This is a genomic window from Coprococcus aceti (assembly GCF_025567285.1).
Taxonomy (GTDB): Bacteria; Bacillota; Clostridia; order Lachnospirales; family Lachnospiraceae; genus Coprococcus; species Coprococcus aceti.
In genome coordinates, this window is record NZ_JAOQJT010000009.1 from 57,672 (window position 1) to 115,342 (window position 57,671).

At 40.6% G+C, this 57,671-nt stretch carries 41 protein-coding genes, 1 pseudogene and 1 CRISPR repeat array (1 of these 43 only partly in view); of the genes and pseudogenes, 2 read left to right on the forward strand and 40 right to left on the reverse strand.

What is annotated here, in order from left to right:
* Positions 1-1,112, forward strand: the 3' portion of a protein-coding gene (locus tag OCV54_RS11770) for a sodium:proton antiporter (protein WP_055224156.1). 334 nt of this gene lie to the left of the window's left edge; only the last 1,112 of its 1,446 coding nucleotides appear in the window; its start codon lies off the left edge, out of view; it ends in the stop codon at positions 1,110-1,112.
* Between the two features lie 18 nt (positions 1,113-1,130).
* The gene (locus OCV54_RS11775) at positions 1,131-1,748 is read left to right on the forward strand and encodes a TerD family protein (RefSeq protein WP_015533988.1); all 618 of its coding nucleotides are present in this window, start codon (positions 1,131-1,133) and stop codon (positions 1,746-1,748) included.
* An 89-nt stretch (positions 1,749-1,837) separates the two neighbouring features.
* Here OCV54_RS11775 and OCV54_RS11780 read toward each other — a convergent pair whose 3' ends face one another.
* The 40 genes and pseudogenes from OCV54_RS11780 to OCV54_RS11975 form a co-directional block, all read right to left on the reverse strand.
* On the reverse strand, positions 1,838-3,628 hold the full coding sequence (locus OCV54_RS11780; protein WP_156327927.1) for a DUF4153 domain-containing protein: 1,791 nt from the start codon (positions 3,626-3,628) through the stop codon (positions 1,838-1,840).
* A 38-nt stretch (positions 3,629-3,666) separates the two neighbouring features.
* On the reverse strand, positions 3,667-5,523 hold the full coding sequence (locus OCV54_RS11785) for a hypothetical protein (RefSeq protein ID WP_262563441.1): 1,857 nt from the start codon (positions 5,521-5,523) through the stop codon (positions 3,667-3,669).
* The gene (locus tag OCV54_RS11790) at positions 5,516-6,448 is read right to left on the reverse strand and encodes a GTP-binding protein (RefSeq protein WP_022216802.1); all 933 of its coding nucleotides are present in this window, start codon (positions 6,446-6,448) and stop codon (positions 5,516-5,518) included. Before OCV54_RS11790 ends, OCV54_RS11785 begins: the two co-directional genes overlap by 8 nt.
* Positions 6,449-6,474: 26 nt before the next feature.
* On the reverse strand, positions 6,475-6,768 hold the full coding sequence (locus OCV54_RS11795; RefSeq protein WP_015534784.1) for an acylphosphatase: 294 nt from the start codon (positions 6,766-6,768) through the stop codon (positions 6,475-6,477).
* Positions 6,769-6,819: 51 nt separating this feature from the next.
* On the reverse strand, positions 6,820-8,109 hold the full coding sequence (locus tag OCV54_RS11800; RefSeq protein ID WP_055224160.1) for a dihydroorotase: 1,290 nt from the start codon (positions 8,107-8,109) through the stop codon (positions 6,820-6,822).
* Positions 8,110-8,139: 30 nt separating this feature from the next.
* Positions 8,140-9,321: a PrsW family intramembrane metalloprotease gene (locus OCV54_RS11805; RefSeq protein WP_055224162.1), complete on the reverse strand. Its 1,182-nt coding sequence runs from the start codon at positions 9,319-9,321 to the stop codon at positions 8,140-8,142.
* Positions 9,322-9,529: 208 nt separating this feature from the next.
* Positions 9,530-10,474, reverse strand: coding sequence for a DUF4097 family beta strand repeat-containing protein (locus tag OCV54_RS11810; RefSeq protein WP_015534788.1), 945 nt, complete (start codon positions 10,472-10,474; stop codon positions 9,530-9,532).
* Positions 10,475-10,476: 2 nt separating this feature from the next.
* Positions 10,477-11,070 carry a DUF1700 domain-containing protein gene (locus OCV54_RS11815; RefSeq protein WP_015534789.1) on the reverse strand — a complete coding sequence of 198 codons (594 nt, stop codon included), beginning with the start codon at positions 11,068-11,070 and terminating at the stop codon, positions 10,477-10,479.
* Positions 11,048-11,383 carry a PadR family transcriptional regulator gene (locus tag OCV54_RS11820; RefSeq protein WP_015534790.1) on the reverse strand — a complete coding sequence of 112 codons (336 nt, stop codon included), beginning with the start codon at positions 11,381-11,383 and terminating at the stop codon, positions 11,048-11,050. Before OCV54_RS11820 ends, OCV54_RS11815 begins: the two co-directional genes overlap by 23 nt.
* Positions 11,384-11,617: 234 nt before the next feature.
* Positions 11,618-12,490, reverse strand: a complete 873-nt coding sequence (locus OCV54_RS11825; protein WP_015534791.1) for an aldose 1-epimerase family protein — start codon at positions 12,488-12,490, stop codon at positions 11,618-11,620.
* A gap of 135 nt (positions 12,491-12,625) precedes the next feature.
* Positions 12,626-12,850, reverse strand: coding sequence for a beta-galactosidase (locus tag OCV54_RS11830; protein WP_070097446.1), 225 nt, complete (start codon positions 12,848-12,850; stop codon positions 12,626-12,628).
* A 6-nt stretch (positions 12,851-12,856) separates the two neighbouring features.
* Positions 12,857-13,771 carry a quinolinate synthase NadA gene (gene nadA / locus OCV54_RS11835; RefSeq protein WP_015534792.1) on the reverse strand — a complete coding sequence of 305 codons (915 nt, stop codon included), beginning with the start codon at positions 13,769-13,771 and terminating at the stop codon, positions 12,857-12,859.
* Between the two features lie 25 nt (positions 13,772-13,796).
* Positions 13,797-14,321 (reverse strand): transcription repressor NadR, encoded by a 525-nt coding sequence (locus tag OCV54_RS11840; protein ID WP_156327928.1) that lies wholly within the window; start codon positions 14,319-14,321, stop codon positions 13,797-13,799.
* Position 14,322: 1 nt separating this feature from the next.
* Positions 14,323-15,177, reverse strand: coding sequence for a carboxylating nicotinate-nucleotide diphosphorylase (gene nadC, locus OCV54_RS11845; RefSeq protein ID WP_055224166.1), 855 nt, complete (start codon positions 15,175-15,177; stop codon positions 14,323-14,325).
* A gap of 2 nt (positions 15,178-15,179) precedes the next feature.
* Complete coding sequence (locus tag OCV54_RS11850) at positions 15,180-16,460, reverse strand: L-aspartate oxidase (protein WP_055224167.1); 1,281 nt, start codon at positions 16,458-16,460, stop codon at positions 15,180-15,182.
* 150 nt (positions 16,461-16,610) lie between these two features.
* Positions 16,611-17,393: an AlkZ-related protein gene (locus tag OCV54_RS11855; RefSeq protein WP_055224169.1), complete on the reverse strand. Its 783-nt coding sequence runs from the start codon at positions 17,391-17,393 to the stop codon at positions 16,611-16,613.
* 8 nt (positions 17,394-17,401) lie between these two features.
* Positions 17,402-17,812: a peptide deformylase gene (locus tag OCV54_RS11860; RefSeq protein WP_004853880.1), complete on the reverse strand. Its 411-nt coding sequence runs from the start codon at positions 17,810-17,812 to the stop codon at positions 17,402-17,404.
* A 20-nt stretch (positions 17,813-17,832) separates the two neighbouring features.
* Positions 17,833-19,026 (reverse strand): class I SAM-dependent methyltransferase, encoded by a 1,194-nt coding sequence (locus OCV54_RS11865; protein WP_055224170.1) that lies wholly within the window; start codon positions 19,024-19,026, stop codon positions 17,833-17,835.
* A gap of 66 nt (positions 19,027-19,092) precedes the next feature.
* The gene (locus OCV54_RS11870) at positions 19,093-19,542 is read right to left on the reverse strand and encodes a YaiI/YqxD family protein (RefSeq protein WP_055224173.1); all 450 of its coding nucleotides are present in this window, start codon (positions 19,540-19,542) and stop codon (positions 19,093-19,095) included.
* A gap of 26 nt (positions 19,543-19,568) precedes the next feature.
* Positions 19,569-19,775 carry a YdbC family protein gene (locus tag OCV54_RS11875; RefSeq protein WP_004853874.1) on the reverse strand — a complete coding sequence of 69 codons (207 nt, stop codon included), beginning with the start codon at positions 19,773-19,775 and terminating at the stop codon, positions 19,569-19,571.
* A 140-nt stretch (positions 19,776-19,915) separates the two neighbouring features.
* Positions 19,916-20,764, reverse strand: coding sequence for an ADP-ribosylglycohydrolase family protein (locus tag OCV54_RS11880; protein WP_055224175.1), 849 nt, complete (start codon positions 20,762-20,764; stop codon positions 19,916-19,918).
* Between the two features lie 170 nt (positions 20,765-20,934).
* Positions 20,935-21,537: direct repeats of the CRISPR family, unit length 36 nt; unit sequence ATCTACAACAGTAGAAATTATTTAAGGTTACTCAAC.
* A gap of 125 nt (positions 21,538-21,662) precedes the next feature.
* Positions 21,663-21,938 (reverse strand): CRISPR-associated endonuclease Cas2, encoded by a 276-nt coding sequence (gene cas2, locus OCV54_RS11885; protein ID WP_055224176.1) that lies wholly within the window; start codon positions 21,936-21,938, stop codon positions 21,663-21,665.
* A 31-nt stretch (positions 21,939-21,969) separates the two neighbouring features.
* Positions 21,970-22,932 carry a type V CRISPR-associated endonuclease Cas1 gene (gene cas1 / locus OCV54_RS11890; RefSeq protein WP_055224178.1) on the reverse strand — a complete coding sequence of 321 codons (963 nt, stop codon included), beginning with the start codon at positions 22,930-22,932 and terminating at the stop codon, positions 21,970-21,972.
* A gap of 2 nt (positions 22,933-22,934) precedes the next feature.
* Positions 22,935-23,501, reverse strand: a complete 567-nt coding sequence (cas4, locus tag OCV54_RS11895; protein ID WP_055224180.1) for a type V CRISPR-associated protein Cas4 — start codon at positions 23,499-23,501, stop codon at positions 22,935-22,937.
* 3 nt (positions 23,502-23,504) lie between these two features.
* The gene (gene cas12a, locus OCV54_RS11900) at positions 23,505-27,368 is read right to left on the reverse strand and encodes a type V CRISPR-associated protein Cas12a/Cpf1 (RefSeq protein WP_082431329.1); all 3,864 of its coding nucleotides are present in this window, start codon (positions 27,366-27,368) and stop codon (positions 23,505-23,507) included.
* Between the two features lie 434 nt (positions 27,369-27,802).
* Positions 27,803-28,534, reverse strand: coding sequence for a nuclease-related domain-containing protein (locus OCV54_RS11905; RefSeq protein WP_055224184.1), 732 nt, complete (start codon positions 28,532-28,534; stop codon positions 27,803-27,805).
* A gap of 42 nt (positions 28,535-28,576) precedes the next feature.
* A complete protein-coding gene (locus OCV54_RS11910; protein ID WP_055224186.1) occupies positions 28,577-33,115 on the reverse strand; it encodes a hypothetical protein in 4,539 nt (1,512 codons plus the stop codon).
* 54 nt (positions 33,116-33,169) lie between these two features.
* Complete coding sequence (locus tag OCV54_RS11915; protein WP_055224187.1) at positions 33,170-34,435, reverse strand: hypothetical protein; 1,266 nt, start codon at positions 34,433-34,435, stop codon at positions 33,170-33,172.
* An 11-nt stretch (positions 34,436-34,446) separates the two neighbouring features.
* Entirely contained in the window at positions 34,447-37,641 is a 3,195-nt protein-coding gene (locus tag OCV54_RS11920) for a type I restriction endonuclease subunit R (protein ID WP_055224189.1), read from the reverse strand.
* Positions 37,623-38,612: pseudogene (locus tag OCV54_RS11925) on the reverse strand (DUF4238 domain-containing protein). Before OCV54_RS11925 ends, OCV54_RS11920 begins: the two are co-directional and overlap by 19 nt.
* A gap of 3 nt (positions 38,613-38,615) precedes the next feature.
* Positions 38,616-40,487, reverse strand: a complete 1,872-nt coding sequence (locus OCV54_RS11930; RefSeq protein WP_070099142.1) for a restriction endonuclease subunit S — start codon at positions 40,485-40,487, stop codon at positions 38,616-38,618.
* Positions 40,484-41,158, reverse strand: a complete 675-nt coding sequence (locus tag OCV54_RS11935) for a hypothetical protein (protein ID WP_055224193.1) — start codon at positions 41,156-41,158, stop codon at positions 40,484-40,486. Before OCV54_RS11935 ends, OCV54_RS11930 begins: the two co-directional genes overlap by 4 nt.
* Complete coding sequence (locus tag OCV54_RS11940; protein ID WP_055224196.1) at positions 41,155-42,729, reverse strand: type I restriction-modification system subunit M; 1,575 nt, start codon at positions 42,727-42,729, stop codon at positions 41,155-41,157. The genes OCV54_RS11935 and OCV54_RS11940 overlap by 4 nt, the downstream gene beginning before the upstream one ends.
* Before the next feature lie 30 nt (positions 42,730-42,759).
* Complete coding sequence (locus tag OCV54_RS11945) at positions 42,760-43,113, reverse strand: hypothetical protein (protein WP_055224198.1); 354 nt, start codon at positions 43,111-43,113, stop codon at positions 42,760-42,762.
* A gap of 334 nt (positions 43,114-43,447) precedes the next feature.
* Complete coding sequence (locus OCV54_RS11950) at positions 43,448-45,592, reverse strand: ATP-dependent helicase (protein WP_055224201.1); 2,145 nt, start codon at positions 45,590-45,592, stop codon at positions 43,448-43,450.
* A gap of 156 nt (positions 45,593-45,748) precedes the next feature.
* Positions 45,749-54,052, reverse strand: coding sequence for a leucine-rich repeat protein (locus OCV54_RS11955; protein WP_156327929.1), 8,304 nt, complete (start codon positions 54,050-54,052; stop codon positions 45,749-45,751).
* 187 nt (positions 54,053-54,239) lie between these two features.
* Positions 54,240-54,938, reverse strand: a complete 699-nt coding sequence (locus OCV54_RS11960) for a zinc metallopeptidase (protein WP_015533113.1) — start codon at positions 54,936-54,938, stop codon at positions 54,240-54,242.
* Between the two features lie 177 nt (positions 54,939-55,115).
* Positions 55,116-56,087 carry a GH25 family lysozyme gene (locus OCV54_RS11965; RefSeq protein ID WP_055224204.1) on the reverse strand — a complete coding sequence of 324 codons (972 nt, stop codon included), beginning with the start codon at positions 56,085-56,087 and terminating at the stop codon, positions 55,116-55,118.
* A 130-nt stretch (positions 56,088-56,217) separates the two neighbouring features.
* Positions 56,218-56,541 carry a hypothetical protein gene (locus tag OCV54_RS11970; RefSeq protein ID WP_055224206.1) on the reverse strand — a complete coding sequence of 108 codons (324 nt, stop codon included), beginning with the start codon at positions 56,539-56,541 and terminating at the stop codon, positions 56,218-56,220.
* A gap of 693 nt (positions 56,542-57,234) precedes the next feature.
* Complete coding sequence (locus OCV54_RS11975; RefSeq protein ID WP_055224208.1) at positions 57,235-57,483, reverse strand: hypothetical protein; 249 nt, start codon at positions 57,481-57,483, stop codon at positions 57,235-57,237.
* Positions 57,484-57,671 lie beyond the last annotated feature (188 nt).

Genomic DNA, 57,671 nt, shown 5'->3' on the forward strand with positions numbered 1-57,671 from the left:
TTTTTGCCCTGTTCTGTGTGGCAGGCAATATATCTCTTGAAGGCGACCTGGTGGGAACACCGAAACTCAATGTTCTGCTTCTACTGATAGGTACTCTGCTGTCAAGCTGGATCGGTACTACCGGTGCAAGTATGCTGATGATCAGACCTATCATAAAGGCAAATAAATGGAGACGAAGAAAGGTTCAGATCATTGTATTCTTCATCTTCCTCGTTTCAAATATTGGTGGCTGTCTCACCCCTGTCGGTGATCCTCCACTTCTGATGGGATTCATGAATGGTGTTGACTTCTTCTGGAGTCTCAGACTTGCAAAGGTCATGGTTGTCAATCTCATCATCCTGCTGACTGTATTCTTCTTTCTCGACACAAGAGCATACAAGAAGGATATCGCAGACGGCAGACAGAAGCCGGTATTCGATGCAGATACGAAAAAGCCAGTCAAACTTAAAGGTGCTCACAACATTATATTCCTTATAATGATCGTAGGTGCAGTTATACTCAGCGGAGTTCTTCCTATGAAGTTCCCTGCATTTGCAAAGGGTATCAATTTCTGTGAGGGCGTAACACTCTCATGGGCTGCTATCATCGAGATTGTGATCATGCTAGCAGCGGCTTTCCTCTCATTCAAGACAACGAGCAAGAAAGTCCGTAAGGCCAACAACTTTACATGGGATGCTATACAGGAGGTTGCCATACTGTTCATAGGTATATTCATCACTATGATCCCTGCACTCCTGATCCTCAAGGCACGTGGTTCTGAGCTCGGACTTACACATCCGGCACAGTTCTTCTGGACGACAGGACTTTTATCAAGCTTCCTTGACAATACACCTACCTACCTTGTATTCTTCACCACCGCTGCTTCAAGTGGATTTACAGAGGGTATAAGCACTGCTATGGGTGTAGTTCCTCAGGTCATGCTGATGGCTATCTCCTGCGGTGCCGTATTCATGGGAGCCAACACTTATATAGGAAACGCACCTAACTTTATGGTACGTTCAATAGCCGAAGAAAATGGTATCAAGATGCCTTCATTTGTAGGCTACCTCGTATGGTCAGTTTCTATTCTTGTACCTACATTCTTCATAGACACATTATTATTCTTCTTGTAATCTAAGGGGGTTTTTAATATGAACGAATATGTTGTAAAAGGTGATAATAAACTTACGGTCGGCATTGGCTGGGATGCCAAGAAAGTCGACCTCAAGAAAAAGATTAAGATTGCCATAGACAATATCATGAGCGCTACATCCGAGGACACATATGACCTCAACCTTGCAGCGATCGTTGAGCACAATGACGGCTCTGATCCCGAACTGGTATTCTGGGGTCACAAGTACAGCAGAAGCGATTCTGTAGTCCTGAAGGGCGATGACAGAACAGGACAGAAGGAAGGTATCGACGAGGAGATGCGCATCTACCTCGACAGAGGTGAGAACGTTGGACGAATCATCCTCTTCCTCTACATCTACAACGGCAACCTTCACAAGCAATGCCTGGCAGAGGTGGACAACGTATTTGCACTGATCAAATGTAAGCATACCGAAAAGGTATATGTACGTGAGGACGCAATATTCAAGGCATGTGAGGATGCCAAGCACAACAACTGCTATGTATTCGGTGAAGTTCTCCACAACGGAGACGAGTGGGTTGTAAGAGAGAGATCCCAGTTCCTCCCATACGACAAGTCCGAGGATATATTTGAGTATTACACATCAAGACATTATGTTCCTGAAGATGACGACTAATATTTAACATGGCGAAAAGCCCCAGTCTCCGGTTTATTTGCACCGGAGACTGGGGCTTTCTTTATTATGATCTATAATTCTATATTACACTACTTTATATAATCCTCTATAGTCTTTGAAGCTCTGTATCTGGAGAAGTTAAAGCTTCTGATATAGCCCTTGTCATCATTCTCCTCAAGCATCTTCTCAAGCCTCTCTCCCACCGTGTCGTCTCTCCAGTAGTAGGTGTCCTCGCTATATTTCGACATCACTTCCTCCATGACCATTTCGGGCGTAATGTCTTTGGTCCTGAAATAATCGATCAGATATGGAACTCCGTCATTACCTATATCCATCACATACTCAAGATCTATCTTCTTTCCACTGTGCGCCTGACTGATATTGTACTTTGTTATCACTGCGCCAGGTCTGATAAATGCATACAGCGCGAACATCACCAGAACCGTCATAAATATGTATCTGAACAGCGGCATATTTCTCCAGAACAGGCTTATGATAACACCGAGCATCACTATAGACGTGACTATCAGCGCCCATATGGTATTTATTCTGAGGTATGTTAGATCATATTCCGCAATGTACATGGACAGCCTCACAGCTGATGAGGCAATCATTATATATGTACATATGCACATCATGAGCAGTGACACGTTGAGCACCAGACTCTTTCTGAATATAGCACTAAATATCAGCACCATACACACATTTACAACCGCTACAAAGAGCAGCTGGAAGAAGCCCTGTCTTGCATACTCTGCGTATGTCATATCGTCCGGAAGTCCTGCGCTGTTCATGAACAGATACACTATCTGAACAACGGCAAATATCAGATAGAACGCTGTGAGCACTATCGTTATAGTTATACCTGTCACTGCATTGTACTGCCCCTCCTTCGGAGCATTTGCACCGAGATCTCTGCGGCCCGCCTTGACAATAAATCCATATACAAACAGGAATATCACAGCGGCAAACAGAACTATCTTCACTATATCCCACGAGAAGAACAGTTTGCCAAATATATCCTTTATGACCTTTGCAAACACAGGATCTGCCGAAGACAGCAGATTGAGCACGATCACCAGTATCGGAAGTGCTATCACACATCCAAGAAGTATGTACATCAGCTTGGAATTTCTCTTTTTGCCGGTTATCTCACGCTCCGCCTTTCTGTCGGCAAATGGCATGTTTACATACCCTATCGATCCAAAGAACATCTCGAAAAATGAGAATATTCCCTTGAATATCCCATGCTTTTCAGTGTCATTGAAGTATGTCATAACCGCATACATCTCTGTAACGATTATTCCCACATTACATCCAAATATGATATATCCCTCGTCTGTGAGACTCAGGGCAACCGACATCATGAACACAAGAATATAATATGGGATCAGTATACTCTGTTTCGACAACGCAGCTCCAGTGGTCATGGCCTCACGGTCTGCACCGATGTTCTTCTCATATCGTACCATGCATGTACTGATAAACACTATTGATACTATCGAAAGCACAGCCGACAATATACTCGACCAGTTGCTGTACAGACATGCCGCACATATGATCGCATATACCAGTACCGGAATACCAAACATCCTGAATCTGTTCGGAGACACCGCAGGATTTCTCCTCTGCGGCGGTCTGGCATTCATGTTCATATAACCCTGAGGTGGCGGCGGGGGCATCCCCGGGCCTCCATTCATGTTCATATACCCTTGCGGTGGCGGCGGGGGCATTCCCGGGCCTCCATTCATGTTCATATACCCTTGCGGTGGCGGCGGGGGCATCCCCGGGCCTCCATTCATGTTCATATACCCTTGCGGTGGCGGCGGGGGCATCCCCGGGCCTCCATTCATTCCATTGTTAATATTCTGTTCGTTCATCCCAAACCCTCCATTTTTTCACCTTGAACCACTTTGAGCTACTCTACAAGTGCCATCTCATCAAGCCCCACGATCCTGTCCATACACACCGGTGCTGTCAGCCTGTAGGCAAAACTTGCAGACTCGAACAGGCAGTATAATTTGCCATTATACGAATATATCTGCTCCAGCTTCTGCGGGAGCTTAACCACCTGTCTCGGTGTCTCTGTTCCGTAATTCACACTGGACAGCTTGCCTGTATCTGTATCGTATACCTCTATCCTGGATTCATCTATACCATAGGATATAGAGAATATTATCTCATTTTTGTACACCTGAAGCCCCTGCACCCTTCCTGGTATATAGAAAGCCTCGTCCTCCTCCGAGGATATTGCAGTTCCTCCATTTACTATCTCATAGCTGGCAGCCATGCTGTAGCTGTTCTTATCCTTTCGCCAGTAGCCCGCATATATATGTCCGTCATATATCGTGATAAATGACGTTGCAGGGAACATGACGCTACATGTGTTCCTGTATTTTATCGGCTTTCCCTGAGCCACATCGTATTTCTCTATGGAGTCCAGCGTAAGACATGATATGGATGCCTTCCTGCTCCTGTCCTCATCCTCATCAATCATATACGAGGAAACCCACAGCACATTATTCTTCGTATCATACGCAAGTCCTCCGGCATGTGTCGTGTCCTTGAGAACCAGTGTCTTAATATATTTCCCGGTCTGTGTATCAAGAACAAATATCACAGATTTGTGTTTCTTCGTCTTGCAGTAAGCACTGACAAATGTATACTCCTTCGTAACTGCCAGCCCCTGTGGCGTCATGGACGTGCAGTTCTCTATCTTCCTCGACTCACTGCCTATCGTATCAGCATACGCAAGTCCCGGAATGATCATCATGCCATAATCGGTATCCCTGTTCTGGGCATACATACCCATATGATAGAATTCCGGTTCAGTCGACATCTCCCATATCTGCGAAAAATTCGACTTGTTGTCAACCGCATAGGTGCTGGTTCCGGAATCATTTCCCGATATCTCGAAGTTTCTGCAGTACACTCCGCCATACAGCCATATCACGCAGATTCCCCCGACATAGCACCATGCAAATATCTTCACAAGTATCCTTCTCGACTGGACCGTCGACAAAAGTGCCGCCATGACCATCTGACTGATAATCGTTATAAGCATCATGGCATTTGTCAGCATATCTCCATGGCTGACTATCTGAAGCGGTACGCCTATCATCATAATCCAGTAGGCCTTCTGTTTCACCTTAATTCTTATTACACCATTCCAGCCTTCCCGCTTCATGCCCCACACCTGCAGTGACTGCCATACAACCACAAGGCCATATACGATGCACGCCACAAGCAGGAGCTGCCTGAGCACAGCAACAGCCGTTATCTCAAGGGCCTCACCATTTCTGTAAAATGCCATATAGTACACACCCTGTGCGAGCTGCCATATCCTCCACGCCATCATGGCGAACATCGCAAGCGCTGCAACAAATGCAAATGTGTTGGTAGCAGTTCTTCGTCTGACACCCTCACGATGTTCCTTCATCTGTTTGCGCAGACGTTTCTTTGCCCTTCCCAGCTCCTTTATGTGCTTTTTACACTTTCTGATCCTTCTGCGTTTATAGAACAGCACCTTGTACGGTGCGCGTCTGTTCTTCAGCTCTTCATATTCTTCCCTAAGTCTGTCATACCGTTCCGACTCCTCATGAAGATCCGTTCTGGTCGCCCTGAGTGCAGAACGACACATAACGTATCCCTCAAGATCTATCTGTGCCTGTTCTTTCAGCTTTTCAGCCTGAAGTTGAAGCTTCTCTTCTCTGTTCAATTTCTTAGCCCTGTCTGTCATGAAAATCCGCTCCTGTCCATCAGCCTCTTTACTCAAAGTACCGTTTTATTTTGTCCTCCACCAAATTCGAACCGATCACAATTATGATCTCCTGCCCGTTCTCTATAGGTCTCACCTCGGTCTTTTTTGCCGTGGCGTTGAGCTCTATCCATCCGGTGTCATTTACAGGGAGAAAACCCTTGATTCTAAAGACATCTCCGCATTCCTTATCCGCAAATATATCCCTGACTATCGTCTCAAGCCGCTCCTGAGGCATGACCTTATTCATGATATATACCGAGTTAAACACATCACTTTGTTTGAACCATAATTTTACATAGTCGTTTAATTTGTATCCGGTTGACATAAAACCTTCAAAGTCATCGTCCGTGAAATCATCCCAGTTCTTCTCCAGAACATCATCGCCGAACTGACGCTTACACTGGAATTCGGTGAGCACTTCATTGATATATTCTATTGTGCTCCTCTTCTCATCCTCCGATGCATCCTGAACCTTGCTCATCACCAGAGTTCCACAGTTCGCAACCTCAGACGCAAGCACATATCTGGACTGTCTGCTCATATCCCGGTCAAGTCCGGCATCGACTATGGAAATGATGCTTCCCACCTCATACCATCTGTCAAGTGGCTCCTCGTGGAGAACGTCAAAGAATTCATCCACATCAAATATTCCGGACGGCTCAACAATGACTCTGTCATAGCCGCTCATCCCCATCGCTATGAGCTTTGTCTTGAACCTTCTCTTGTGACAGTCCTCGCCGCAGCCACCTGCCACCATCTCAGCATGACAGTTCTCGCCCATCACATCCTGAAGAAGCATCATGTCCACGTTGACTGCACCATAATCATTTTCAAGGATTCCGACATTATATCCTTTGCCAACAAGGTAGCTCACATACTTCTTAATAAATGTCGTCTTGCCTGAGCCCAGAAAGCCCGTTATCAAATCTATCTTTACCATATGTCCACTCTCCTTATCTACGCGCGTTACCAGCTTGATCTCACATGAAATCCGCTGTCATTCTCCAGAGGTATCTCTCTGACATCCATATCCTCTATAAATATATATCTGTCATTTCTGAGAACTGCTATCACCTTGTCTATAGCCTCAGGCAGCCCCTGAGCCTCCATCTCAACAGAATCATCATATCTGTTGCACACCCAGCCGGTGACTCCGTACATGGATGCAGCATAGCTCGCCCTGTATCTGAAGCCAACTCCCTGCACTCTTCCTCTGAATGTATAATGTCGTCTTATCTTGTCCATATCTATATGTCCCATCTCTGTTATGATCTTCTCATATCTTACATTTTATATCCTGCTGCCCGCATCTTACACATCATGTTCAGCATCGTACTTTTCTGCGTCATACACGATATTTCCGCCACAGATTGTATAGTGAACCTTTCCCGGGAGAGTCCATCCGGCAAATGGACTGTTGGATGCCTTTGACGCAAAGCTGTTCACTGTCCACTGCTCATTCTCGCCAAATATGACTATATCCGCAGGAGCTCCCTCTGCTATCTTGCCCGGTTCCATGCGGTAAAATTCTGCAGGATTCCTGCTCATTAGTTCCATGAGCTTCATGAGTGAGATATATCCAGGCTGTACAAGGGAATATATTCCAAGGGCAAGAGATGTCTCAAGCCCTGTTATTCCACTTGGCGCCTTGTCAAGCGGTCTCGCCTTCTCCTCACTGCTGTGCGGGGCGTGATCCGTCACTATCATATCTATTGTGCCATCCTGTATTCCCTCTATGATCTGTCTTCTGTCTTTCTCGGTTCTGAGTGGAGGATTCATACGCGCCATGGTTCCGTACTTCAGCACAGCATCCTCTATAAGGGTGAAATGATGTGGAGTTGCCTCCGCATGTACGTCCGCTCCAAGCTTCTTTGCAGTTCTCACTATATCCACGGAATTGCCTGAGCTTATATGCTGTATGCACACTGATGCACCTGTGTGAAGTGCAAGGACGCAGTCCCTTGCAACCATAATATCCTCCGCTGTGCGGGATGCACCGCCGTATCCAAGCTTTTCTGATACTTTTCCTTGATTCACTCCCGGCTGTACAATGAACAGCGGATCCTCTTCATGAAGACTCACCGGAAGATCAAGATCCCTTGCCTTCTCCATAGCCTCAAGAAGAAGCTTCTCATCCATGATTGGGATTCCGTCATCGGTAAATCCTGCTGCACCTGCAGCCGCAAGACTGTCCATGTCCACGAGTTCCTTGCCAGCAAGGCCCTTTGTGACTGTGGCTGTCTGAACTACATGTATTCCGGTCTTTGCACCTTTATCCTGTATATACTTGAGAGTCTCAAGGTTATCCACCGCCGGCTTTGTATTCGCCATACATACCACCATCGTGAAGCCTCCTCTTGCAGCGGCGGCAGCACCTGTCTCGATGTCTTCCTTGTACGTAAATCCCGGATCGCGGAAGTGTACATGTGTGTCTACCAGTCCTGGTGCAACTACAAGTCCATCTGCATCGATGACCTCCGCACCCTCTGCCTCCAGATCGTATCCTGTCTTAACTATATGATTGCCGTCGATGAGCACATCCATGACCTCGTCTGTATGGGTGACCGGATCAATGACTCTTCCATTCTTTATCAATAACATTTACCTGTTCTCCTCTATATAAATATTTTATTACTGTCTGTATGTGTTCTGCGGATCATACTGTGATGACTGACCGTAATGTGGCTGCTGACCGTAGCCGCTATACTGATTATTCTGCTGTGACTGCCGGCCATACTGGGTCTGCTGGCTGTAGCCATTCTGCTGATCGTACCGCTGTGGCTGACCATAGCCACTTGACGGCTGATTGTACTGTCCTGGCTGTTGAGTATAGCTGCCCGGCTGGTTGTACTGCCCCGGCCGCTGACCGTAACCATTCTGCTGACCATACCGAGGCTGCTGGCCATAGCCACTCTGCTGACCATACCGAGGCTGCCGGCCATAGCCACTCTGCTGATTATTGTACTGATCCGTCTGGCCGTATGCATTTGGCTGGAAGGTGTTCTGCCGCTTGCCATATACATTTGGCTGATTGTACTGCATGTTCTGTCCGTACATATTTGGCTGATTATATCCACACATAGGTATATATCTGAAGTTATACGGATTCACCCATATAGGATTTACCGCTATGATATGATCGTTCTTTGCCGCATGGGATATGAGCAGGAACATCAGAACCACCGACAGGATCAGAACCAGTATGCACAGGATCACGCTGGTGTCATCAATCGACAGCACAAAATCATACAGTCCGTGTATTCCCATGGCGCTAAAATACGCTATCAGCATATTGCCTGCGGCACCCTCGCCCTTGTTCGCATTCTCTCTCGCCTTTGAGTAGAAATATCCCATGATAACGCCGCATGAGCAGTGAAGTGGGATTGCTGTCACAGCCCTCAGGATTCCGAGTCCTATTCCACCCTGGAATACATACAGGATATTCTCCAGTGTTGCAAATCCGAGCGACGAGCACACGCCATATATAACGCCGTCATAGCTGTGGTCAAAGTTCTTATTTTTCCATGTAAGTATTAACATTCCAAGGAATTTGCCCAGTTCCTCGATCATCGCCACTATAAAGAAGCAGTTGACCAGCTCATAAACCGCCGTTCCGGATTCCAATCCCATGTAGTATAACAATACGCCCCCAACCAGCTCCACGACTACTGCCGGTATCGTGCTGACAGCTCCCAGAACCGCAAGCCATACTAGCAGGCTCATTGGATCCCTGCTATTCTTATTTCTTCTGACTACAAATAACAGCAGTAACACCGAAGGTAATACTGCAAGTCTCAATGCAAATGCACTCATCCTTTACTCTCCCTGATATTTTCTTCCGTATAAATATATATACATATTAAAGATACCATTTTTAGCGTGAATCCACAATAAGCAAAGGCCTTTACCGACATTTTATTTCATTAATTAACTTTAATTTAGCCTAAATGCAACTCAAGGCAGGTCATTCCATTTCAGAAGACCTGCCTTGAACCAATTTTCAAATGTATTCAGTTACGACTTACTGTGTGACATCAATATCTCCGCTACTAGTCTCGATATTGCACTTTCCATCTGCTCCCTCAACCGAGTCCGGTACATTTACATCACCGCTGGATGTCTTTGTATTGTATTCATACTTCATTTCTGAGCCAATGCCGATCGATACATCACCACTGGTTGTCACGACATTGATCTCAGAAGCATCACAGTCTCTAATCATTACGTCACCACTTGACGCACGACCGTTTATACGTTTTGCCTTTATACTGCCAGATGTGATATTGCCACTGGAGGTCTTCAGATCAATATTATCCATCACCACATCACCAAGACTGACGTCACCACTGTTTGCTGATATTCTTGTATCCTTTGACGATACACTGTCAAGCTTAATGTCACCACTGCTGGTCGCCACTGTCAGAGCATCTGCATTTACCCCCTTTACGATCACATCGCCGCTGGCGGCCTCTATATCGATATTGCCTATTGCCAGATAATATTCCATATCCACGTCACCGCTGCTGGTCACGATCTTCAGATCATCGTACTCCGTGCCGGCCAGATACACCGTCACGGACGGCCATGCTCCAGAGTACATACCAATGGAAATGTTAAATGCCGCGTTTCTACTGTCATCTGCGGTTATCCTGAGCACGCCATCTGATATATCTACATGATGCGTCAGATTCTCGCAGTCATAATACTCCACATAACTTGTATCTCCACTCGCCTTCTTCACGGAAACATCCACATCTGATGCGCTTTTTACATCAATTGCAGTGAATTTATCTTTTATATCAACAGTCTTCTTTACGTAGTTCACCGGCTCCGATGTCATGTGGGCCAGATTAACTGTCACATTCGGCCATCTGAATCCATTTACAGCAAGTGCTGAGATCACAGTGATAATGCCTGCCACGATCATGACCGATGCAACAATAACAGCTTTCTTTGTTCTACTCATGACTATTTCTCCTTTACAAACATTCTCTTTATTCCATTCACACTGGCCTTGCAGACCTTAAATATACCAACCGTAACAGGCTTAACCGATACAACAAACAATATCGCTATACCAACTCCTATGAGTGCTGCTCCGAGCATTAGAACTGCTGTGTAAGGGCTGTGGGCCACGAACAGAGGTATGGTACATATCAATCCGCCTATTCCCGCAACCACAAAGCTGAGCACCACCGCATAGAATGATATAAGAAGTGCAAATGCAACTATCCACAGTGTGAGCAACAATACCGCCGCTGTAATGAGAAGTGGTATCCACACCGGAGAACCAAGTACTATGAGTACGACCTCCCATGCCTTGAGCTCGTGCTTTGGCTTGATCTTCTCCTTCACAAGCTTTGTAAGCGGCATATCTTCAAGTATCTGCTCCACTGCTGCATCAGGTGATCCCATATCTGCCACAGCCTCCTCCTCGGAAAGGCCATCCTCCACGCGGTCATCTATCATCTCGCTATAGTAATCCATAAACCTGTTCACATCATCAGCCGGCATCGCACTGATCCTGCTTCTTATCGACTCAAGATATTCCTGTTTGTTCATCTCTGACTTCCTCCTTCACAATAAATCTGTATATGGATTCCAGTTCCTTCCACTCTTCCTTGAACTCTTCTATCCTGGCTCTTCCGGCATCCGTAATATGATAATACTTTCTGAGTCTTCCGTTGTGCTCCACGGAATGAACCGTGAGCAGCGACCCCGCCTCAAGTCTTCTGAGGATAGGATAGAGTGTGGACTCTGATATCGTCACATACGGCTTCATATCTTTGATGATCTGATATCCATAGGAATCCTCGTCCTTGATGGCCGCAAGCACACACACATCGAGCATCCCTCTCTTCAATTGTATATCCATCGCTATACCTCCTTACGCAGTATACTATACGTCACATAGTATTATATGTCAAGTAGTATTTTCAGCACTCTACAAAAAGGAACAACAATGGAGTCAGGCACCTTTTACATAGGTTTTACATTAATGTATATGAAACATAACAAGCAGGGCGGAACATCTCACCAATGGGATGTCCCGCCCTGCTTACAAATTATATTCTGCTATATCTTAATCTGACACATGATATGTTTTCCATTATAGTATGTCGATGACATACTCCTTGCTGAACGAATGGCCAGCCTCAAGACTGTTTGAATACTCACGGTCCGCCAGATCTCCGTCATATCCCTCGCGGTCACACCTGCCAAACCAAGGCTCTATGCAGACAAATGGCGCATGTTTCTTTGCAGGAGACCATATGCCTATCTGCGGCACATCAAATCTCAACTGCAAAACCGGCGCATCAGATGAGTTCCTTAATGTAATCGTATTTATACCCTTACCATCCATGATCAGGGCATCCTCATCAAACATCTCATCACGCAGCTTTAAGACTCCATCTGTCAGTCTGTGCGTAACTGTTCTATCTCCAAGAACTCCATTTGCTGTCAAAAGACCACATTCAATCTCGTTCTTACCTGTGTGCATATCCAGAGAATAACCGCCGATGCCTCCCTCACATGCAAATGCAGGATGGGCACCGATAGAAAAATGAATCGTGTCAGTTCCCTCATTCACAACGGTCCACATAACATGTACAGATGAACCTTCAAGTCTGTATCCTATACAAAGACTGAAATCAAACGGATAGCTCTTCTGCCATGTATCATTCTTCTCAAGCACAAACAGCAGTGTATCACCAGTCTGGCCACCCACTACAAACTCGCTGTCCCTTGCAAATCCGTGCTGAGGTATATTCTCATAAACCACCCCGTTATGTCTGTAACGCTGTCCTTCAAGCTTTCCCACAAATGGAAACAGCACAGGAGAAACTCTTCCCCAATACTCAGCATCACCGCACCACATGTATTCTCTGTCTGTCTCGATACTCTTCAGGCTCACAAGCTCAGCGCCGTGAGTATTCACCTTTATAGCGATCTTATCATTTTTTAATTCAACAATACCCATCATGTCCTCCTATACTCCAGCCAGTCTGGCTGATCATAATTTGCAAATAATATTATACACTTTTATAACATTATAACACAGGTACAAAAAAATACGGTCGCTTAATGAACTAATAAGCAACCGTATTTTATATAATTAAGCAATAGTCGCTGTCGGGGTTCCAAGTATCACATGAAGCCCCTTCTCCTTTGCCTTGCTGATGACATGATCGAAGAACGAAAAGTCATACTGCCCCTCCGTCTTCTCCATGATATGCCATGCAAACTCCGCTATACGGATGACATTGCATCCAAGCTCTACGATATTGTCCATATCCTCATCGATCATGGATATGTCCCACTGCTCTGGATAATAATCCACACCTCGTTATCCAAGCGCGATCATTCTGTTGATGCAGCGGGAAGCTCCCTCCATCACCTCATCAGAAAGGACTATCTCTTCGCCACCTGTGCCCTTTAATACATTCAATATGTCAACCAGGGTAGTAAGCTTCATATTATGGCACATCAGCTTTGAAGAAATTGGATAGAACATTTTGTCAGGGCACTCATACTGAAGATGCTCCACAATACTGTGCTCTGTACCGATGATAAATTCTTTTTTCTCTGACTTTCTGGCATATGCCATAATTCCTGTGGTTGAACCTACATAATCAGCCTCTGCAACTACATCCGGCCTGCACTCAGGATGGACAAGAAGTTCCGCATGTGGATGTAACTCTTTTGCCTTCAAAGCATCATCTAGGGTAACCGCAAGATGTCTAGGACATCCGCCGTTAAAAAATGCAAATTCCTTTTCCGGCATCTGCTTTTGAACATAGTTTCCAAGATTCGGATCTGGAATAAAAAGAATCTTGTCATTATCAAGCTTGCTGCAGATCTGCACTGCTGATGAGGATGTCACACATACATCACAGGCAGTTTTCAATTCAGATGTCGTATTTATATAGGCGACAACCGCATATCCCGGATACTTCTTCTTCATCTCATCCAGCGTTTCAAGGTTCATCTGCTCAGCCATCGGACATCCGGCTTCAGGATTAGGCAGGTACACATTCTTATCAGGGGACAATATCTTACATGTCTCCGCCATAAAACGCACACCACACATTATTATATTTTTGCGGGAATCCTTGCTCGCCTCTACGCTAAGTCCATATGAATCTCCCATATAATCTGCAACTTCAAGAATCTCATGTCCCTGATAAGCATGTGCCAGTATGCAGAAATCTTTCTCTTTCTTCAGTCTGATTATCTCTTCCTGTATCTCTTTTATCGTCATTTTATTCTCTCCAAATCATTTTGTATTATTTCTCCCACTCCTGCCACGGAACAAGGAAGCCTGTCTCATCGAGCTTCTGCTCTATGTTGTCCAGGATCTCTTCACTTGGAGCCTCTATCAGATGGTAATGATATCCGTTCGTAGCATTTCCAAGCAGGGACGACTGGCTGTTTTCCAATTTTTTCATAAATTTTGCCACGTCGTATCTGGAAGCAATATTCATCTTTGCAGTAACACGATTGTACACCGTATGACTTATACTTACATTCTTTACAACACCGCCATAATCAACTATGATCGTGAGTTCTTCCTCAGTCCTGTCATAACCGTGTTTTACTTTAAACTCTCTCTGACATTTTGATTCATTCTTGTATATATAACCCCTGTTAGTTGCAATTATGCCATCATCAGCCGCCCTGATCACTGCAATATCCTGCACTATTATCTGTCTGCTGACTTCAAATTCTGACGCAAGCTTATTTGCCGGAACAGGGACATCTGAATTCTTCACAATGTCAAGTATCCTTTCCCTTCTCTCTTTTGCCTTCACTTTATCCCTCCGCATGAAGATTTTTCATCGATATATCCATTATAGGTGAGCTGTGTGTAAGCGCACCGCTTGATATATAATCCACTCCCAATGATATCAGGCTCTCTATGTTCTCTTTTGTAACATTGCCTGAACATTCTGTCTCCGCACGTCCATCGATCAAATCAATCGCAGCCCTCATCTGATCCGTTGTCATATTGTCAAGCATAATGATATCGGCTCCCGCTTCAACAGCCTCTTTTACCTGATCCAGTGTCTCAACTTCAACCTCTATCTTGCGGACAAATGGTGCATACTCCTTTGCCATTCTCACTGCATTGGTTATACTTCCCGCAGCGCCTATATGATTATCCTTAAGCAATACTCCATCCGACAAATTGTATCTGTGATTGCTGCCTCCGCCGACTCTGACTGCATACTTCTCAAATATACGGCAATTAGGTGTGGTCTTTCTGGTATCCAGCAGAGTAGTCTTGCTTCCTTTAAGAAGTTCTGCAACCTCATGGGTATACGTAGCTATACCACTCATACGCTGGAGATAATTAAGCGCAACCCTCTCGCCAGAGAGAAGAACCCTGATATCACCAGTCACAATTCCCATAAGCTGTCCAACCTTCACCTCATCGCCATCTTTGCAGAAGAACTCAACCTCAGTGCTGTCATCTAAGAGGGTAAATACTCTTGCATATACATCAAGTCCTGCAATGATTCCATCCTGCTTGCATATTAGGTCTACTTTTCCTTTCTGTGCCTTTGGCATCACCGCATTTGTGGATACATCCTCACTTGTGATATCCTCCTGTAAAGCCATCATTATAAGCTTGTCCGCATTCAATTTCATTGTTATCTGATTCATTCTCAGCCTCTTCTTTCCGTTTCTGTCAAAACTATATTCTTATATTCTCTAAACAAACCATCTATATCTTCATATTCAGACAGATCTATGTTGTCTTCTCCACAGCCTCTGTGCTCTCTGCTGAACATGATATCATCTGCTGCCCTCTGTGCAAATACAAGCGACTCAAGTAACGAATTGCTTGCCAGTCTGTTTCTGCCATGCACTCCATTACATCCAGCTTCTCCTACCGCATACAATCCTTCCATGGATGTCCTTCCGGCGAGATCTGCCTTCACTCCGCCCATGTGGTAATGCTGAGCCGGCACAACCGGTATCGGTTCAACAAGCACATCATACCCCTCATCCTTGCACTGCTTGTATATATGTGGAAAATGTTGCAAGATCACATCTCTTCCAAGCGGTCTCAGATCTTCCCACACATGCTCCGTTCCATCTATCTCCATCTGTTTCCATATTTCATGGCTGACTACATCACGAGGCTGCAGTTCATCTGTAAACCTTTCTCCCGCCTTGTTAAGAAGCCATGCGCCTTCGCCTCTCACAGATTCAGATATCAGAAACCTTCTTCCCTTATTCCGGCTAAACAGTGTTGTCGGGTGGATCTGCACATAATTCAGATTCTCTACCTCTACACCATGTTTTAAGGCAATTGCTATGGCATCACCTGTTATATGGGCAAAATTCGTTGAGTTCTTATATATACCTCCGATTCCACCACACGCCAATACAACGTTGTTGGATCTAAGTATGCTTATATTCTTCGCCTCATCAGCTATAACCACGCCACCACAGGCATTGTCATTGCAGACGATGTCGAGCATAGTCGTATACTCATATATCTCGATATTGGATTTTTTCTTTGCACACTCCAGCAAAGTGGATGTAATCTCTTTGCCGGTAATGTCCTCGTGGAACAATATTCTTGGCTGGCTGTGAGCTCCCTCCTTGGTGAAGGCAAGCTTTCCGCTCTCATCTCTCTCAAATCTAACTCCAAGCCTTATCAATTCTCTGATAACAAGATTCGATGATCTGATCATCAGATCGACTGTCTTTTTATTGTTCTCATAATGACCGGCTCTCATGGTGTCTTCAAAGTAATCTTCGTAGTCTTCCTCACCCCGCAGCATACATATGCCACCCTGGGCCAAAAAAGAATCGGACTCATCAGCCCGCCTTTTTGTGATAATACAGACCTTTTTTGTCTCTGGAAAATTCAACGCACAGAACAAGCCTGCAGCGCCAGTTCCAACAATAATAACATCATATACAGTGTTCATCATTTCTCCTCTTCAAGTAGGCATCATATTATTCTTTATAACCTGACTTGCATATAAACATAACATATGTAAACACATATGTAAAGATATATGTAATGTTATGTGTAAACTTTTGATGTAAACTTTTGAATTAGAGTTTTCTGTATACCGTCTCTACTTTAAGACTTTCTTTATCTGTTTCTCTGTGGCAATCGGGTAGATATCATCCATATGCTTCACTATCCTCTCCCACGATTCCTCAGGGCTCTCACCATATGCGGACGTCACGTGGTCATATCCCCACAGCTTCTCCGGCATGGAATACACAGCCACATTCCATCCGTATTCCGCGCCCTTCTTGTTCAACCGTTTTCTGAAGTCACATGCGCACAGGTATGTCTGCATCTGGAGCTGTGTCATCGTACCCTCAAAGCCTTTCTCTCCGCCCTTGCCAAATCCGGCAAGCTTCTTTATATCGAATGAAAAAAGTTCTGTATTGTACATACTATCCAGCTTTTCTGCTGCAAATTCCGCATCGCTCTCCTCGTCTATCCGGTCATCCATGAACAGATCCATGATCTTCTTCTGCCTGAATGATGCAAGCTCATCATCCCATCTGGCATCGAAATCATATCCAGCTCTTCTATAATTTGCAAAATACGGGAACCATTTCTTTGAGATAAATCCCGCCTTATTGTGGAAAAATTTGCCGTATGCGATATCGCCTCTTCTGGCTATGATCTCACGCCACACCCAAGGATCCCTCTGCGGGTCTTCACTCCACCAATACTTCTCCGTGGTTCGCTCTTCCACCGAAAATCCAGGTATCTCATTGCGGAAAAGAGGAAGAAATCCCACTTCCTCTATATATCCGATAAGTTCGTCCACCGTATGCAGGCACTCCGGATCATCCTCCGAAACTCCATACATGATCCATGCTCCATCTTTTGATTCCATAAACTCTCCTAAATTATTCGCCCCTCAAGGTGATCCATCTCATGGAGCACTATCTGGGCTATATATCCGTTGAACTTCATACGCTTTTTTGCAAATGATGCATCCTGAAACTCTACCTCTATGTCTCTATACCTTGTCACCTTTCTCGTGCCGTCCAGAGACAGACATCCCTCCTCTGTCTCGTAAGCCCCCGACTTTGACAGAAGAACCGGATTCAGCATGACAACATTGGCAAATCCCATGCTGACGATGATTATCCTCTTCTTATACCCGATCATGTTGCCCGCCATGCCGACGCACCTCGCCTGATTTGCCGCTAATGTGTCCTGCATATCTGCAATGATCCCCGCATCCATAGGAGTCATCGGAGATGACTTCTGGCTGAGAAACATCTGGTCTCTCACTATCTGTTTTACCATGGTCTATTACCTTTCCTTATCTACTCACCATTCTTCGCATACAGGAATATTTTTGACTTGAGAAGCCTCTTCGGCGTTGCCGAGATCTCGCATATCTCCTCATATATACGGTTGCACACGATAAAATACGCTGCCATCGCCGTCAGCACATTCTTCTGATTTGCGCTCTGGAAATTGTACTTTCCTGTCTTCTCATTCTTCTCGCTTCTGGCATGTTTTACCAGGTTATAGTCATTCCACCAATCCGCGATCCTGCCATCCACAAATGCGCTGAACGGCTTCAACTCGATATCCTCAAATGTGTCTATCGTCCTAACTGCGTCAAGCCTGATAGCCGGGAATTTCCTAAGCACAGGAGTAAGCCTGTCATGTATATTGTACTTCTTCCTGTAATCGTCCTCCTCTACCATCTTGCAATATATCTCAATCAGAGAATCAATATTGCTGCAGATGTTCAGAAACATATTTATGTATCTGCTTGAAAATGTCGGGAAGTTGCTCTTGTGAATGTCCACATACTCCGAACTGATCCTGACATCCTTCTCAATGATCTGGTATTGCTTCCAGAAAATGTTCAGAAATTCCTTCTCAGTTATGACAACTCTGGTCTTCTTCACCAGAACATTTACCCACAAATGTCCCTGACCTATCCTGTCAAGCCTGACGTCCTGACTCGTCCATACATCCTCAAGCGATGCGCCCGAAACCAACGCCACCATATCGCAAACCCGGGCCTCAGTATAATTGGCAAATGTCCTTCCATCATCCCGCGTCCGTTCACTCTTGCCGTACTTCCACGAAGCATACAATACCCCGCCGACCCTGAGCGCCTTCATAGCCTTCTCAAGGATCTTGTGCATATCGCTCTTGGCAACATGGAGCAGCGAAGCACATGCCCACACAGCGTCAAATTCATTCTCATAGTTCATGTCCTCAATGCGCATATGCACAGCCGCTTTTCCCGTCAGCTCCTGAGTTTTCCTGCACATAGCCTCAGACGCATCCAGAGATACAACCTTGTATCCCTTGTCCAGAAAATATTTGCTGTCACGACCACTGCCGCAGCCAAGATCAAGGATCCTGCTGCCCGGCTTGAGATGTTCCTCAAAGCGCTTGTAAATGTCCGACATGTCAGCATTTCTGGTTACCTCGGAATATCTGTCAGCATGTGTATTGTAGTATTCTATTGTTCTGTTTGTATTTTTATCATCCATTAAAATCTGACCTCTTCCGGTTCATTGGTGGTGAGGGTTCGAATCCTTCAACACCTTCATATGTATCTACAGATTATTTGCCTTTCGCAGCAGCTTCTCAAAAGACTCCGCAAATCTCTGGTCATCCTCTTCTGTCCTCTTCCTCGGCCCTTTGATATGATTCCTGCTCGATGCCCTTCTTGCCTTTTTATTCAAATGTCTCTCCATAAGCATCTGATCGATATTCTCATTTGTATACCACTTTCCCGATTGGTGTATCGCAAATGAACCTTTTCCCAGTGCCATCGCAGCCACGCCATAATCCTGAGTAACAACTATATCACCTCTATGACAAATGCTTATCAGCTTGTAATCCACAGCATCCGCTCCGGCACCGACAACGATAACCTCGCTGTAATCAGATGTGAGGACATGGTTCGTATCGCATAAAAGCGTTACCGGGATGTTGTATTTTGTTGCTATGTCTTCAACTATATCAACCACCGGACACGCGTCAGCATCAACAAATATCTTCATTGACCTAGTCCTTTCTCGTGCTGTCTCTACAGCAACGACTTTAATTTAGACGCCTCCTCTTCTGTAAGTGTCACACCCTTACCCATCTTCTCATGCTCCGGTGCCCACTCTCTGATATCATACTTTGGTGTGCCACCGTTCCACGATATCTTATTAAGTTCCTTAGTCCATCCCTTTGCACTTTCCGAGATTACTCCTATGTGCTCCACTATTTCGTATTTAAAATCTGCCATTTTCTATGTATCTCCTTTATCATTTAAAGATAAAGCCCGTCACAACTCTTTGTTTGATGTGATGGGCCGTTGTTAATCATTATATCTGTTTTTATGAGGCTTTTCAATGATGCTATATCCTCAGAGACGTGGGATTACAATTATTGGAGCGAAGAAAACAATTCTTGATCTATCATGTCCATTGACTTCATCTTTGACAACCACTCATCTGGTATACCTTCAAGTCCATACATGATTCCCGCAAGTCCCCCGGCTACCGCTGCCGTAGTATCTGTATCGCTGCCCAGATTCACCGCCTTGAGCACACAATCCCTGTAGTTATCCGTCGTAAGCAGGCAGCACATAGCCGCCACAAACGTATCAACCACATAGCCTGAAGATCCCATGCCATCACTTCTCAATACATTTTCAATACCGATAGCTCCCGACAACTTTGAATTGCCCGGCACATGTCTCTTTATCGACTCTGCAAGCGGCACACCATTTACAAGATCAATGGCAATCCTAACATAACACACACAGGCAAGCTTCGACAAGCTGTGTGCATGTGTTATAGCTGACACAGCCTCTATCTCCGCGTCCGTTATCCCTTCAACAAATGCCAACGGAATGATCCTCATAAGTGAACCATTACCATTGGACCACTCGTCATCACAACCTCTTCCAGATCTGATAGCCGCAGCGCACGTATTTCCACAGTCAAACACTTCTCCAAACAGTGTATATGCTCCTTCTTTTAGCCATCTGCGGAATCTGTCTCTGATATCATCCACGTCAACTCTGCCACACGCTTTGATACTGGCGCAAGTGGCAAGCGCCATACTGGTATCATCCGACCAGGTTCCCTCCGGCTGATTGTGCGTACCGTAGCCTATCATATCTGTACATTCAAATGCGCCCCTGAATTTAAATTCATACGGAACGCCCAACGCATCACCTACGGCAAGACCGTAGATGGCGGATTTTAAAGTATTTGTATTGTCATTCATATCGCTTTCTCACATCATACATCATCATTGTTTTTTTGTACTTTATCACGTCAATATATCCTACAGTGGTAAGTGCTGCGGTTAACAAATAATGTCATTATTCTATAAATTTACATTACTCTATCTACATAAGATTACTCAACACTAACAGCTAGACGTGTCGCAAACGCATCTACAATAGTAGAAATTATTTAAGGTTACTCAACTTGGACGAAGTACATGAAGTTGTTAGTATCTACAACAGTAGAAATTATTTAAGGTTACTCAACGTTGGTAGCTTATCTATATCCTTAGAATCTACAACAGTAGAAATTATTTAAGGTTACTCAACCCGAGATTAACAGAATGTCAACAGATGATCATCTACAACAGTAGAAATTATTTAAGGTTACTCAACTTTCTCGACCGGGCTTCAATCTTGGCAATCTACAACAGTAGAAATTATTTAAGGTTACTCAACCTAACGGAACACCTTGTGACCTACGTTATCTACAACAGTAGAAATTATTTAAGGTTACTCAACTTCATACCGGGCTTTTCCAGTGCTTTATCTACAACAGTAGAAATTATTTAAGGTTACTCAACCCAGCTTGCACAGGGCATGAATGCAAATCTACAACAGTAGAAATTATTTAAGGTTACTCAACTATCATGGTTACAAAAGAGGTGTTCATATCTACAACAGTAGAAATTATTTAAGGTTACTCAACTATGAAATTGTGCAATTCAAAGTTGGGATCTACAACAGTAGAAATTATTTAAGGTTACTCAACTCCAAATTGGTGTTTGTGCACAATTTTTTTGTTTTATAACCACTATATACATTCTTTTTTTGTTTGTTATGTTCATATCTGTTGAGTAACCCCTTAATTTTTCCTCAGAAAGACTGAGGTTTGCATTACTGAATAACTATAAAATTCTTCTCGTCATTCTTGGCATAACCAAATCTTAACACCTCACAACTCGATGACATCTTAAATATAATGACACTGTCCTCTTGTGTGAAGTTTTTTTCAAATCTATTAGTTATATCAGTAACTATGTTATCTATTATACGCTGACTGTTATCAATTTCAAATACTGAATATTGTAATCTATGTCCAAACCTAGATAAATATTTGGAAAATTTTGTTCTCAATTTATCATCTGATATATCATAACTCACAACGATCATATATACGCCTCCCCTGTTGAACATTTCACTTCTAATGTAATTCAAAAGTCGGTAATTGTTCCACACTTTTCCTTTTCATAAAAAATCTATAGTACCTTTGTATATATAAGAAGATATCATCCTTATAATCAAGTATTGCCGCCATGATAAACTGTATATACGACGCATTGTTTTTCATTTTCAAACACCATCTGGTACCATACAATTCAAAATCATCCATTTTACATTGACCTAGATTTATCGCCTTTCTTATTGCATAATCCACGATTGGTCTCATTGGTTCCATTAAATCACATACCAGTGATTTTCTCATATAAAAGCACCTATGAAAAACTCCATAATATGTGTCAAATCCATATACCTGAAGCATCGCATCTACGATATTAAAAAGCATAGTATATCCAATATCTAGTGTAACATTTAAGTAATCACTCTTTATACGAGGTTTTCTGCCATTCCAGGATACATTATCAAACATTCTTGGGAAATATATTTTTGCAGCATTTCCCTCTATTCCCATAACACACAAATAATCCATATCACTATCCAAGGAATTGGCAAGATTATCCAATATTGATATTCCTTCATTTAGATAATCATTCCTATTTCTTATCTTCTTTAAGGCCACAGACTGATTTGCTATCTTGTTCTTTTCAATCATCGTACCTATTTCCTTGCCGTTATACTTATATTGATGTGTTCTTAACAGCGTATTGCCCTCCATTCTGGCTCCCATAACTTCATAAACCTTAAAGCTTGTAGTCATTAGGCATATTGAAAATCCGAATTTCTTACTTCGCTGTATAAGCCCACTAGTTATAGATACATTTCCAACTATGCAAAGCATGAATAGTCTGTAACAAGTGGACTGATATTTTATCTTGCCATTTTTATCCTTTACCACAATATTATCATTGGAAAATGTAAGTTTATCCCCATCCTTGGGAATCAAAAAAATAATTTGTTTCTTACTAAAGTCATTTGCATTCAGCACTTTCAGTCACCTCTACTCGCCGACCTATCGCATGCATCTTCATATATACAATTTGCACATTTCTGAGAATTTTCTTGTACAAACTTATCCATATCAAAAGCTCTCATATCCGAAATCAACTGTTCAAACCTATTCTTCATATCTTTATCATTTTCAGGTAGATCAATATTATAATTTTTATTATCATCTATGCTGTGGATTCGTAATGAATCCACAGCATATCCCATATCTATCATTGAATAATACTGTCCGTACAACTGAAATATATATCCATCATAGATTCTGCTAACATGCTTCTTCCTCTCCACAAGCATCTTTTTTCTCGAATCATACATATCTATTCTTCCAACCAAACGATATTTATCCGAGTACACATCCAAACCTGTGACAATATCTTTTCTTGTTGAGTATTTCCCCATATCAACAGATTCATGAGCTTTAGTTCCATTTAGCTGTGACTTTGTTTGAAACGTAAGTACATCAGCCCCTCCATAAAGCCCATGAAAATATATTGACACAGGACAAAATATAAAATCATTAAGATTCGATATCAATATTATATCATCCATTCACTAGAACCTTCTGTTCTGTATAAAATCAAACCAATTGTAATTAGTGATTGCTAACAGTTTCCTATCGAACTTCTCGCCTTCCTTCCAGTATTTCTTTACTGCCAACACATCATATAAGCCCTTTAGAGCAATGCAATACGCTCCATTTGCATCAGCATCCTTAGGAAGCTCTGTTCCATCTGCACGAATATAACTATCAGTAGTGAAGAATACTCCTTCTTCATCCATAACCGGAGATATGATTTTATCATACTCTTTTTCTGTCCCATCATACTTTTCAGACTTACTGTTACGAAGCTGAACTGTAAATCTAATAATATCAAACAATTCACCTACAAACTTTTTCTGTATAGGAGATTCCAACTCATTGATATCCCCAATCAAGTTATGACCATCTGCATATTCTATATCCGTATCTTCAAACAGTTTCCTTATTCTTGCTTCAATATCTATAATCTCGTCTTTCCAGCCATAAGATCCACGTTCCTTTTTGATTCGATCACCATGAATAAATATAGTCCAGCTAGTTTTTGCAAGAGTTGTATGGTGAGTCCTAAAATTGCCATAATCAAATGCAATCTCAAACTTATTCCTAGATGCATCATACCTTATACAATCAAGCTTATTGATAAAGTCAAGTCTGGCTTCAGCATTGGAATAAGCCTTGAAGTCAAACACATCCACAAATCCCGTCACAGGGTCTATCTTTGACGTATACGCTGCCGGAACATAAAAGATAATGCCACACTGGCTGCCCAGCTCGCCCAAATTATCAGGTACATAAGTGAGCTGATAACCCTTGAGCAATCCTCCAGGTTCATCTACTGCACGGCTCTTATCTACCAAATATGCCAGCTTATTTATCAACATAGTCTCAAACTTCTGGTAAACCTGACGTTCAACTTTGAAACGACCTCTCTTAAATCCATAATTCAGATCCTCCATAACTATGATAGCATTATACTTCAATACGAGCTTCGATATCTCATGGATAACCTGTGACAGATAACCCTCTTTTATCTCCTTTATCTTTCCTATTTCCTTCCAACTCTTTCTAGCTTCATTTCTATAGTGTTCCTTATTCACAAGTTTACCCTTGTAATCATGTCGTCTAATTACATTTTTAGATGATTCGTAATTTTCAACTATATTAAATGACTTCTGCTCAACAATTCTGCCCCTACTATCAATCACCGATACATATAGAAGATTTCTCTCTCCCCTATCTATTCCGATCACATGAAGATCATCATTTTCTGCTATGAATTTTAAGACTTTTTCATTCACGTTATTCCTGTTATCAGCTTTGAAATTGATCGTAATAGGCATATGAATAAAAAACTTATCTTCTGTATATCTACGATCCTTAACTATATCCATGGTGGCTGCGTAGTGTGATACTTTATCCTTATACTTGGAGGCTTCCTCCGAGAGCTGTCCTACACCACCCTCTGACCAATACTTTACCAGTTCTAGGTAACATTGATCAGGCACAGACTCAATGACCTCAATTTCACCTTGACCATTCTCAGTTTTTTCTGTTGTTTTGTATGTTTTATTGACTAGTACCGAGCCCTTCTTATGACCTCTTTTATGCTGAATACTTGACTTTCGGAAGAACAATTCGGCCTCACCATTGAGCTTTATGACAACGTCACTAAGATTCTCCTCACTGAATATATTCTTCAGATACAGTGTATGTAGATTCTGCATTCCCTTACTATTCGGAGCGAAGTCTTTATTGTATATCTGAAATAAATATATCTGACCATCTCGGTCCATCTGGTTAATATCATCTTCGCTAATATAGGACCATTCTATCTTATATCCCTGTCTCTCTACATCCTTGTAAAACTCTGATATATCATTGTAGGTTTCTGTAGCAGCAAATTTAAAATTAAAGATCTGGTAGTTTGGATAGGAATCAATGCATTCTTTATAATAGTCAATCAGTTTACGACAAAACTCCAAATCAAAATTCGGCGATGATTTTAGATGTTTATTCTGGTTATATCCATACATTATTTCATCTGGTATTCCATGCGATTTTTTCCAAGCGTTTGAGCTAATGAATACATGTGGCAATGTCTTACTTGCTCCTGGGAGCAGATAATAATTCATCTTCTTATAGTCTGTATCACTTCTACGCCTGTCCTCTCCTGCCATAATATCTTTTGAAGGTTTATTGCCAACATTTAAAATTGCCAGGTAGATCTTTTCATCGCGCAAGAGAACAACGACATTGTTGTCAAACTCCTTCGACTTTGACCATCCATTTGCAAGAGTTGGGGAGCCGAAATTTAGCTTTATCTTATCCTGACTATATGGTTTCTGCGTAACGTAATTCCTCACTTTATTATAAAGAGGTACTATATCAGACAAATCGTAATATATCTCATCAAGCTCCGAATAGAACTCCATATCCCTATCAACCAACTCGTCAATCATAAAATCCTTGGCCCAATGATAGATACTCATGTAAGTATCAAGATACTCCTTTATCTCATTTATCATATGCTCATTCTGAATCATCTTGACTGAATCATCCATGTCAAAGGTTTTATAATTAAAATCAACTAATATCTCTGTTATTCCTGCAACATACTCCGTTGCCTCATGTTCCAGACACATTCCATCCATTTTATAATACATATCCACAAGTTTCTTCAAATCAAGCAGACTACAACTCTTTATTTTTTTAATTTCTGTTTGTATCTTTGCATCTTTTTTGTCATCTTTACCGCGAACAGCGCCAGAAAAATAATTATACATACTTGAGGCAATCACATCCCACTTATGATCTATGTATTTAGATACGCTTTCAAAAGCTTTAGAGGATACATATATTCTTTCCATATCATATCCCGTAACCTCCTGACTTAAAGTTCTAAGTCGATCCAAAATATCTTTTTCTTCGAGAATAGTACTAAAAGAATTGATCGCATCTATAACCTCCCCATCAGTCTGGAACCCAATGGGAATCTCGAACCCCGATTCCGATCGACACAAAATCTGTTTGTGTAATCTCTCCATTTTGAACTTTGATCTGGATATCTTTTTGTTCTGGCAATATTGATTCATATGTTGATTGATGACGCCACATATATTGTTATACCGATCAATATCCTTCTGACATATAAACTCACCGTAACAAGCTCCTGTGAATACATCCTCCAGTGACATATTCTGCAAGTAAGCACAAGCATCTTCCGCAATTCCTGCTACCTCATCACCAGCAATCTCTGCAATTCGATTAAAAGCAGTTATATTATCTAGGTGAATTCTAGCATTAACATTGACAATCCTGTGAGGAATTGCTGATGCAATATTCTTGTCAGAAAAAACGTTTTTTCGACTGGCCCAAAAGTCAATAAAATAACCCGAAAATCCATAAAACACTTTTACAGCCTCTATTCTCGAAGCTGCATCGCCATATTTATCAACAATATACTCTGGCAAGATCTTACTTATCATATCTGCTTTTAGCATATCCTTGTATATAGGATCCGAAGAGAAGATCTTCACTATTTCTTTACGGGTAGACTCCTGTATTTTATCCAATTCCTTTGAAACCTTATTACTCTTATCCAGCTTAGCCTTCTTCATTATATCGAATAGTTGTTCCCAATTTATCCCCTGTAAAGCATCTAGCTTTCGATTAATGAAATCACGGTAAAAATCGTCCATCATTTCCTTTACGATATACTGGTTTTCGGCCTTAACCGCATCTTCTGCGATGATTGCACACTCTTTTATATGTTTCCCGGTGTACTCACTTCCCACTCTAAGTTCATTGCGTAAAGTTTTACTCACTGAGTTGCCTCCAATGAATGGTTCAAACGAATTATTCGTATTGTTATTCATAGTTTCTACCTCGCTTTCCTAAAATTGTTTTTTATCTCTTGGTTAGATATTAACACATATTGTAATCAAAATCAAGTTTTAAACATAAATGTAATTTACTATTTTTTTGTATAAAAAGAAAAACGCGATATATCGCGTCATCTTTTTACATTTATGTTATCTACAAAAGTAGAAATTATAATGAGTTTTACCATTCGTATATCGTATCAAAACTCACAATATATTCTACTTTTATAATTACATATATGTCAATCAATACTTTGCACTATATGTAAATTTTTGACCACGCAATCAACATCTAACTTCGTTACTCCTGTTTTTACAATATGTATGTGTTCCATATAGGCTGACTTTCCTTACATATTTAAAGTTCCTATCGCGAAAGATCCACGTGATTAGCTGAATTGATCATTTCCGGTGCCACATTCTCGGTGTTATTTATCTATTGGTCTTGTGAATTTGCACTTCGGATATGCACTACATCCCCAGAATATGCCATATTTACCATTTCTTTTCACAAGTTCACTACCACAAAACGGACACTTTGTCTTGATATTTTCAATATGCTGTTTCTTTTCAGCGGTGCTCTTATTGGTCAGATTTGTCAGTTTGTCCTTCATCGCCACTATCTCATCATGAGTATACTTAACTGGCATACCGTTAAGCTGAGATCGTAATCTATTAAGCATATGTGGTCTACGCACTATTATAACATCCGATGTATCTGGCGGTACTTTCTTCAATGTACACCTCTCAGAAAATACTATGTACGACATAAATTCTGACACTGGCTTTCCCAGATATTCTGCCAACGCCTTTATATGTGTCCTGTTCTGCTTTATTGGATTATAAAACTTATGCTTCTCTCCATTCGGAAAGCTCTGTGTCCAGTTCAGCTGATTGTAATCGCCAAATATCCATCCACTATAATTCTTACTTTCAATTACAAATATGCCCTTCTCATGTATCATCAGCATATCTATTTCCGTAGTCTTGTTACCTGTCGGGACATAAACATTCTTGAGGACAACAAGATCACCAGCTATGTTGTCATGTGTAAGTGCATATTCTGTTAAATACTCACCGTACTGCCCTACATTTCTGTAATGCAGGAGTGAGGTTATTATGCCTGGCTGCTCGCCTTTTAGTATTTCGAATAATCCCATACAATTCTCTTTCTTGTCTATTATACAATTATGCTTTTTCTTCTACCTATCCATCAGTTGTAAACTCAATGCTCTAGTATATCCTATTTGTTTTTCAAACATTATATCCCATAAATCCAGACACTTTTCTGCGATTTTTTTATATGTTTCTGATTTACAGCCGACCGTTTCATCATATAAAGCAAGCACTAATCTTGAAACATGCCCAACTATACCATAAGATACATCTTTATTACCATCTACTCTATTTAAACAATTCTGACATAAAGTAATTATTATTTCCCCATAAGCTTTCAAAGAACCTATCGAGCTATCTAAATAAGTAATAAATGAATTTAACAACAATTCACTAACATTAGATTTCATTATTTCTATCAAAAATTCTGAATCAGACTCTAAATCAAGCATATTATCTCTAAATATATTCCACATAGGATAACTAATCTGATCACTAAACCTTATATATCTCAAAATGATTTCTTTACTTTTGTTTCTATATTCCGGCACATTTAAATAACATACTGCCATATGAACGATTGCATTTTTTTGATTTTTGTTCATCATTTTGATATTAATTATAGTATCTTTAAATTCATCTTTTGTAATATAAAGCTCACCTATAGCATATCCACCAATTTCAATTAATCTTTTATCTTGAGACATAAAACAAGTGTTTATAATTTGAAGTACATCTTGTGGATATTCGTTATACATTTGAAGAAGATAATTTCTTGAATACATTACTCCAACCATTCGAATATCTAATTTAAATAAATTAATCATCCTTTCTTCTGCCCACTGTCTATCGAAATAATTTATTTGGTACAATAACGGAAAGCACGAAAACTGCACAATTTTATTATTATCTTTAATCATTCTATCTATTAAATCCTTACTTTGGGAAAGTAATAAATTATTTTTTGATAACAAATTTGCTAATGCATTTATTGCATATCCACTTGCACAATTTATAGATTTAGATAATAACTCCTCACTACTTTCTTGAGCTGTATCTATGATTTTTTCATAATCTGATGCAATTTCGAACAACTGTCTAACTGTATTTTTTGACCACGAATTAAGCTCCACCTTTCTAATAATCTCACAAAACGGAAATGCTATATCTGGATTCTCATAATATGGAAATCTTGAGAAAAGTTTCTCCCATACAGTTACATCAACATCATTAATACTTTCAGCCATTGATGCACCATAGAATAAGGAATTAATATATATTTTATCAATTTTCTCCTTTTTCACTGAAAGCACCATATTTATTATATCTACTATATTAGATGATACCGCCGCCTGAAAATCTCTAGCGTATAGTTCTAGTGAACTTTCTATGAATCCCCCCTCAACTTCTTTCCACTGTATGTTCTTCCTGTTTTCTCTATTCACAATTCGGGTATTAGTTATAATCTGTTTCCATTGTGTCACCCCTAGTTTTTTACCACATACCGGTGACTTCACCCATCCAGCATGTCCATTTTCTTTATTATATAAATATATTACACCATTGAACTTTCTATCTAGGACACTTACCAATTCTCTACAATAATTATCCAATAGGTTATATGGAATACACTTTAACAAGCTATATTGAAATTCCCCATAAAAACTCCAATATACAGATTCGTCTTTATGTCTTCTATTATACTCAATTCTTTGTTTATACCTCTCTTTTCCTGTTGATGGAATATACTTTATTAAAGCATTAAGGAACTCATTTCGTCTCAATTTATCGCAACTAGATATGTGAACTTCTAATATTCTTCTGGCTAATACTAGTTGATCCTTCTCACTACTTGTATAATCAAATATCCTTCTTTCAAAATCTCTAGTAATATATTCTATAACTTTATTACTATAATTTTCAGGTAAATAGGAAAGGAAATGCAAAATTATCTCATTAAAAACCAAATAATTCTTCCCCATATATCTCTCATAATAACGCCATACAAAATCTGGATTTTTTGAAATGAGTGCAACATTTGCCTTTTTAATTAATTCAACAGCTACCCTCTCTATGCTCTTATTATATAAACCATTTCCATTCCAACTGCTATATTTTATCCTTATATCATCTTCTAATGGAATATATGGAATCAATTCTTCTAGTATCTTTTCGCCATTTTGCACCAACATTTTATCAGTTACATCCACAAACTCTTCTTCATATTTATAAATTATTTTTTCCGATGATGACATATGGTTTTTCAATAACAAAGTTATTAACATTATCATCCTAATCTGACACTGTTTCATTAAATTATATACATTTATATAAAACTCTTGAATCCAATTAGGATATTTATTATAAAATTTCAATCTTAATTCGAACAATTCGTCAGATTCAGATTCAATATTATGATAAAAACATTGCTTAAACCTTTCATCATCCTCAACATTAACAAATGCATGTTTTTCTATAAATTCTACATATCTAACATCTAAGTCGACACTTATTGAATCTAATAATCTAATCACTATATCCTTAAGATTGTCATCATAAAACCATTTTTCCAATATTCCATTTTTAAGTAATATATCTACATAAGTTTTTCTCCCTAAAATAACATTATCTATCAACGTATTTCTTTTCGTGGAATCCATGCAGTTTTTTATAACATATTCTTCTATTACCTCATCCGTTTCTGATACCTGTCCTAATAACTCAAAAAAGACATACTTTACATAATATCGTACTTCTGAAGATTTCAACATTTCTTCCCCTGCATCTAAGAATACTGAAGAATCATATTCCAACCAGTATTGTAGAAACATCTGCACTTGATATCTTCTAACAGGAGTCTGTTTACTTTTATCCCCTATTATCTGCTCAATATTATTATTAATATAAAAATCTTTTATCATTTTTTTGGAAATAAAAAAATCCAAGATAGATTGATGAACAAATCCAATTTTGTTCCCATTTACAACAACTAAATCAGAATGCTCTAAATATGACAAACCTATTTGACTAACATTTAGTACTGCTTTTGGAATATAACTTTCCCCATTTCTATCTAGGACACTTATAATGCTCTCTAATGTTTCTGTTATATTCTTATCTTCAAGCCCTAAATTGTTTGCGTTATTAAGAATCTGTTTATACCATTCATCTATCAAATTATATGTTGTATTACATTTTTTACATATATTATCCGTATCCAAATGTTGCCAGATAAAAAGATTACTTGGTATGCGCAATATATTTCTCAGCTTCTTATCCAAAAAAATATATTTTTCTCCAACTATATTTTGTACCGTCTCATCATCTATATTTCCAATACATACTTGTTCCCATTTTTCTGAATTGCCATCTTCATTTTCAAACAAATTCTTGATATTATTATCATTTTTCAAATCAAAATCTCTACATACAAATACTGTTACTATTTTATGTTTTCTATTAGCATTAAGAATTTTTATCTGTTTTATTATTTCAATACATATTGATAATGGTTCAGCAGAATTTGACTGAGTCCATCTCAAAGAATCCAATTGATCAAAAATTAAAACAGCTTTGCTTTCTAATGATATCCGATGAAGAGAATACTCTACCGTACAAGGTAATCCCAATTTTTTTGCCCATTCTTTACTATTCTCTCTTGGCATTTTTCTATCAAGTTTTATCGCTAAATGCGGAATATTGGTCTCTTCACAATAATTCAATATCGACTCTGTACAGCCACTTTTGCCATATCCAGCCCCTCCCGAAATAACAAATGAAGTTTCATTTTCTATAAACTCTTTACATTTAGCGAATTCTTTACGATTGATAAGGCCTCCATTTAACGTTTTAAAACTCTCACGGTATTCTTGATTTAATAATTTTATCCGTGGATAAATCATATTATCTGAATTAATCCCACTTAATGTTATCCCTTTCTTATCAAATATTTTATGTAAAACCTCAACCGTTATATTCTGACCACATATGTCACCATCTATAATATATCTAGTTAATGCGTCTCTAACTGTCTCGCGATCAGTAGTAAATAAAAAGCTAATTTTCTGATTTATTAACTCATTAAGATCATACTCTGACATTTGTTCAATATTTATCCGTTTCAGATAATCTATACTTTTATACAAATCCATTTCATTCGAAGTATCCAATTTCATATATGTGCAAAACGAATAATATGATTTTTTAAACTCAGTGCTTGAATTTTTTATTTGATAATCTATATAATCCCTTGAATTTTCACTGGTATTTATTGCTCGCAAATGTAAATCAACTATATGACTACACCCTATCGCACTCATCAATGAAACTTTTCTATTACAATCTCTATCAAGTTGAAACTTCCAATTTTGCAATATTCCTCTTAAATTCAAATCTGAAACAGTCCAATACTCCATACTTGAATTTCTGGCTTTGCACTGTTTATGTATTTTTATTCCGTTATTATCAGTAACAAGAATATCCGTAGCAATTTCATCATCACCTAAAGCTTCTATTACCACACTACTATTTTCTTCACTGACTATCTTCAACAACTCATATGTAATACATGATATTTCATACCTATTTCCCTGTTTATCTGCTCTTCCACCCGATTCTAATGGCATTTATCTGATCTCCTACATAAAATTCACTTATCATTAGCATAATAATTATCAATATTAAACCCAACATAATAACACATTTTTTAATTGAGCTTCATCAATTTCACAGGTTAATATTTTGGTATATAACATTTTGTATACCCCATACTTAAATATCTTAACCATCTTTAACAGCCATATATAATCCAATTCTTTATCATATAATTTTTCTTTTTTCTCTGTAACCGCAAACTTATTGTCACATAAATAATATCCTTCATGAATATACTGGTTTCTTAAGCTGTTTAACTCTTTTTTCAAATTTTCAATATTAACTTTCTCATCGTATCTAAATAGATCTATATTCTCATCAACAAAAGTGCTTAACCTATAATAATTACTTGGATACTTTCCAATTTCTTTCTCCAAATATTCTCCCATATATAAGTCAATACACCTAAAATAAAAAACAAATTGTTCCTCCAATGTTGTGGGAGAAATAAAGCCAAAGGGGACATATTTATTTCTATTGGCAGTAGTCCTATAATCTAATGTTTTATACATTTTCTCAACAAATTCAAAAAAATTCACTTTTACCGGCTGGTATAACACTTTTTCACAATACTTATCTTTACAAAGTAATTTATGCTTTACATCAAAACACTTATTGTCAGTAGTAATAATGTATGTAGTATAAGAATGTATTCCAAGTAAACAGTAGGAATTCATAATTACATCAAACTCGTTTATATATTTTAAAACCTCTTCGCATTTTATAGGTTGATTCAACTTAATCTTAGCTCTATTCTCCGACTCAATAGTAATATTTCGGTTATCATTTTTTGAGATACTATTACAAGTTCCCCCAAACTCTACACAATCTATATTATTCTTGTTTATTTCTATAATTTTTTTGTCTGGATTAAGTATTTTTCTATAAACAATCTCTTTTTCATTTTCACTAATAACTATTGAAGGGTTATAATATAAATCGTTTAATACAGAATTATATAAAATAACCCCCTTAATATTTATGTCATGAAAAAATGCCTCAAAATCATTTTCTTTTTTTGTTGATAAATAAAAATCTGTTTTATATTTTTGGTATTGTGTCAGTCCCCATTTTGACCCCACCTTATGAAACCTTGATGAAAACATAAATCTTCTATTTAATAAATCCTCTATATAAATATTCTTATAGGCAACCTCCGAACCTATTGGCATATATTCATCAATGTCTTCATAGTAATCAAATATCATCACTTCCAGATACCCTTCTCCAAAATCATATTGACCTTCATATTTTGACTCCATATTAGATACATATACACTACATCTATTCATTTGCTGGTCTCCTATTCCTTCTCCTCTGCAACCATACCAACCTCGCCGCGTCTCTCACCATACATAACCTTCTGTGTACCACCTATACTCATAGCTCCACCGACACCATAATACTTCTCAAAGAACTGTTTCAGTTTTTCTATGACCGCCTGTTTCTTCTTGTCACGTCCACTTCCACCAAATCTTGAAACTGGTGGCATAAGCTTGTCTATGTCAGTTCCGGCTGTTCTGATTTCTCCATCGCGGAATGCATTTTCTATATAACGTCTCGTGTTCTCTGGATTCAAGCGCTCCTCGGATATGAGCTGAGCAAGATCATTTTCACGCTGCTCTACAACAAACTCCCGCCATTCAGCCATTACATCCTCTACATCATTGATTCCTGCAATGAAACTTTCTATCAATGCTTTCTTGCTGCGGAGTTCTGGACTCGCCTCTACTGCTCGCTTAATAGTTATGAGGACTTCCTTATCCTCACAATGTGTATCATGATATTTTTTGACAAGCATGAGTATATAATCTATGTTGATTTCTATTTGCTTTATAAGCTCAACCTCAAATACAATGTCGTCCGTTATATCTGTACTTTCATTATTCTCTCTCTTGCGTCTCCATTCATCGCGCAAATCCTGATAACGTCCAAGATAATCCTGCAAATCACGTTCAGAAATAAGTTCATTTCCTTTGTATTCATCAAATGACAACAGAAGATTTCTCATTCTCAGGAATGCACCAAATAACGCAATAAAGGCTTTCTGATTCTGCTCACCTATTATTTGTGGATCCATAAGTGGAAATTTCTCCTTAAGCTCCTCTACCATATCTACATATCCTGGCATATGCTCGCCATCAACCGACTCATAGCCGTAATAATAATCTTTGAAACTCTGGAGAAGAACTATTCCACCTGCATTTTTATCACCAAACAGTGATATTGCGCTGTCCACTCTCTTCTGAAGATTTCTAAAACAGACGATATTTCCAAATGTCTTTATAGAATTTAATATACGATTTGTTCTGCTGAATGCCTGGATCAAACCATGCATCTTCAGATTTTTATCAACCCATAAGGTATTCAGTGTTGTTGCGTCAAATCCCGTCAGGAACATATTTACAACAATCAACAAATCTATCTCCTTATTCTTCATTCTAAGCGATACATCCTTATAATAATTCTGGAATCTATCACCGTCGGTTGAATAATTTGTATGGAACATTTTATTATAGTCATCTATTGCCCCATCCAAGAAGTCCCTTGCGGTCTGATCAAGTGCCGTAGTATCCTCTGGATTCTCCTCGTCAAGCAGGCCATCCACTTCCTCTTCATTTGCCGCGTAGCTGAAGATTGTAGCAATACGCAAATGCTTTGTCGGATCAAGTTCCATCTGGCGTTTGAACTCCTGATAATACAGTTTTGCCATGGGAACAGAGGCTACTGCAAATATGGAATTAAATCCACTAAGTCTCTGTGACCTTTTTATTTCTTCAACTGCGCCTCGCTCAGCAGACGCAACCTCCTGTATATTCGTCAGAGTATTGTATATGTATGTCTTATCTCCCCTATAGGTCTTCTGATCAAAATGATCTAATATATACTTTGTGACCAACTCTATTCTCTTTGGCGCCATCATAGCTTTTTCACGGTTGATATCCCATACCATCTCATCTGTGATTTCTTCATCAACATCCATTGTCTTGATATAATCAACTCTGAACGGCAACACATTATTGTCATTGATGGCATCAACTATAGTGTAGGCATGCAACTGATCTCCAAATGTCTGAGCAGTTGTAAAAAACTCTGGATTCTTTGCTTTTCCTGAATTAACAGAAAATATCGGCGTACCCGTAAATCCAAATAGATGATATTTTCTGAAATTTTTAACTATTGCTGTATGCATATCGCCAAACTGACTTCTATGACATTCATCAAATATGATAACCACATGCTTGTCATAAACCTCATGTCCAGGATTTTTCTTGATAAATGTCGCCAGTTTCTGAATAGTTGTGATTATTATGTGAGCATTATTATCCTCAAGCTGTCTCTTCAGGATACGTGTAGAACTGTTACTATTTGCAGCTCCCTTCTCGAATCTGTCGTACTCCTTCATAGTCTGATAATCCAGATCCTTACGATCAACAACAAATAAAACCTTATCTATATACGAAAGCTGTGACGCCAATCTTGCAGTCTTAAAAGATGTGAGTGTTTTCCCTGATCCCGTGGTATGCCAAATATATCCTCCACCAGCTACACTTCCATACTTTTTATAGTTATTAGCTATCTCTATTCTATTCAATATTCTCTCTGTCGCCGTTATCTGATACGGACGCATTACCATGAGTATGTTTTCAGATGTGAATATACAATACTTTGTGAGTATGTTAAGCAACGTATGCTTTGCAAAGAAAGTCTTTGTAAAGTCAACCATATCTGGGATGACTTTATTATTTGCATCTGCCCAGAAACAGGTAAATTCAAAGCTATTACTTGTTTTTCCGCGTTTTGTATTGCCAGCCTTAGCATCCCTTATGGCATTATCACGCGTGCTATTCGAATAATATTTGGTATTTGTTCCGTTTGAAATTACAAAGATCTGGACATACTCAAAAAGCCCACTGCCTGCCCAGAAAGAATCTCTCTTATATCGATTGATCTGATTGAATGCCTCTCGTATCTGAACGCCCCTTCGTTTAAGCTCAACATGAACAAGTGGCAGTCCATTGACAAGAACTGTCACATCATATCTGTTATCATGTTTTGCCCCATCCTGGAGTCCCATCACATACTGATTTATAACCTGCAACCTATTATTGTGGATATTGGTCTTGTCAATAAGTGAAATATTCTTGGTTGAGCCATCATCCCGCTTAAGAACTTTTCTGTAATCCTCCTGAATATTACGTGTCTTATCCTGCAAACTAAAGTTTGGATTTGCAATATCATTATTGAAGAAATATGTCCACTCTTTATCTGTGAACTCGTAATTGTTGAGTTCCTGCAGCCTCTCACGAAGATTGTTTATCATATCCCGCTCGGTATGTAATGGCAGATATTCATACCCCTGCTCGCAGAGCATCCTTATAAACTCCTGCTCCAACTCTGCCTCGCTCTGATAACTATCAGAACGTCTTTTTACCGGTTCATATTCTGTAACAACTGTATTCTCCGATGTCTCCGCTACTATGTTAAAATATGACACTCTGTATCCCCCTTTGCCTCATCTTTAAGTACTTCATCTATGATTTTTAGTTCATCTTTATCAAACTTGTGATTTGAAAATATCTTTTTATCTGTAGTACAACACATTGCCACAAATATATGTTTTCTCCATTCATCCGTTATCTCAAATAAACAATTCTTATGATACTTGTCCTTATTTTCTCCACCAAACATAATCAAACACAAGCTGGCTGTAATTGGAAATATGATCTCATCATTTTCGATATATTCATCATCTATAATATAGTCTCTGTTTGAATGCACCATATATACAGGATTATCTGTCGTTATCAGCATCGCTTCATTATCAACACCTATCATAAACGACATACCAAACATAGGTCCCATAATAGCATTTAGTACCCTCATTTGTGAATCTCTTATCACACCTGAACTTTTATCTTGTTCAACATTTTCCTGATTTGAGCATAAAAAAAGTAAACATGTTAAACGTACTAAATTCATTAATTGTCTATCAGTTTTACCATCGCAATCAATCTTCTTGGCCACATCAAAAGCACTATTCAGAAAATGCGGTGTTCTAAGTAACTGAACCGTTATGTAACCAATAAAGTGCATCTTCTCATCGCGTGTTAGAAAACACTTTGTCTTATAATTATCTTTGACAAATGCCTTCTTTTCAATATTTGTTCTAAGTTCTGCATATCTTCTTTCTAATATACTAAAACAATTCTCCAACCGATTATCATAGACTATTTCGCCACTCTTACCCGTAACCTCATACAAGTCATTTTAAAAGCAAACAGAATTTGTTGGTACCGCTATATTGCTTTGTGTTCTTTCTTGTAAGTCATAATAAAACACACCATATTTAGGTTTTGAATTTTTACTATTTTCACTACATTTGTTTAAGTATTGTGGTGCAAAGCCTCTCAAATACACCTGTGGAACATAATGCTGTCTCCTTGTCCTATTAAAACCGTTGGGCATATATCACAACTCCTTAAATGATAAAAGCTTGTCTCTGTAATATTCATATTGTTTCTGGCGTGCTTCGATCTCTGCTGGAAGTCCTGTGGACAAATCATTGCACAGGGTGTCAAAACGGTCAAGAATTTCCGTTATTCTTTTCTGCTCCCTGATCGTTGGAATAGCAATTGAAATATTTAAAATATCTGCTTTCCTCAAATTTGTCTGATCTGCTCCGTTATCATATTTCAGCAACTGTGGATTGCGGTTTAACATATAATACAAATATTTTGTAGTAACCAGCTCCGTTTTCCTTACCATAAATGCTCCAATTCTCTGATTAAGAGTGTATTTATCATCCTCGTCAACTAAATAACATTTAGCCAACGCACGACCGCTTGGCAAATCACTCATAACCATTAAAACATCGTTTACATATAATGGACAAATCTGCTCATTTGAATATTTTTTTACTTGCCCATCAGTGGAAATAAACTTAGAATTTACAACAATATATTTTCCATCTGCCACAATATTTTTTTCATGACCTTTTCCATTTCTGAAATTGGCAATATAATCAAGCCTAACTATTGCATATCCAAATACATACTGCACAAGCTTAATTATATTTAACTCTGTCTGTCTGTCTGTCTGTCTGTCTGTCTGTCTGTCTGTCTGTCTGTCTGTCTGTCTGTCTGTCTGTCTGTCTGTTAGGATTGTCTTCCCTGTCTCTGCAAATGTCAACAGTACATCTCTATAATACTCATATTGTTTCTTTCGTGCCTCGATTTCTGCTGGTAAACCAATGCTCAAATCAGAACAAATCGTTTCAAAATTATCTAATACATTAACTAATCTTTGTTGAACATCCAATGATGGTATTGGCACTGGAAACGCATTTAACATTGGTCTCCTGATTGACGCAACAGAACTTTGAAACATAGATTTTTGAATATATGATAAAAATGTCGTCCTCATATAATGAAAATAATATCTTGGCAACACTTCCGGACTATTAATATGTATTCTATATGCCCTTTGATGTAATGCATATTTCCCTTCAACATAATGAAAAACTTTACCTACTCCTACTCCGTCTCCTGCCGTAATTATTGCAGTTTCATCAAACTCATAATCATTCTTTCTCAACGGTTCCTGGGATCTGACATAAAAAGGATATCTACCATCATCAATGCTTTCATTTGTATTACTACTACCAGTCCCAATATCTGCAATATCCGATAAATTAACTATCTTAACTTTATTATCAAATTTTAATAATTTATTCTGATAAAATTCATACTGTTTCTTACGAGCTGTAAGCTCGGCTGTAAGCTCGGCTGTAAGCTCGGCTGTAAGTAACGTGAAAGAGTCCAAAATATGGACTATTTCACGTTGTACCTCCAGAGGAGGTACGGCGACCTTCACTTCGTTCAGTTTCGCTGGTGATACTTCTATAACTTTCGTTCCATGAGCCATTTTTCTCTTTTGATCCTGAAACATTTGGCTACTCAAATAGTACACTAAGTATTTGGGATTTTGATTGTGATGTATTATGGCAGTGTGCCCACTTACAGCTACTTTATCATTTCCCAACCATGCGATACACTTACATACATCTTCGACATTCTCGCTGGTTATTGCCATTATAATGTCTCCCGATTCCGCAAATTTTTGTTTCTTTGCAACTTCAGACTCTATATAACTATCTGCCTCATTAACAAACAAATTATATTTCGTATATATCTGTCCATAATGTATACAGGGAATTCCATTTGAAACATAATGTTTCTTTTGAAAATTTCCTCCTCTACTTATACTCGCTATCTCTCCTAGTGTTTTATATTCAACGCCTTCTGGGCACAGTTCATTCAGTAGTCGACTCAGTTTACTCATTCTGCATCCTCTTTCTTTATCATATCTAAAGCAGCAAGTGCATATTCATATTGTCTGCTATCATAAGAAATCACACTGTATTTTTCTTCATCCGTATCTATCATAACAATTTCATTATCTTCTATAACATTTATAATTATCTTTCTAAAATGATTTTTACCAACATTAACATTTTTCACCAATTCATATAAATCATCATCATTAATTGAAAAAAACGAAAACATTGCATCAATATATAAATCCATATTTTTTAATTCTTTGTACCCACCTCTATCCTTTTTTTTCATCTTACTTCTTATTGAAATCTCTAAATCCACCAAAGAAGTCTCCTCATACAATTGTTCTATATCCTCTTTAAGCCAGTTCTGCATGCCTCCTGTGTATTTATATCCTAGCTGTTCCATTCTTTTAACATATTTACTTTTTATCTTCATATCATTTGTATTGTTTGCCTTTATCCAACATGCCTTAACCTCTCTTAAAGAACTTGGTACAGCACTCGTTACTTCTACACCTACTTGTAATACCTCATTCTGTAAATCGGGTTTATCAAGAATTGACAAATCTGTATAAATCTCAGGATATACTCTCTCTAACAAAATCTTTGCATAACATTCTTCATATCTATATTTTTCATGCTCTCCAATGTTGCTTTTTGATTTGTTTTTCATTCATTTTTACCATTTTCTATTTCTGCAATAATCTTATCAATTTCATCACGAAGTACCTGTTCACGAGCAACGATCTCTTTTATCTCAGCATTGAGCTTTACAATGTCAATCTTCTCCCTCGTATCCTCAGCCTCAACATATGTTGACACAGACAAATTATAGTCATTTGTAGATACCTCTTCATATGTAGCCAAATGCGCAAAATGCTGAACATCCTCTCGTTTTGTAAATGTCTCTACAATTCTATCTATATTCTCTGGTGTCAGTTTATTGTTGTTTGTAACCTTGACACACTCCTTGGTTGCATCTATAAATAAGGTCTTATTGTCTGTCTTATTCTTCTTCATAACCATAATGCACGTTGCTATTGGAGTTCCAAAGAACAGATTGTTTGGCAACTGTATGATGCAATCCACATAGTTATTATCTACAAGATATTTTCTGATCTTCTGCTCTGCGCCGCCACGATACATAATGCCTGGAAAGCATACTATCGCTGCAGTTCCATTTGATGCAAGCCATGCCAAACTATGCATTATAAATGCCATATCCGCCTTGCTCTTAGGAGCCAATACTCCCGCAGGAGAAAATCTTGGATCATTTATAAGAAGTGGATTCTCGTCTCCAGCCCATTTTATTGAATACGGTGGATTAGACACTATAAGTTCAAATGGCTCATCATCCCAATGTTGCGGACTGGTAAGTGTATCCTCGCAGGCTATATCAAACTTATCAAATCCAACATCATGAAGGAACATATTTATACGGCACAGGTTATATGTAGTTATATTTATTTCCTGTCCGTAGAATCCATTTCTGATTGCATCCCTGCCAAGAACTTTTTCCGCCTTAAGCAGCAATGAACCAGATCCGCAAGCAGGATCATATACCTTATTTATTTCGGTCTTGCCTACTGTTCCAAGCCTTGTAAGAAGTTCAGACACATCCGCAGGCGTGAAGAACTCACCGCCAGATTTACCTGCATTCGACGCATACATAGTCATGAGATACTCATACGCATCGCCAAATGCATCTATAGAATGATCTTTCACATCGCCAAGATTCATATCTCCCACTCCATCGAGGAGCTTTACAAGTTTCTCATTTCTCTTGGCAACAGTAGAACCAAGCTTATTACTATTAACATCGAAATCATCAAAGAGTCCTGCAAAATCATTCTCTGCCTCACTGCCCTTTGCTGAATCCTCTATATGCCTGAATACGTTTTCAAGTGTCTCATTCAGATTTTCGTCTTCCGCTGCCCTTGCTCTGACATTGCAGAACAGCTCACTTGGAAGTATGAAGAATCCCTTTTCTTCTACCAAACCTTCTCTAGCCTCTTCTGCATCTTCATCAGGCATCACAGCAAAATCAAAGTCTGCATTACCAGCCTTTGCCTCGCCCTCATTTATGTAATTACAAAGGTTTTCAGAAATATATCTATAGAACATCGTTCCTAATACATAATTCTTGAAATCCCATCCGTCCACAGCTCCACGTAATTCATCTGCTATCGCCCAGATGGCGCGATGAAGTTCATCTCGTTCCTGTTCTTTTTTGGTGTCTATCATCTAATCTCTCCTGCGTTTTATCTTTTTATATTAAATATCACATGTTATACGCGTTACTACCTTTTTTGAAATAGTAAGAACTGCCATATATGCCACTAATATAATTCCAATTAGAATTTTATTAAATTCGGCTTTCGACATCAATACCAATAACCCATTATGTACTAAATAAAACAAGAGAAATAACATACTACCTACTGCTGGTGAACTTCTTCTTTTATAAAATATCCCTACAACCATATATGTAATTAGCACAAGCGCTGCCCCTATTATCATGTTGAAAAAAACTGGACCAAATGGTACTTCTATGGCTGCATTTTCAAATGGGTTTGATACAAAAAACTGTCTAATTATCACACTCACTGTATGAACCAAATAATACATTTTTACCTCCTTTATGATTTATATAAAATACAAGCTTTTATTACAGTTTATATTTTAGTTTTACAAATGTTATAGTTTTTATGTCCTTTCGTTTTGCATACACCTTTTTATATTTTACAATATATCTTTCTATATGTAAAACTGCTCTTCCTCTTTTTTCCGACTACTTATGCCATTGTTTCCACATAATTAACAATCTTAACCATCCTTTTACCATACCGCCTTCTAAAAAACCTTTTATACAATTCTACTCCATTTGCTGTACTGTTTTTTCCTCACCAAACAAAGTGAAAAGGACAGCCCACATTCTAGTGGTCTGCCCATGTCTATTTCATTAACCGAGTTTTTCCAGCCCCACCCCAATCTTCAAGTTCCTCTCCGTCTCCACCCTATCAAACTTAACCACATAGCACCCTATATCTCCCCTGATACCGGTTATAGTGCCCTCGCCGAACACCTTATGTCTCACCCGGTCGCCGGGCTTTAGCTCGGTGTCCAGCGGCATATAGCGGCTTTCATTTGCGGCTATGTAGTTCTTGGTGTCGTCGACAAGGCGCTGCGGGAGCTCGTTCACGTAACCGATGGCTTCCCGGTCTATGTTGAATATGAATCTAGAAGGATATCTAAATGAATCATCATAATTCAGGCCTTCTGCATCGCTGATGTACAGGCCGCGCTCCGCTCTGGTGCACGCCACGTATGCCATGCGTCGTTCCTCCTCGAGCATCGCCTCAGTGTCCACGTGCTTGCTTGGGAATATGCCTTCATTTACACCGCACACGAACACATATGGGAACTCCAGACCCTTTGCGGTGTGTATGGTCATCATCGTCACAGAATCCTTGTCCTTCTCCCTGTCATTGTTCGTGTAGAGAGCTATGCTCTGCAGATATTCCTCCAGCGTATTCTCCTCACCGGAGGTCTTCTCATATTCGTCTATCGACTGCTTCAGCTCTGCCAGGTTGTCCAGCCTTTCCTGTTCGCCCGCCTGTCTGAGCATCGCCTCGTAGCCCGTGGCGGCCATGAGCTCCATCACAAGATCAGACAGACTTTTCTCCTTGTATGTCTTCCTGAAGTTTTCTATGATATCGACAAAGGCTGAAGCACCTGTCGACTTAACAGTCTTCTCCTCCAGAAGATCCTGAAGACCGCTGTACAGTGAGCATCTGTGAGTCTCACAGTACGACTTCAGCATCGACATTCTCTTTTTGCCAAAGTTCCGCTTTGGTTCATTTATCACCCTGCGGAATGACAGATCATCCGCGTATGCCACCATCCTGAGATATGCCAGCACATCCTTTATCTCCTTGCGTTTGTAGAACTCCGTTCCACTGTAGAGGACATACGGGATCTTTGTCTTGATAAATGCTTCCTCTATGCTTCTCGATACGAAATGTGACCTGTACAAAACGGCTATATCACTGTACTTTGTGCCCGCCTCAACCAGTCTTTTTATCTCATTTGTCACCCACTGGGCTTCATCCCCGGTGGTCCTGGAATGTACGTACAGAGGGCGTGCCTCAGACGGCTTCACAGCCACAAGCCTGTGGGGCAGTCTGTTCCTGTTTTTCTCGATCAGTGAGTTGGACACCGCCAGTATGTCAGGAGTTGAACGATAATTCGTGTCGAGGAATATGGTCTGTGTATTCTCATGGTTCTTGTCGAATTCCAGTATGTACTCTATCCTTGCCCCGCGCCACGTATATATGGTCTGATCCGGATCGCCCACGATGAACAGATTCCTGTGATAACCGCTGAGTATCTCTGCCAGCGCATACTGGTTACCGCTGACATCCTGAAACTCGTCCACCATGACATACATCATGCGTTCCTGCCATTTGCGGCATTTCTCCGCATCGGTTCTGAGGATGTGGAGCGCAATGGTTATGAGATCATCATAGTCAAGTCCATACACCTTCTTCTGTTCGTACAGGTATCCCAGAAATACTTTTTCAGGTATGTCTGAAGCCTTCTCATAATCCGCCAGCAGTCTGTCGTTGCTTATGTCCGCCAAATATGTGATATGCTGCATCTCGTTCTTCATAGTCGATATGTGATCCCTCGCCATGTCAAATGTATATGTTCTCGACTGTATATGGGCATTCTCGTACACCGTTTTGAGTATATCCTCCGTGTCCTCGCTGTCCATCACCACAAAGTTCTGGGGATAATTGATGGCATGGATATCCTCCCTCAGAAGCTTCACACAGAAGCCGTGAAATGTGCAGATGTATCCCGTATCACTGTCCCCGATCATCTGTCTGATACGTTTGCTCATCTCCCTCGCCGCTTTATTTGTAAATGTGACACACAGTATATTCGATGTGGATATTCCAAGCTCGTCCACCAGATACGCATACCTGTATGTGAGCGCCTTTGTCTTGCCGGTTCCCGCTCCCGCAATTATGCGCACATACCCTTCTGTGGTGGTCACTGCCTCCTTTTGCTGTTCATTCAGTTCATCTATAAAATTATCCATACAGTCCTCCATATATTCACAAACATATGTTCAGTATAGCAGATTATATCTTTCCTGTCACTACACTCATGGTTTTACACCAGAACGATCTTCACATAAAAAACAGGACAGCCACATAACCTGTGACTGTCCCGCCAATGCATCAACACATTTCATTTATTTTGACTTTTTGTAAACCGCTTTCTTAGGAGTGTTCATTCCCTTCACCTTGAGCTTCTTTGCATATGCGTCATATTTCTTCTTAGGAAGATATATCTTCACATTGCTCTTGACACCCTGGAAAGCATTCTTACCGATAGTCGTTATCCTTGTAGACTTTATGGTAACTTTTCCAAGCTTTCCACACTTGCTGAATGCTGCACCTCCTATGGTCTTAACGTTTCCTCCGATCACAACCGTGGTGAGATATTTGCGTCCTGTAAATGCTTTCGCTCCTACAGCCGTAACATTGAAGTTCACTCCACCGATCTTGACACTGGATGCAACCGTGAGTGACTTGAACTTCTTGTCGCTCTTCTTGCTTGTACTTCCAACAAGTGTCACTGTTCCCTTGCCATTTGAAGCGGCATTTGTCACCTTATATTTCAGATAGCCAGGCACGCCCTTCTGCGCAACTTTATATATCTTGCCCTTGCCAGCCTTGATAGCAAATGTCTTGCTGACGGAGCCTCTGTAATTACCCTTACCAGTGATCTTTACTGTCGCTGTACCGATATTCTTGTTGTTCTTGTACTGTACGGTGTAATCCACACCATTCTTCAGTGTTGTTTTGCCTCTCCTGAGCGCAAGCGATTTAACAGTGATAGGTGATCCTGTGTATGTATATCCATTCTTTTCTATACCGCTTACGACCACATTGTTCTTGGAATTTCCTATGTCTATTCCAAGGGCAGCTACTGACTCATAACGCTTGTACCCACACTTGGTACAGGTAAATGTCTTCTTACCTGCCGCTGTGTCTGTAGGCTTGGTCGTTATCGCTCCCTTGTCCCATGTGTGGTTTGCCAGGCCTGACTTCTCTCCACATGAGCACTGATACCAGTGAGATCTGCTGTCGCTCTTGTACTTATTGCCGTAATCGTGTACATGCTGCTCCAGCTCTTTCTCGACGGTGATCTTTACATTGAATACAACTCCATTGTAAGCCCTGTTCCATCCTGTAACTGATGTCCAGTCATAATTTACTGTGTCTGCAGGCTTGAAGCAAAGCTTGTATGTATTGCCATCCTCAACCTTTGTCGTTCTGTCTGTATACCATGTGTATACTCCATCCTCGCGCTCTGGAATCTCTATGTCTGCAAGAGTCATATTCTCCTTAGCACTCAGTGAATCTATCGCCTGAGTAAATACTGCATTTGCAGGAAGAATCTGAACAGTTATCTCCACATGCTCTGCTCTCGCGTATACATCCTCATCTTCAGGTACAAATGTTGCAAGGAAAGTCTTTGTTCCAACCTCTCCCACAGATTCATCTGCATTCTCCCAGATGAACATTCCACCTGCTGTCTCAGGCAGGAGTATCTTGCCAACAGTGTCTCCGTATGTAGCTGTGACATTCTCCGGAACTGTAAATACAGGATCCTGCTTTCTCACATACACTGAAAGCTTCACTGCAATTCTCACACTTCCGTCTTCCAGTTCCTCATATGTTCCCTCTGCTGCATCGATCTTGCTCCAGTCATAGTTTGCTGTGTCGTCTGGAACAAAGTATGCATCGTAGGTCTCGCTTGTTCCGGCCTTGCCTACCTGCTGTGTTCCATCTGCCCACATGTACTTTCCTGCTGTCGATGTTGGAAGCTCCACATCCGCAAGGGTCTTGCCGGCATATGCGTCGACCGCCTTTCCTGTAGTAAATGAAGGTATTCCCTTCTCCACGCTGGATATGATCAGTGTGAACTCAGCCACTGTCTGATTCTGTCCTCTCACCGTGAACTTGACTGTCTGTGCCTCAGCACTTGCAGTCTTTGGTGTTCCATATACCTTTCCATCGTATATCACAAGTCCTGCCGGAAGTGTCTGTCCCTTTGCAAGGGAGTATGACACATATCCGTTGTCCACCGCTTCATCATTCTGGATCTCTATGGCTGTCAGATCATATAATGGCTCATCCTTTGTGGTTGTCTTTCCAACCTGCGCCTTAACTGTATCCTCTGTCTTTGCGAGAGTTATATTTACGGCCTCCTGCTTTGCCATATTTACCGTAACTGTTGCCGGCTCATATGTCATGACGCCGCTCCAGAGACGGTTGTTACTTGTAGTCATGACTGTGTCATCCGGTCCAAATACAACTGAATCCACCGCCATTCCATCTATCGGCTCACCGTCTATTGTGATGTAGAACGACTTGCCACCCTGTATATAGAGTGCATCGTCACCGTCAACACCTGACTTCTTCTGACATCTTGTTGCCGATGAGCTCTTCTCTATCTTTGCATCGCCATCCTTGAAGCAGTATTCTGGATAATCCACATCCAGCTTGTAGAAAATGACGCTGTAATTTTTCAGTGCGTACACCATATCCGGGATCACTGTGGTGAGTATGCTTCCGCTTCCAAGACTTGACGTATATGCAAGCTGCTTCATATTACCATAGTTTACGATCATTGCACTGTTTGTGAGGTTGCCAAATGTAAACTGTGCATCAGCTCTGTTGATGAGCTTTGCATTTGTATTCAAGGTGATCCTCTCACTATTTGCTGCTGTGATATCCCCGTAGTTATCTACTGTTGCTGAAGCCTGAACATTTCCTTTCAGATTCCATGCACCTCTGTTGACCAGTGATCCTGTCATAGTCAGAGCGCCGTCCACATTCCATGTGCCAAGGTTCTCAACATCACCGGTAACTGTCGCTGTCGACGTATTTGTAAGAGCTGCGCCCTCGGCGATGGTCAGCTTTGAATCCTTGAGGATCTCAAGCTGTTTTACCTCCACCTCTCTGTCAAGTGTGTAGTCTCCGCCTATAGTTAATTTGCCGGCGAGAGACATATACAGTGAACCCAGACTCTCAACCTGGTAATTGTCAGCGGTGCCCTTTACAGTCGCTGTGGACTTTGCATTCTCGTCTACATACTCTACCTTGCCGACCTTACCGCCTGCCGCAAGTACAAAGTCACCTGTGACAGCGCCCTCTGTTCCTGCCTCAACGTATATATTTCCAATGCTGTAACCATAGTTAAATACCAATGCCTTGCTATGCTCATTGTTGACGTCATTTTTTCTGAGTTCTCCTGACTTTATCTCGGCATACAGATCTCCCTTTACATCTGACTGCTGGACAAAGTTGTTGCATTTCTCAGCACACCATCTTCCCTCAACCACACAGTTCACATTTCCGGATACGACTGTTCCCGACACTCCATTGAAGTATGAGCGCTTGTTCATATAATCCGCACCGTATATAAATGTATTGTAATGATCAGTTATACCAACTCTTACATCCACATCACCTGATACTGATCCACCTGATGTAACATACATATTCTCAGACTTTGTTGATTCCGGTGTGTACATCTGTGCAGACTTTGCAAATGTGAAGTCTACCTTCTCCGCATTTGTATTGTACGCACCGTATACCACGCTTCCTGCTCTTCCGTCCTCTGCCGTGAAGGTCACTGTCTTGACATCAGCGTTTCCTGCCGCAGCTACAGTGCCTGACACATAACCGTCCATGATCGTCATGGTTACATTTCCATCTATCGTCACTCGGTCTGCCTTGCTGTCAGTTGAACCCGCAGCACATATATTGCCGACATTTCCGCTTCTGAGTGTCACCGATATGTCACCGGTGTATTTATTTGCTGTGTCCGTATAGCCTGATATGCTGTAGCCTGACAGATCATATGTAACCTCTCCATCTATTCTAAGTGGTCTGTTGTCGTCTGCCACTCCGTTGTGATCAGCATCCAGATATACTGAGCTCTTGCTGCTGTCCGATGGATCAACTATTATCACTGCCGAATTTCCACCAAGATCAATGGTCTTATCCTCTGTGTTCACAGATACACCAAGCTTGTTGATATCAGGTATCTCCGTGCCTGCCGGCAGTACCTTGAATACCACTGGGAAATCAACCGATGTTCCATTTCGTCCTGTTATGACAAATGTTACTGTGCTTTCACCTGCATTCTTGGCTGTTCCTGTTATCTTACCCGACTCAAGCACAAGTCCTGATGGAAGTGTCGAACCGCTCTTCAGTCTGTACTGCATGTCAGTTCCATAATCCTTTGTGGTATCTCCTGTAACCTTGAGGATCGTGAGATCGTACGCTGGTGAAGCCGCTGTGTACTTGGTCTCCGCCGCCAGAGTCGGATCTGCGTATTCCTTACTGATGTCTATCTGGTCTGCCACATAATCCACTACAATAGACATAGATGAATCCGGGCCTGTCACCTTTGCACTTCCGTTGCTTCCCTGTACCGGCTCGCCGCCATTTGCCGACACATAGGCTGTGTAACCCGGCACATCGGTATAGCTAACTGTAATCGCCTGTTTGCAGGCAACATATTTGACATTCTCATATTCAACTACATATGACTGTGCAGCCAATTTTGCTGATGTGTTGTCCATGTTTGTTGAGCCGCCTGCATAGCTGTAATACACTCCTGTCCAGCCGCTGGCATCTATATCATCTGCAAATTTTCCTGCTGCCACCCACACACCTGTGTTGCTGAACTGGTCTGAAGGACACTTGAGCGTACCCTTCTGATATACTCTTGCCCAGCCTGATGTCATATTGACCTTGCCCACATCAAACAGCGCATCCTCGCCTATTGTGAGTGTCGTGTCATACTGTGTCATATTGAGAGCCGCAAGCTTCGTATCTCCATTCACAACTGCCTTGGCATACTTTGAATAACCAAGCCGGTCAGCGGTCAGCGTATCGTTAAATACTGCGGATGATCTCTCATTCAGTGACACATAATCCGTTACCTCAACCGGAGCATTTACATCAACTGCCGCACTGTCATAGATTATCAGAGCCTTTGCCGTGAGTTTCTTATTCACAACATAGGTTCCTCTGATAGTTACGATATCCTTGCTGTTTCTCATGAATGCACCGGTATATTTTGATGTTGTATCCGCTGCAAATCCGCCCTTATCTACAGTGTTCTCTGCGATCTCATATGCGATGGTTCCATCCACGGTTGAATTCGACAGAACATACATAGTTGCTGCCTTACCACCACGGATATTTATACTCACCGCATCGCCGCCTTCATATGAAAGCTCTGAATCCTTTGCACCGTATATTGCTTTTACATTTCCCCCCGTCATGGTGATCCTGATGTTTCGTCTTATGGCGTTGTCCTCGACACCTGTTATCGTGTACTCCGACAGATCTCCGGTGTACAGAGGTGTCTTGCCATCTGCCTGTCCATCCTGATTGTCGTCCACGTATATCTCTGTCTCTGTGTCGTCCTTTGCCTGGATGACCACTGATGTTCCGTTGAGACATATAGTCTTCTCATCCTCGTCAACTACGATTCGGCCATCCTGGTTGTCCTGCTTCTTCTCCTCATTTGAGACGATCACGTTCAATGAGAGCTGTGCCTTTGAACCGTTTCTTCCTGTCACATGGACTATGACATTTTTTCCGTCTTCATAAAGCTTACTTGCCGTTCCGACGATCTTGCCATCGATCAATGTGAGTCCCTCAGGAAGACCATTTGTCTCGTCTATCTCGTATGTGACCTCGCCCTCTCTTGCGTCGTTTGATATGACAAGATCTGCCATGTCATAGAGAGGTGAGGCTGCTGTGTATTCTTTTCCAAGCAGTGCTGAAGGGTCAACAGTTGTCTTGGATACCACGATCTGCTTTCCTGTCGTTACGATCGTCACTGTACAAGGCTCATTTGGCATGCTGAACGTGTACACGCCATTTGATTCAACCGCTGAATTTTCCGCTGTGTCGCTCTGACCTCTGAAGGTCACCTTGTCAAGAATATATCCCTTGTTCACGGTCGGTGTTATCTTGACATCTGCGCCGCCCTTGACATATGTACCATCAGGATCAATATACTGTGACGTCTTGCCTGTCATGGTGTACGTTGCGGCCTTCTCGTTGGACACAACATCTAATGAATAATTTACATTTGCAACATCCCCTACAGCCGAGTCCTCTATTACACCCCCCTTTGAGAATATATTTGGCAGATACCCATCAGTCGCCTTAAATGTTCCCTTGAGGATTCCACTGTGGAGTATATTTGAACCGCCTGCTGCATATATACCCTCTTTTGCAGTTAACGTTACCCCCTTGTTGATAACGATCACGGCATTGCCCTGGCTTCCGTTCTCTGTGAAGTTACCAAAGTAAATATTGTCAGCAGTTACATCCTTGTCTATCACAAGATTCTGTCCGCCATAATATATATTCTGTCCATAGGTTATAACAGATGAGCCGGTGGTATTCATGCTTGGAGCCATATAATACTTCTCCGGCATACTGCACTTGTCATCAAATGTAACTTTTGCATCCTTGTTATTACCTATATACATCTGGAAGCTTATTCCGTCTGCATTTGTAAAATCTGTGTTGTTGATCTTTATATCAACAGGAACTGTATTCTCGGTTGAACCGGAATAGCTCTCATTTGCCAGATAGAAAATATTATTTCCCGCCAGTCCATTTATACTGCTGTCTGACAACGTTATGTCAACCTTTGTTCCGATATTTCCGCAACTGTAATCACCTCCGGCGAGTCCACATTTTGCAAAATGTATCTTTGCTATATCCGCCTTGAGTTCCCCTGCCAGTGCAAAGTTGCCCATCATGGTAAACATGTCGCTGCCCGCGTATTCATACGAGTTCACAAGCGGATCACCATTTTCGTCTACTATGGATTCATCATTCATGCCATCCACATTGACCGTCATATTCCCCAGACAGCTACCGCCGTATACAAACCGTGCTGAACTGCTGATAACGTTGCTGACGCTTATGTTAAGATCCTTACTGATGCTTCCGCCCTGCTCTACATTCAAAGATCTCGTAATGCTGCAGCCCGAAACTATGGCATCTACAGAACCATTTACCGTCACATTTGACAGCTCCAGAGCATTTACATAGGCTGCATTACAGTTGTAAAGTTCTGCCTTTATATCACCTTTTACACCTGTGCTCAGATACATGCCATTTAATGTATCTGTTGTTGCCACAGCCTTCATTACAACGCTGGCAGAAGTGATACCGGAACAATTTGAAATTCCATATACCCTGCCGCTGGCGCCAGTGATATTCTCCATGTTCACAGTATACGTATATGTCCCTTCTTCCTCCGGCTGAGTCTGACTGAACGAAACCGAATTCATGCCACATGTTGTGTAACCGGCAGCGCAGTTCTTTATATCTATATCAGCCCTTCCGCCCAGCATACCGCCATACATTCCATATATGGTGTTGAACTTTGCTCCTGAGCCATCAACGCTGACATTTACATTTCCCTTTATATTTGTATTATTGGTGCCATACACAGACATCTCTGATCCAGACTGGCTTTTCAGCTTAAGGTCCAGATTTCCAAGGATAGCCGCACTTGACGCACCATATACACTGGCACTGCTTCCATCCTTTACGGCTGATATTCCGTCAAATGTAAGGCTCACGTCACCATCAACCTTTGCGCTCTGGGAAACTCCGCACAGATTGTCTACCTTGGAGTCAGTCACCTTGGCCGTCAGTGTCTTGCTGAGCACAGCTCCGTTCTGCACAATATACACGGAACTGATGCCGGCACCGTTCATATTGAACACTGCATCGCCATTTATCGTATAAGCCTTTCCTGTGTAATATCCATCTGTAGCCAGTGTGACAAATGTGTTGCCATCACAGTTGTAATTGATATTCTCCGTGATGTCTCCATCCATGGTCGAAGATCTTAGACCATAGAGCGACTTTATTGTCACGGACTCTTCCGTGTCTATCAATACGCCACCTGTACAATATGTCCTGAAAAGTCCATACAGACTTTCAACTGCCGCGTCGCCCTTCACACTGATAGTTACCGCAGTCATGTTCTCCGGAGTCTCAACAGTGCTCTCAAATGCTCCATATACAGCAGGCAGTTCAGCACCGTCTATGGTTATGGAGATCGGCGAACTGCCCTTACCATGATAGATTCCATATATATTGCCATATTGTATGTCCGTGCTTCCATCCAATGTGAAAGCTTCCTCGCCCTCATCAAGGATTCCATCCCTGTCTTTGTCATTGTAAATATTGAATAACTGCTCGCTGTCAGTGGAATTCGGCGACTGCTTTATGATTACCGAATTGCCGTTGAGCGTGACACCTGATGGTGTAGAGCCTGACGACTCATATACATACTCCAGTCCCTTTCCCGTATCCACAGCTTCAGACTGTGTGTCATCCGCCGCAAATGCCGTTATTCCCGATGCCATGCCAATAGCAGCAAGCACCGACAAGGCCGTTATACCTCCTCGTAGCCTTCTCTTCCTCATCAATTACCCTCCCTTAATTAATTGTTATGCAGACTTTCCTGTTATAATTGTGCACAATAACAGAAAAAGTCTTGCAAATATGTAGATTTTTGCCACTTTAACCATTTTACCATAGCAAAGTTGCAAATACTATCAACAAATTCACAAGACTTTTTTATGCATTTTTATATTTTCTGTTATAATTCCGCTATCTTCTCCTGTTGCCAAACAATAATACAAGTCTGAGCAACTGAAGTGATGCTGATACCATGGCTGCCACATATGTCATAGCTGCCGCTGTGAGTACACTTCTTGCACCCTTGAGTTCATCCGGATAGAGATATCCGCTGCCCTCCAGTATCGCCATTGCTCTTCTCGATGCATTGAACTCCACCGGAAGTGTCACAAACTGTAGGACAACAACCAGTGAGAACAGTATGATTCCGAGTGTTATAAGGTAATCAACCCTCGGAATGAGAAGTCCTATAAGTATGAGCGGCCATGATATGGCTGAGCCTATATTTGCCGCTGGAATGATGGCTGACCTGATGGTGAGCGGTGCATATGCATTTGCATGCTGTATGGCATGTCCGCACTCATGGGCTGCCACGCCTATCGCTGCGATGGATCTGGAACCATACACGCTGTCCGACAGATTGAGCGTATGCTCCTTAGGATTGTAATTATCAGTCAGATCTCCTGAGATGTGATGTATTGACACATCCGTTATCCCCGCATTCCTGAGTATCATGTATGCGACCTGGTCCGCTGTGTAGCCTGACCGCGATCCCACCTTCTCATACTTCTTGTATGTGGTCTTGACTCTTGCCGATGCTATCATGCAGAGCACCACGCCTATGAGAACCAACAGATATGTTGGGTCAAAATAAAATCCATAATATGGCATATATATCACCTTTCCCTTTCATGTATCCCTGACGGGGGCTTTTGTTTTCCACTATCCTATAGTATATATTGCGCTTCGTCAACAGGTATGGATGATACTTCATATAAATTTCATTTTTGCCGGAACTAATTTTATACTTCGTTCTCCTGCCATTTTTCTTATGTCATTTACCTGCAGCTATCTGCCAAGCATCTCATTTACCTTATTCTGCACCTTGACATGATCATACCCTGCCTTCTTCAGCCTGTTCTTTCTGTCATCGCCATTTCCCCAGTCGCCGGCTATGACCTCTCTGGCTATCACATCTATCGATTTCTTCTGCGAAGCCTTGACCACTGCATTTACCTTCGCCTGAACCTTATTGTAATCATATCCTGCCTTTTTCAGTCTGCTCTTCCGGTCATCGCCGTTCCCCCATTTTCCGGCTATGACTTCCTTTGCGATCAATTCTATGCTTTTCTTTTTATTATTACTTTTTCCGCTGTTACTGCCAGTATCTTTCTCCTGTGAACCACCAGTCTTTTTTGCGGCATATTTTTTCCATGTCGTCTTGTCTATATATGACTTATTCAGATCGAGATTGCCATCGTAACCCGGAAGTCTTCCAACGGATGTGTACTGTCTGATATCACATTCGTATTGACCTTCATTCCATGGATGCTCCTGATATCCCGTCCGCTCGTAATCAGGATACTGTGCAACCCACAGCCTGTATCCCAGGCCCTTTACATTGTCCATGGCGCTCTTCTGGATATAGATCAGGGGCTTAACACCGGTTTTTCTGTATACATGATCACACCACTCTTTGCACCACGCTCTGTCACTTCTGCCAAACTGAGGATTATTCCGCCCCTCCCAGTCAAGGACAAGTATCGCCTTGCCCACATATTTCTTACTGTATGCTATGAAATACTCAGCCTCACTGTGGGGATCGCCACCATTTGCATAATGGAATGCCCCCAGGAGTTTTCCCGCTTTCATCGCCTGGTCACAGTGCTTTGCAAAATACCTGTTCTTGTAGTCCGTGCCCTCCGTAGCTTTCACTATCACAAAGTCACAAGGCACCTTGGTTATATCTATAGTATCCTGCCACGCTGATATATCTATACCATCCATGTAGCCCTTTAATGGAACCTTATTAGAAGCCATAAAATTGTCTCCTGAATTCTTTTGTCTGTATATAATATTCCAGACATTGAATCAGGAGACAATCTTAGGATCATTATTCCGAACTTATACTTATCTGTCTCGTATTACATGTGCCACTGTCATGACGCCTTTATTCATGCCACTTTTCCTTATCTCCGCCATTGTAAAACCGCTTGAATATCGATATCAGGTAGTCCCATCCCCGGCTACATATAATCGCAATGACAAATGCCCCGAAAAACGCAGCCACAGGATAATACCACACAAATGCTATGTGATAAAATGATAGTCCAACAAAAAGTCCCACCTCACACACAATGACACTGGTGATCAGAACCTGAAAAGAGGTAGGGATCTTCTTCAGCACTCCTACCTCTTTCGTAAATTCCGTTATTACCGATATCAAAGTGCAAAGTACCGCAACAACTACAAGATATACTGCGAATCTGTCCATGCGTATTCACCTCCTTGTCCATGATATAGTTTAATGTATTCCGGAAGGTGGTATGTGGTTATAAAATATTATTGTGTTCTTAAATCTCTTTTTTAATCCAACCTCGCGTTAATGCGAGGTGTTTTACGTTATATAGGAATCTCCAAAATGTATATATATCAAAATTACTTCTGTATGAAAATAGAATAATGTATTTAACCGGGCAGCCGAGGGGTGTTACACCATATCCGTTCGAGTCTTGGAAGGGAGTGGTGCCTTATGAGTACATATGAGGAATTCATGGTTATATTAACCGTTGCGATACTTATTGTGACAATTCTGAATCATAGAAAATAAGAAAAACACCTCAGCCGACTAAGCTATGAGGTGTTTCATCTTAAAATGGTTTTTGCCGGACGGATAGGACGTATCTATCGCTCGGCTGTCTTGTTAAGTATATTATACAATATTTTTGACGTTTGTCAAAAGAATAAAATTCTAAGATTACCATTTAATATTTGTAACATCTAATCATTATATTCTTTCAATTACACAACTATGCTTGTGCTTATCATCTTTATTGTCACTATAGTCAATTACCACAAGAACAATTTTATCGCTATATTCTGCTATCTTTAAACAACTTATGCCAAGCTAACATTTTTCATAATATATTTATAACTTCATCAAAATCAACATATAAAATATTGGCATTTAATACCAGGCATATACTACCGTTTCTGGGTAATCATCTTTTTCGACACACTTCTCAATAGCCTTTACAGCTTTTTTTAAATATGACTTTAGAAAGGAATCTTTATCTCTTTTACAATATTCAAATTTCACTATTTCTCCTTTGTCTATATCATAGACAATCTTGCCAATATCTTTTTTATCATCTTCTGGAAAATACTCTGCTGATATTATATTATCTATTCTTCTTAACTTATTTAAAGTTACCATAGCACATAACCTTTCTTTTTTGACAATCACATCTACCAATTTCTATAGCAAATCAATCCGTCTTTCTCTGCATTACCAACTATATTCCCACAAGCTTTCCTATACAAAATTATTCCACATTTGTTTCATTTGTGAAATATAGCTATTTATCCTTGTGAATAAAACACCCTGCTATTACGGAGCGTTTT

What these genes read in the sequence shown, in the direction of transcription:
- OCV54_RS11880 (WP_055224175.1), bottom strand. Translation starts at nt 20,764, where the DNA reads ATGAATGACAATACAAATACTTTAAAATCCGCCATCTACGGTCTTGCC.
- OCV54_RS11945 (WP_055224198.1), bottom strand. Translation starts at nt 43,113, where the DNA reads ATGTATTATTTGGTTCATACAGTGAGTGTGATAATTAGACAGTTTTTT.
- OCV54_RS11940 (WP_055224196.1), bottom strand. Translation starts at nt 42,729, where the DNA reads ATGATAGACACCAAAAAAGAACAGGAACGAGATGAACTTCATCGCGCC.
- OCV54_RS11870 (WP_055224173.1), bottom strand. Translation starts at nt 19,542, where the DNA reads ATGAAGATATTTGTTGATGCTGACGCGTGTCCGGTGGTTGATATAGTT.
- OCV54_RS11935 (WP_055224193.1), bottom strand. Translation starts at nt 41,158, where the DNA reads ATGAAAAACAAATCAAAAAGCAACATTGGAGAGCATGAAAAATATAGA.
- OCV54_RS11815 (WP_015534789.1), bottom strand. Translation starts at nt 11,070, where the DNA reads ATGAACAAACAGGAATATCTTGAGTCGATAAGAAGCAGGATCAGTGCG.
- OCV54_RS11960 (WP_015533113.1), bottom strand. Translation starts at nt 54,938, where the DNA reads ATGCCATATTATGGATTTTATTTTGACCCAACATATCTGTTGGTTCTC.
- OCV54_RS11820 (WP_015534790.1), bottom strand. Translation starts at nt 11,383, where the DNA reads ATGGATATACAATTGAAGAGAGGGATGCTCGATGTGTGTGTGCTTGCG.
- OCV54_RS11860 (WP_004853880.1), bottom strand. Translation starts at nt 17,812, where the DNA reads ATGGTAAAACAGATAGTGAGAGACCAGATGTTTCTCAGCCAGAAGTCA.
- OCV54_RS11970 (WP_055224206.1), bottom strand. Translation starts at nt 56,541, where the DNA reads ATGGACAGATTCGCAGTATATCTTGTAGTTGTTGCGGTACTTTGCACT.
- OCV54_RS11930 (WP_070099142.1), bottom strand. Translation starts at nt 40,487, where the DNA reads ATGAGTAAACTGAGTCGACTACTGAATGAACTGTGCCCAGAAGGCGTT.
- OCV54_RS11850 (WP_055224167.1), bottom strand. Translation starts at nt 16,460, where the DNA reads ATGATGAACACTGTATATGATGTTATTATTGTTGGAACTGGCGCTGCA.
- nadC (WP_055224166.1), bottom strand. Translation starts at nt 15,177, where the DNA reads ATGAATCAGATAACAATGAAATTGAATGCGGACAAGCTTATAATGATG.
- OCV54_RS11790 (WP_022216802.1), bottom strand. Translation starts at nt 6,448, where the DNA reads ATGGTAAAGATAGATTTGATAACGGGCTTTCTGGGCTCAGGCAAGACG.
- OCV54_RS11915 (WP_055224187.1), bottom strand. Translation starts at nt 34,435, where the DNA reads ATGAATAGATGTAGTGTATATGTATCTAATATGGAGTCAAAATATGAA.
- cas4 (WP_055224180.1), bottom strand. Translation starts at nt 23,501, where the DNA reads ATGGATGATATAATATTGATATCGAATCTTAATGATTTTATATTTTGT.
- OCV54_RS11955 (WP_156327929.1), bottom strand. Translation starts at nt 54,052, where the DNA reads ATGAGGAAGAGAAGGCTACGAGGAGGTATAACGGCCTTGTCGGTGCTT.
- OCV54_RS11780 (WP_156327927.1), bottom strand. Translation starts at nt 3,628, where the DNA reads ATGAACGAACAGAATATTAACAATGGAATGAATGGAGGCCCGGGGATG.
- OCV54_RS11865 (WP_055224170.1), bottom strand. Translation starts at nt 19,026, where the DNA reads ATGGATGATAAAAATACAAACAGAACAATAGAATACTACAATACACAT.
- nadA (WP_015534792.1), bottom strand. Translation starts at nt 13,771, where the DNA reads ATGACGATAAAAGAGATACAGGAAGAGATAATCAGACTGAAGAAAGAG.
- cas2 (WP_055224176.1), bottom strand. Translation starts at nt 21,938, where the DNA reads ATGATCGTTGTGAGTTATGATATATCAGATGATAAATTGAGAACAAAA.
- OCV54_RS11795 (WP_015534784.1), bottom strand. Translation starts at nt 6,768, where the DNA reads ATGGGACATATAGATATGGACAAGATAAGACGACATTATACATTCAGA.
- OCV54_RS11875 (WP_004853874.1), bottom strand. Translation starts at nt 19,775, where the DNA reads ATGGCAGATTTTAAATACGAAATAGTGGAGCACATAGGAGTAATCTCG.
- cas12a (WP_082431329.1), bottom strand. Translation starts at nt 27,368, where the DNA reads ATGAATAACAATACGAATAATTCGTTTGAACCATTCATTGGAGGCAAC.
- OCV54_RS11950 (WP_055224201.1), bottom strand. Translation starts at nt 45,592, where the DNA reads ATGGATAATTTTATAGATGAACTGAATGAACAGCAAAAGGAGGCAGTG.
- OCV54_RS11910 (WP_055224186.1), bottom strand. Translation starts at nt 33,115, where the DNA reads ATGCCATTAGAATCGGGTGGAAGAGCAGATAAACAGGGAAATAGGTAT.
- OCV54_RS11965 (WP_055224204.1), bottom strand. Translation starts at nt 56,087, where the DNA reads ATGGCTTCTAATAAGGTTCCATTAAAGGGCTACATGGATGGTATAGAT.
- OCV54_RS11825 (WP_015534791.1), bottom strand. Translation starts at nt 12,490, where the DNA reads ATGGGTATTGTTGAATTAAAAAATGATAAGATCGCTATAAAGGTGAAT.
- OCV54_RS11905 (WP_055224184.1), bottom strand. Translation starts at nt 28,534, where the DNA reads ATGGGATTATTCGAAATACTAAAAGGCGAGCAGCCAGGCATAATAACC.
- OCV54_RS11805 (WP_055224162.1), bottom strand. Translation starts at nt 9,321, where the DNA reads ATGAGTGCATTTGCATTGAGACTTGCAGTATTACCTTCGGTGTTACTG.
- OCV54_RS11775 (WP_015533988.1), top strand. Translation starts at nt 1,131, where the DNA reads ATGAACGAATATGTTGTAAAAGGTGATAATAAACTTACGGTCGGCATT.
- OCV54_RS11855 (WP_055224169.1), bottom strand. Translation starts at nt 17,393, where the DNA reads ATGGAATCAAAAGATGGAGCATGGATCATGTATGGAGTTTCGGAGGAT.
- OCV54_RS11810 (WP_015534788.1), bottom strand. Translation starts at nt 10,474, where the DNA reads ATGAGTAGAACAAAGAAAGCTGTTATTGTTGCATCGGTCATGATCGTG.
- OCV54_RS11975 (WP_055224208.1), bottom strand. Translation starts at nt 57,483, where the DNA reads ATGGTAACTTTAAATAAGTTAAGAAGAATAGATAATATAATATCAGCA.
- OCV54_RS11800 (WP_055224160.1), bottom strand. Translation starts at nt 8,109, where the DNA reads ATGTTATTGATAAAGAATGGAAGAGTCATTGATCCGGTCACCCATACA.